The organism is Bacillus sp. NPDC077027 (genome assembly GCF_050269555.1).
Lineage (GTDB): Bacteria > Bacillota > Bacilli > Bacillales > Bacillaceae > Bacillus.
The window spans coordinates 1-55683 of record NZ_JBNNIO010000001.1; the positions used below are offsets into that span (position 1 = coordinate 1).

59 protein-coding genes, 21 tRNA genes, 1 rRNA gene, 1 riboswitch and 1 other annotated feature (1 of these 83 only partly in view) are annotated in these 55683 nt (G+C 39.8%); of the genes, 57 read left to right on the plus strand and 24 right to left on the minus strand.

The window, feature by feature from the left end; translation table 11 throughout:
- Window positions 1-111 precede the first annotated feature (111 nt).
- The 22 genes from rrf (at window position 112) to ACQKEZ_RS00110 (ending at window position 2619) form a co-directional block, all read left to right on the plus strand.
- Window positions 112-227, plus strand: a 5S ribosomal RNA gene (gene rrf / locus ACQKEZ_RS00005).
- Window positions 228-689: 462 nt separating this feature from the next.
- Window positions 690-765 (plus strand) — tRNA-Val (locus ACQKEZ_RS00010).
- Between the two features lie 33 nt (window positions 766-798).
- Window positions 799-874 (plus strand) — tRNA-Thr (locus tag ACQKEZ_RS00015).
- A 37-nt stretch (window positions 875-911) separates the two neighbouring features.
- Window positions 912-987, plus strand: a tRNA-Lys gene (locus tag ACQKEZ_RS00020).
- Window positions 988-994: 7 nt separating this feature from the next.
- Window positions 995-1077 (plus strand) — tRNA-Leu (locus tag ACQKEZ_RS00025).
- Between the two features lie 31 nt (window positions 1078-1108).
- Window positions 1109-1180 (plus strand) — tRNA-Gly (locus ACQKEZ_RS00030).
- Between the two features lie 12 nt (window positions 1181-1192).
- A tRNA-Leu gene (locus ACQKEZ_RS00035) sits at window positions 1193-1278 on the plus strand.
- A 12-nt stretch (window positions 1279-1290) separates the two neighbouring features.
- Window positions 1291-1367, plus strand: a tRNA-Arg gene (locus ACQKEZ_RS00040).
- A 5-nt stretch (window positions 1368-1372) separates the two neighbouring features.
- A tRNA-Pro gene (locus ACQKEZ_RS00045) sits at window positions 1373-1449 on the plus strand.
- Window positions 1450-1456: 7 nt separating this feature from the next.
- Window positions 1457-1529 (plus strand) — tRNA-Ala (locus ACQKEZ_RS00050).
- A 23-nt stretch (window positions 1530-1552) separates the two neighbouring features.
- Window positions 1553-1626 (plus strand) — tRNA-Met (locus ACQKEZ_RS00055).
- 5 nt (window positions 1627-1631) lie between these two features.
- Window positions 1632-1708 (plus strand) — tRNA-Ile (locus ACQKEZ_RS00060).
- Between the two features lie 7 nt (window positions 1709-1715).
- Window positions 1716-1808 (plus strand) — tRNA-Ser (locus ACQKEZ_RS00065).
- Between the two features lie 26 nt (window positions 1809-1834).
- Window positions 1835-1911: transfer RNA gene (locus ACQKEZ_RS00070), tRNA-Met, on the plus strand.
- Window positions 1912-1915: 4 nt separating this feature from the next.
- Window positions 1916-1992: transfer RNA gene (locus ACQKEZ_RS00075), tRNA-Asp, on the plus strand.
- Between the two features lie 17 nt (window positions 1993-2009).
- Window positions 2010-2082, plus strand: a tRNA-Phe gene (locus ACQKEZ_RS00080).
- 28 nt (window positions 2083-2110) lie between these two features.
- Window positions 2111-2186: transfer RNA gene (locus tag ACQKEZ_RS00085), tRNA-His, on the plus strand.
- Between the two features lie 9 nt (window positions 2187-2195).
- Window positions 2196-2269: transfer RNA gene (locus ACQKEZ_RS00090), tRNA-Gly, on the plus strand.
- 16 nt (window positions 2270-2285) lie between these two features.
- Window positions 2286-2362 (plus strand) — tRNA-Ile (locus ACQKEZ_RS00095).
- Window positions 2363-2368: 6 nt separating this feature from the next.
- Window positions 2369-2443: transfer RNA gene (locus ACQKEZ_RS00100), tRNA-Asn, on the plus strand.
- Between the two features lie 3 nt (window positions 2444-2446).
- A tRNA-Ser gene (locus tag ACQKEZ_RS00105) sits at window positions 2447-2537 on the plus strand.
- Between the two features lie 10 nt (window positions 2538-2547).
- Window positions 2548-2619: transfer RNA gene (locus ACQKEZ_RS00110), tRNA-Glu, on the plus strand.
- A 56-nt stretch (window positions 2620-2675) separates the two neighbouring features.
- Here ACQKEZ_RS00110 and ACQKEZ_RS00115 read toward each other — a convergent pair.
- The 3 genes from ACQKEZ_RS00115 to ACQKEZ_RS00125 form a co-directional block, all read right to left on the minus strand.
- The gene (locus ACQKEZ_RS00115; protein WP_427297683.1) at window positions 2676-3152 is read right to left on the minus strand and encodes a TspO/MBR family protein; all 477 of its coding nucleotides are present in this window, start codon (window positions 3150-3152) and stop codon (window positions 2676-2678) included.
- 87 nt (window positions 3153-3239) lie between these two features.
- A complete protein-coding gene (locus tag ACQKEZ_RS00120) occupies window positions 3240-3983 on the minus strand; it encodes a TraR/DksA C4-type zinc finger protein (RefSeq protein WP_427297685.1) in 744 nt (247 codons plus the stop codon).
- Window positions 3984-4103: 120 nt separating this feature from the next.
- Window positions 4104-5042, minus strand: coding sequence for a 1,4-dihydroxy-2-naphthoate polyprenyltransferase (locus tag ACQKEZ_RS00125; protein ID WP_427297686.1), 939 nt, complete (start codon window positions 5040-5042; stop codon window positions 4104-4106).
- Window positions 5043-5459: 417 nt separating this feature from the next.
- Between ACQKEZ_RS00125 and ACQKEZ_RS00130 the strand changes: the two genes are divergently transcribed.
- The 6 genes from ACQKEZ_RS00130 to menC all read left to right on the plus strand — a co-directional run bounded on the left by ACQKEZ_RS00130 (window position 5460) and on the right by menC (window position 12919).
- Window positions 5460-6878 (plus strand): isochorismate synthase, encoded by a 1419-nt coding sequence (locus ACQKEZ_RS00130; protein WP_427297687.1) that lies wholly within the window; start codon window positions 5460-5462, stop codon window positions 6876-6878.
- 7 nt (window positions 6879-6885) lie between these two features.
- Entirely contained in the window at window positions 6886-8613 is a 1728-nt protein-coding gene (gene menD, locus ACQKEZ_RS00135; RefSeq protein WP_427299269.1) for a 2-succinyl-5-enolpyruvyl-6-hydroxy-3-cyclohexene-1-carboxylic-acid synthase, read from the plus strand.
- Window positions 8598-9425, plus strand: coding sequence for a 2-succinyl-6-hydroxy-2,4-cyclohexadiene-1-carboxylate synthase (menH, locus tag ACQKEZ_RS00140; protein WP_427297689.1), 828 nt, complete (start codon window positions 8598-8600; stop codon window positions 9423-9425). Before menD ends, menH begins: the two co-directional genes overlap by 16 nt.
- A 14-nt stretch (window positions 9426-9439) precedes the next feature.
- Entirely contained in the window at window positions 9440-10258 is an 819-nt protein-coding gene (menB, locus tag ACQKEZ_RS00145) for a 1,4-dihydroxy-2-naphthoyl-CoA synthase (RefSeq protein WP_427297691.1), read from the plus strand.
- 88 nt (window positions 10259-10346) lie between these two features.
- Complete coding sequence (locus ACQKEZ_RS00150; RefSeq protein ID WP_427297693.1) at window positions 10347-11798, plus strand: o-succinylbenzoate--CoA ligase; 1452 nt, start codon at window positions 10347-10349, stop codon at window positions 11796-11798.
- Window positions 11795-12919, plus strand: coding sequence for an o-succinylbenzoate synthase (gene menC / locus ACQKEZ_RS00155; protein WP_427297694.1), 1125 nt, complete (start codon window positions 11795-11797; stop codon window positions 12917-12919). The genes ACQKEZ_RS00150 and menC overlap by 4 nt, the downstream gene beginning before the upstream one ends.
- A 257-nt stretch (window positions 12920-13176) precedes the next feature.
- On the opposite strand, the gene ACQKEZ_RS00160 is transcribed toward menC, so the two are convergent.
- The 4 genes from ACQKEZ_RS00160 to ACQKEZ_RS00175 all read right to left on the minus strand — a co-directional run bounded on the left by ACQKEZ_RS00160 (window position 13177) and on the right by ACQKEZ_RS00175 (window position 16027).
- Window positions 13177-13368 (minus strand): hypothetical protein, encoded by a 192-nt coding sequence (locus ACQKEZ_RS00160; RefSeq protein ID WP_427297696.1) that lies wholly within the window; start codon window positions 13366-13368, stop codon window positions 13177-13179.
- 24 nt (window positions 13369-13392) lie between these two features.
- Window positions 13393-13551, minus strand: coding sequence for a DUF1540 domain-containing protein (locus ACQKEZ_RS00165; protein WP_427297698.1), 159 nt, complete (start codon window positions 13549-13551; stop codon window positions 13393-13395).
- Window positions 13552-13625: 74 nt separating this feature from the next.
- A complete protein-coding gene (locus tag ACQKEZ_RS00170) occupies window positions 13626-14672 on the minus strand; it encodes a cytochrome d ubiquinol oxidase subunit II (RefSeq protein ID WP_427299270.1) in 1047 nt (348 codons plus the stop codon).
- A gap of 23 nt (window positions 14673-14695) precedes the next feature.
- The gene (locus tag ACQKEZ_RS00175; protein ID WP_427297700.1) at window positions 14696-16027 is read right to left on the minus strand and encodes a cytochrome ubiquinol oxidase subunit I; all 1332 of its coding nucleotides are present in this window, start codon (window positions 16025-16027) and stop codon (window positions 14696-14698) included.
- Between the two features lie 178 nt (window positions 16028-16205).
- Between ACQKEZ_RS00175 and ACQKEZ_RS00180 the strand changes: the two genes are divergently transcribed.
- Window positions 16206-16448, plus strand: a complete 243-nt coding sequence (locus ACQKEZ_RS00180; protein WP_427297702.1) for a type B 50S ribosomal protein L31 — start codon at window positions 16206-16208, stop codon at window positions 16446-16448.
- Between the two features lie 82 nt (window positions 16449-16530).
- Here ACQKEZ_RS00180 and ACQKEZ_RS00185 read toward each other — a convergent pair whose 3' ends face one another.
- Complete coding sequence (locus tag ACQKEZ_RS00185; protein ID WP_427299271.1) at window positions 16531-17487, minus strand: metal ABC transporter solute-binding protein, Zn/Mn family; 957 nt, start codon at window positions 17485-17487, stop codon at window positions 16531-16533.
- Between the two features lie 214 nt (window positions 17488-17701).
- On the opposite strand from ACQKEZ_RS00185, the gene ACQKEZ_RS00190 reads away from it, so the two are divergent.
- Entirely contained in the window at window positions 17702-18271 is a 570-nt protein-coding gene (locus ACQKEZ_RS00190; protein ID WP_427297704.1) for a beta-class carbonic anhydrase, read from the plus strand.
- A gap of 1 nt (window position 18272) precedes the next feature.
- On the opposite strand, the gene yidD is transcribed toward ACQKEZ_RS00190, so the two are convergent.
- On the minus strand, window positions 18273-18497 hold the full coding sequence (gene yidD / locus ACQKEZ_RS00195) for a membrane protein insertion efficiency factor YidD (protein ID WP_427297706.1): 225 nt from the start codon (window positions 18495-18497) through the stop codon (window positions 18273-18275).
- A gap of 129 nt (window positions 18498-18626) precedes the next feature.
- Here yidD and ACQKEZ_RS00200 point away from each other — a divergent pair, with 129 nt between their 5' ends.
- Both ACQKEZ_RS00200 and ACQKEZ_RS00205 read left to right on the plus strand, forming a co-directional pair.
- The gene (locus tag ACQKEZ_RS00200; protein ID WP_427297708.1) at window positions 18627-19100 is read left to right on the plus strand and encodes an S-ribosylhomocysteine lyase; all 474 of its coding nucleotides are present in this window, start codon (window positions 18627-18629) and stop codon (window positions 19098-19100) included.
- A 113-nt stretch (window positions 19101-19213) separates the two neighbouring features.
- A complete protein-coding gene (locus ACQKEZ_RS00205; protein ID WP_427297710.1) occupies window positions 19214-19651 on the plus strand; it encodes a FixH family protein in 438 nt (145 codons plus the stop codon).
- 7 nt (window positions 19652-19658) lie between these two features.
- On the opposite strand, the gene ytzI is transcribed toward ACQKEZ_RS00205, so the two are convergent.
- Entirely contained in the window at window positions 19659-19805 is a 147-nt protein-coding gene (ytzI, locus tag ACQKEZ_RS00210) for a YtzI protein (RefSeq protein ID WP_427297712.1), read from the minus strand.
- A gap of 133 nt (window positions 19806-19938) precedes the next feature.
- Between ytzI and ACQKEZ_RS00215 the strand changes: the two genes are divergently transcribed.
- The 4 genes from ACQKEZ_RS00215 (at window position 19939) to ACQKEZ_RS00230 (ending at window position 21628) form a co-directional block, all read left to right on the plus strand.
- On the plus strand, window positions 19939-20376 hold the full coding sequence (locus ACQKEZ_RS00215) for a Dps family protein (RefSeq protein WP_427297714.1): 438 nt from the start codon (window positions 19939-19941) through the stop codon (window positions 20374-20376).
- 168 nt (window positions 20377-20544) lie between these two features.
- Window positions 20545-20742, plus strand: coding sequence for a hypothetical protein (locus ACQKEZ_RS00220; RefSeq protein WP_427297716.1), 198 nt, complete (start codon window positions 20545-20547; stop codon window positions 20740-20742).
- 128 nt (window positions 20743-20870) lie between these two features.
- Window positions 20871-21275 (plus strand): phage holin family protein, encoded by a 405-nt coding sequence (locus tag ACQKEZ_RS00225; RefSeq protein WP_427297718.1) that lies wholly within the window; start codon window positions 20871-20873, stop codon window positions 21273-21275.
- 44 nt (window positions 21276-21319) lie between these two features.
- Window positions 21320-21628 (plus strand): hydrolase, encoded by a 309-nt coding sequence (locus ACQKEZ_RS00230; protein ID WP_427297720.1) that lies wholly within the window; start codon window positions 21320-21322, stop codon window positions 21626-21628.
- Between the two features lie 33 nt (window positions 21629-21661).
- Here ACQKEZ_RS00230 and ACQKEZ_RS00235 read toward each other — a convergent pair whose 3' ends face one another.
- Window positions 21662-22489 carry an AIM24 family protein gene (locus tag ACQKEZ_RS00235; protein ID WP_427297722.1) on the minus strand — a complete coding sequence of 276 codons (828 nt, stop codon included), beginning with the start codon at window positions 22487-22489 and terminating at the stop codon, window positions 21662-21664.
- A 21-nt stretch (window positions 22490-22510) separates the two neighbouring features.
- The gene (locus tag ACQKEZ_RS00240) at window positions 22511-23203 is read right to left on the minus strand and encodes a TerD family protein (protein WP_427297724.1); all 693 of its coding nucleotides are present in this window, start codon (window positions 23201-23203) and stop codon (window positions 22511-22513) included.
- Between the two features lie 251 nt (window positions 23204-23454).
- Here ACQKEZ_RS00240 and ytkD point away from each other — a divergent pair, with 251 nt between their 5' ends.
- The gene (gene ytkD / locus ACQKEZ_RS00245) at window positions 23455-23931 is read left to right on the plus strand and encodes an RNA deprotection pyrophosphohydrolase (RefSeq protein ID WP_427297726.1); all 477 of its coding nucleotides are present in this window, start codon (window positions 23455-23457) and stop codon (window positions 23929-23931) included.
- 31 nt (window positions 23932-23962) lie between these two features.
- Here ytkD and ACQKEZ_RS00250 read toward each other — a convergent pair whose 3' ends face one another.
- The 3 genes from ACQKEZ_RS00250 to ACQKEZ_RS00260 are packed head-to-tail and all read right to left on the minus strand — an operon-like array spanning window position 23963 to window position 26537.
- Window positions 23963-24763, minus strand: a complete 801-nt coding sequence (locus ACQKEZ_RS00250; protein ID WP_427297728.1) for an ABC transporter permease — start codon at window positions 24761-24763, stop codon at window positions 23963-23965.
- Window positions 24750-25520 carry an ABC transporter ATP-binding protein gene (locus ACQKEZ_RS00255; protein WP_427297730.1) on the minus strand — a complete coding sequence of 257 codons (771 nt, stop codon included), beginning with the start codon at window positions 25518-25520 and terminating at the stop codon, window positions 24750-24752. Before ACQKEZ_RS00255 ends, ACQKEZ_RS00250 begins: the two co-directional genes overlap by 14 nt.
- Window positions 25521-25535: 15 nt before the next feature.
- A complete protein-coding gene (locus ACQKEZ_RS00260) occupies window positions 25536-26537 on the minus strand; it encodes an ABC transporter substrate-binding protein (protein WP_427297732.1) in 1002 nt (333 codons plus the stop codon).
- Window positions 26538-26755: 218 nt separating this feature from the next.
- Here ACQKEZ_RS00260 and ACQKEZ_RS00265 point away from each other — a divergent pair, with 218 nt between their 5' ends.
- The 3 genes from ACQKEZ_RS00265 (at window position 26756) to ACQKEZ_RS00275 (ending at window position 28352) form a co-directional block, all read left to right on the plus strand.
- Window positions 26756-27016: a hypothetical protein gene (locus ACQKEZ_RS00265; RefSeq protein ID WP_427297734.1), complete on the plus strand. Its 261-nt coding sequence runs from the start codon at window positions 26756-26758 to the stop codon at window positions 27014-27016.
- A gap of 259 nt (window positions 27017-27275) precedes the next feature.
- Window positions 27276-28070, plus strand: coding sequence for an alpha/beta hydrolase family protein (locus ACQKEZ_RS00270; protein WP_427297736.1), 795 nt, complete (start codon window positions 27276-27278; stop codon window positions 28068-28070).
- A gap of 39 nt (window positions 28071-28109) precedes the next feature.
- Window positions 28110-28352 (plus strand): DUF2584 domain-containing protein, encoded by a 243-nt coding sequence (locus ACQKEZ_RS00275; protein WP_427297738.1) that lies wholly within the window; start codon window positions 28110-28112, stop codon window positions 28350-28352.
- A gap of 33 nt (window positions 28353-28385) precedes the next feature.
- On the opposite strand, the gene pckA is transcribed toward ACQKEZ_RS00275, so the two are convergent.
- A complete protein-coding gene (gene pckA / locus ACQKEZ_RS00280) occupies window positions 28386-29972 on the minus strand; it encodes a phosphoenolpyruvate carboxykinase (ATP) (RefSeq protein WP_427297740.1) in 1587 nt (528 codons plus the stop codon).
- 226 nt (window positions 29973-30198) lie between these two features.
- Window positions 30199-30333, plus strand: a riboswitch (SAM riboswitch).
- Between the two features lie 194 nt (window positions 30334-30527).
- Between pckA and metK the strand changes: the two genes are divergently transcribed.
- Complete coding sequence (gene metK / locus ACQKEZ_RS00285; RefSeq protein WP_427297742.1) at window positions 30528-31730, plus strand: methionine adenosyltransferase; 1203 nt, start codon at window positions 30528-30530, stop codon at window positions 31728-31730.
- 154 nt (window positions 31731-31884) lie between these two features.
- Window positions 31885-33783 carry an asparagine synthase (glutamine-hydrolyzing) gene (gene asnB, locus ACQKEZ_RS00290; RefSeq protein WP_427297744.1) on the plus strand — a complete coding sequence of 633 codons (1899 nt, stop codon included), beginning with the start codon at window positions 31885-31887 and terminating at the stop codon, window positions 33781-33783.
- Between the two features lie 148 nt (window positions 33784-33931).
- On the opposite strand, the gene ACQKEZ_RS00295 is transcribed toward asnB, so the two are convergent.
- The gene (locus ACQKEZ_RS00295; RefSeq protein WP_427297746.1) at window positions 33932-34438 is read right to left on the minus strand and encodes a gamma carbonic anhydrase family protein; all 507 of its coding nucleotides are present in this window, start codon (window positions 34436-34438) and stop codon (window positions 33932-33934) included.
- 46 nt (window positions 34439-34484) lie between these two features.
- On the opposite strand from ACQKEZ_RS00295, the gene ACQKEZ_RS00300 reads away from it, so the two are divergent.
- A complete protein-coding gene (locus ACQKEZ_RS00300) occupies window positions 34485-35264 on the plus strand; it encodes a lysophospholipase (protein WP_427297748.1) in 780 nt (259 codons plus the stop codon).
- Between the two features lie 22 nt (window positions 35265-35286).
- A complete protein-coding gene (locus ACQKEZ_RS00305; RefSeq protein WP_427297750.1) occupies window positions 35287-36366 on the plus strand; it encodes a tetraprenyl-beta-curcumene synthase family protein in 1080 nt (359 codons plus the stop codon).
- Window positions 36367-36373: 7 nt separating this feature from the next.
- Here the strand turns inward: ACQKEZ_RS00305 and ACQKEZ_RS00310 are convergent, their stop codons facing one another.
- Complete coding sequence (locus ACQKEZ_RS00310) at window positions 36374-36958, minus strand: class I SAM-dependent methyltransferase (RefSeq protein ID WP_427297752.1); 585 nt, start codon at window positions 36956-36958, stop codon at window positions 36374-36376.
- Window positions 36955-37920 (minus strand): TIGR01212 family radical SAM protein, encoded by a 966-nt coding sequence (locus tag ACQKEZ_RS00315; protein ID WP_427297754.1) that lies wholly within the window; start codon window positions 37918-37920, stop codon window positions 36955-36957. Before ACQKEZ_RS00315 ends, ACQKEZ_RS00310 begins: the two co-directional genes overlap by 4 nt.
- A 154-nt stretch (window positions 37921-38074) precedes the next feature.
- Between ACQKEZ_RS00315 and ACQKEZ_RS00320 the strand changes: the two genes are divergently transcribed.
- From ACQKEZ_RS00320 to ACQKEZ_RS00345, 6 genes are all read left to right on the plus strand, one after another.
- Window positions 38075-38350 carry a YtzC family protein gene (locus ACQKEZ_RS00320; RefSeq protein ID WP_427297756.1) on the plus strand — a complete coding sequence of 92 codons (276 nt, stop codon included), beginning with the start codon at window positions 38075-38077 and terminating at the stop codon, window positions 38348-38350.
- Window positions 38351-38687: 337 nt separating this feature from the next.
- A complete protein-coding gene (locus ACQKEZ_RS00325) occupies window positions 38688-39080 on the plus strand; it encodes a GntR family transcriptional regulator (protein WP_427297758.1) in 393 nt (130 codons plus the stop codon).
- Window positions 39073-39951, plus strand: coding sequence for an ATP-binding cassette domain-containing protein (locus ACQKEZ_RS00330; RefSeq protein WP_427297760.1), 879 nt, complete (start codon window positions 39073-39075; stop codon window positions 39949-39951). The genes ACQKEZ_RS00325 and ACQKEZ_RS00330 overlap by 8 nt, the downstream gene beginning before the upstream one ends.
- Complete coding sequence (locus tag ACQKEZ_RS00335; RefSeq protein ID WP_427297762.1) at window positions 39945-40931, plus strand: ABC transporter permease subunit; 987 nt, start codon at window positions 39945-39947, stop codon at window positions 40929-40931. Before ACQKEZ_RS00330 ends, ACQKEZ_RS00335 begins: the two co-directional genes overlap by 7 nt.
- Window positions 40932-40954: 23 nt before the next feature.
- Entirely contained in the window at window positions 40955-41653 is a 699-nt protein-coding gene (locus ACQKEZ_RS00340; RefSeq protein ID WP_427297763.1) for an ABC transporter ATP-binding protein, read from the plus strand.
- Window positions 41643-42953 carry an ABC transporter permease gene (locus ACQKEZ_RS00345; protein ID WP_427297765.1) on the plus strand — a complete coding sequence of 437 codons (1311 nt, stop codon included), beginning with the start codon at window positions 41643-41645 and terminating at the stop codon, window positions 42951-42953. The genes ACQKEZ_RS00340 and ACQKEZ_RS00345 overlap by 11 nt, the downstream gene beginning before the upstream one ends.
- Before the next feature lie 95 nt (window positions 42954-43048).
- Here the strand turns inward: ACQKEZ_RS00345 and ACQKEZ_RS00350 are convergent, their stop codons facing one another.
- Window positions 43049-43774, minus strand: coding sequence for a coiled-coil domain-containing protein (locus ACQKEZ_RS00350; protein WP_427297767.1), 726 nt, complete (start codon window positions 43772-43774; stop codon window positions 43049-43051).
- Between the two features lie 87 nt (window positions 43775-43861).
- Window positions 43862-44665 (minus strand): PAS domain-containing protein, encoded by an 804-nt coding sequence (locus ACQKEZ_RS00355; protein WP_427297769.1) that lies wholly within the window; start codon window positions 44663-44665, stop codon window positions 43862-43864.
- A gap of 412 nt (window positions 44666-45077) precedes the next feature.
- Here ACQKEZ_RS00355 and ACQKEZ_RS00360 point away from each other — a divergent pair, with 412 nt between their 5' ends.
- From ACQKEZ_RS00360 to ACQKEZ_RS00385, 6 genes are all read left to right on the plus strand, one after another.
- The gene (locus ACQKEZ_RS00360) at window positions 45078-45407 is read left to right on the plus strand and encodes a DUF4257 domain-containing protein (RefSeq protein WP_427297771.1); all 330 of its coding nucleotides are present in this window, start codon (window positions 45078-45080) and stop codon (window positions 45405-45407) included.
- Between the two features lie 103 nt (window positions 45408-45510).
- Window positions 45511-45731 (plus strand) — a binding site (T-box leader).
- A 102-nt stretch (window positions 45732-45833) separates the two neighbouring features.
- The gene (leuS, locus tag ACQKEZ_RS00365) at window positions 45834-48248 is read left to right on the plus strand and encodes a leucine--tRNA ligase (RefSeq protein WP_427297773.1); all 2415 of its coding nucleotides are present in this window, start codon (window positions 45834-45836) and stop codon (window positions 48246-48248) included.
- 126 nt (window positions 48249-48374) lie between these two features.
- Entirely contained in the window at window positions 48375-49277 is a 903-nt protein-coding gene (locus tag ACQKEZ_RS00370; RefSeq protein ID WP_427297775.1) for a dienelactone hydrolase family protein, read from the plus strand.
- A gap of 43 nt (window positions 49278-49320) precedes the next feature.
- A complete protein-coding gene (locus tag ACQKEZ_RS00375) occupies window positions 49321-50079 on the plus strand; it encodes an NAD-dependent epimerase/dehydratase family protein (RefSeq protein WP_427297777.1) in 759 nt (252 codons plus the stop codon).
- Between the two features lie 218 nt (window positions 50080-50297).
- Window positions 50298-51158 carry a carbohydrate ABC transporter permease gene (locus ACQKEZ_RS00380; protein WP_427299272.1) on the plus strand — a complete coding sequence of 287 codons (861 nt, stop codon included), beginning with the start codon at window positions 50298-50300 and terminating at the stop codon, window positions 51156-51158.
- Window positions 51159-51183: 25 nt separating this feature from the next.
- Window positions 51184-52683 (plus strand): extracellular solute-binding protein, encoded by a 1500-nt coding sequence (locus ACQKEZ_RS00385; protein WP_427297779.1) that lies wholly within the window; start codon window positions 51184-51186, stop codon window positions 52681-52683.
- A gap of 41 nt (window positions 52684-52724) precedes the next feature.
- Here the strand turns inward: ACQKEZ_RS00385 and ACQKEZ_RS00390 are convergent, their stop codons facing one another.
- Together ACQKEZ_RS00390 and ACQKEZ_RS00395 are read right to left on the minus strand one after the other, a co-directional pair.
- Entirely contained in the window at window positions 52725-53564 is an 840-nt protein-coding gene (locus tag ACQKEZ_RS00390; RefSeq protein WP_427297781.1) for an aldo/keto reductase, read from the minus strand.
- Window positions 53561-54778 carry an MFS transporter gene (locus tag ACQKEZ_RS00395; protein WP_427297783.1) on the minus strand — a complete coding sequence of 406 codons (1218 nt, stop codon included), beginning with the start codon at window positions 54776-54778 and terminating at the stop codon, window positions 53561-53563. The genes ACQKEZ_RS00390 and ACQKEZ_RS00395 overlap by 4 nt, the downstream gene beginning before the upstream one ends.
- Window positions 54779-54929: 151 nt before the next feature.
- Here ACQKEZ_RS00395 and ACQKEZ_RS00400 point away from each other — a divergent pair, with 151 nt between their 5' ends.
- On the plus strand, window positions 54930-55301 hold the full coding sequence (locus ACQKEZ_RS00400) for a winged helix-turn-helix transcriptional regulator (RefSeq protein ID WP_427297785.1): 372 nt from the start codon (window positions 54930-54932) through the stop codon (window positions 55299-55301).
- Between the two features lie 44 nt (window positions 55302-55345).
- On the opposite strand, the gene ACQKEZ_RS00405 is transcribed toward ACQKEZ_RS00400, so the two are convergent.
- Window positions 55346-55683, minus strand: the end of a protein-coding gene (locus ACQKEZ_RS00405) for a helix-turn-helix domain-containing protein (protein WP_427297787.1). It continues 1957 nt past the right edge of the window; only the last 338 of its 2295 coding nucleotides appear in the window; the start codon falls outside the window, past its right edge; its stop codon occupies window positions 55346-55348.

Genomic DNA, 55683 nt, shown 5'->3' on the forward strand with positions numbered 1-55683 from the left:
GCGTGGTGACACGTGGAGCTGACAGATACTAATAGATCGAGGACTTAACCTTTTCTTTTGTGAATATTGAACATTGTTATCTAGTTTTGAGAGAACATTCTCTCCATCAGGTTTGGTGGCGATAGCGAAGAGGTCACACCCGTTCCCATACCGAACACGGAAGTTAAGCTCTTCAGCGCCGATGGTAGTTGGGGGTCTCCCCCTGTGAGAGTAGGACGCCGCCATGCTTGTTTAGATCAGTTCCAGTCGGAACTGATCTTTTTTGTGTACCAAAAAATATCCTAGTTATAATCTTAGCTAATATATAGAAGAAAAAGGCGAATCAACAGCTTGGGATGTTTAAATGATTTATCAGAAAAATAAAAACAAAATGCTGCGACTTGATTTGTAATGTTTCTAATGATCGTAAAAATCATGAGTTGAGATGAAATATTTGAATGGACTGGTTTGAGTAATGAGATTTTATATGATTTACAGTGATTTTTCATCAAAATAGAAGAAAAAACAAAGAAAAACCTATAAAAAGCTTCCCAAATGGTGAGACAAATGGTACACTTCTCTAGGTGATTTAACGAAAGAAATCGATTTTAAATTAATTTAAAAATTATTTTAAAAAAGTCTTTACAAACAATATCTTATCGTTATATAATACTATTTGTCGGATCGAGAGTGCTTCGAGATGATGATATGGAGGATTAGCTCAGCTGGGAGAGCATCTGCCTTACAAGCAGAGGGTCGGCGGTTCGAGCCCGTCATCCTCCACCATATTTATTCTTACATAATGTTAGGATAGATAGAGCCGGTGTAGCTCAACTGGTAGAGCAACTGACTTGTAATCAGTAGGTTGGGGGTTCAAGTCCTCTTGCCGGCACCACTTTTTTATGATACGATAGACAAGTCGCTTTTAAAGCGAGCCATTAGCTCAGTTGGTAGAGCATCTGACTTTTAATCAGAGGGTCGAAGGTTCGAGTCCTTCATGGCTCACCATCTCCATGCGGGTGTGGCGGAATTGGCAGACGCGCTAGACTTAGGATCTAGTGTCTTTACGACGTGGGGGTTCAAGTCCCTTCACCCGCATTGCCATAACATCAATGATAATCCTGTAGATGCGGAAGTAGTTCAGTGGTAGAACACCACCTTGCCAAGGTGGGGGTCGCGGGTTCGAATCCCGTCTTCCGCTTATACCATCCACGCCGGGGTGGTGGAATTGGCAGACACACAGGACTTAAAATCCTGCGGTAGGTGACTACCGTGCCGGTTCAAGTCCGGCCCTCGGCATTATCATAATAAGCGCCCGTAGCTCAATTGGATAGAGCGTTTGACTACGGATCAAAAGGTTAGGGGTTCGACTCCTCTCGGGCGCGCCATATTTCGGGAAGTAGCTCAGCTTGGTAGAGCACTTGGTTTGGGACCAAGGGGTCGCAGGTTCGAATCCTGTCTTCCCGACCATCTTTATGGGGCCTTAGCTCAGCTGGGAGAGCGCCTGCCTTGCACGCAGGAGGTCAGCGGTTCGATCCCGCTAGGCTCCACTTTATTATTATTTTTATATCATGGCGGTGTAGCTCAGCTGGCTAGAGCGTACGGTTCATACCCGTGAGGTCGGGGGTTCGATCCCCTCCGCCGCTATTAAAGGACCTTTAGCTCAGTTGGTTAGAGCAGACGGCTCATAACCGTCCGGTCGTAGGTTCGAGTCCTACAAGGTCCACCATCTATACGGAGGAATACCCAAGTCTGGCTGAAGGGATCGGTCTTGAAAACCGACAGGGGTGTCAAAGCCCGCGGGGGTTCGAATCCCTCTTCCTCCTCCATTTATTTCTTTCTTATATATTATCATCGCGGGGTGGAGCAGTTCGGTAGCTCGTCGGGCTCATAACCCGAAGGTCGCAGGTTCAAATCCTGCCCCCGCAACCAAAATGGTCCGGTAGTTCAGTTGGTTAGAATGCCTGCCTGTCACGCAGGAGGTCGCGGGTTCGAGTCCCGTCCGGACCGCCATTTTTAAATAAAGATATGGCTCGGTAGCTCAGTTGGTAGAGCAACGGACTGAAAATCCGTGTGTCGGCGGTTCGATTCCGTCCCGAGCCACTTTTTAAAAAACTTAATATGAAGTATGGCGGTTGTGGCGAAGTGGTTAACGCACCAGATTGTGGCTCTGGCACTCGTGGGTTCGATTCCCATCAATCGCCCCATACATAAATGCGGGTGTAGTTTAGTGGTAAAACCTCAGCCTTCCAAGCTGATGTCGTGGGTTCGATTCCCATCACCCGCTCCATTTGCATATAGTTCATGGGCCTGTAGCTCAGCTGGTTAGAGCGCACGCCTGATAAGCGTGAGGTCGGTGGTTCGAGTCCACTCAGGCCCACCATGATATTCCGCAGTAGCTCAGTGGTAGAGCTATCGGCTGTTAACCGATCGGTCGTAGGTTCGAGTCCTACCTGCGGAGCCAAATGGGGAAGTACTCAAGTGGCTGAAGAGGCGCCCCTGCTAAGGGTGTAGGTCGCGCAAGCGGCGCGAGGGTTCAAATCCCTCCTTCTCCGCCATTTATATGATGGCCCGTTGGTCAAGCGGTTAAGACACCGCCCTTTCACGGCGGTAACACGGGTTCGAATCCCGTACGGGTCATAAAAAAGAGATCATCATGATGATCTCTTTTTTTTGTGCAGTAAAAGACCGCTTTTTTACATATTCATTGAATAGATCGTATAGGACAAGTAGGTGGCAAAAAACCCCCATAAGACGTAGGGGATGAGCAAAAAGGGGACGATCTTGCTTAGCTTGCTTGATAAGAAGACAAGGGCAAGTGCAGTTAGCGCAACGAGCAAACAATCAATGGTGGCAGTAAATAGATCTTTCTGTGTAAATTGAAAAAAACTAAAAGCTTGATTAAATACATAGTTCAACAAAAATAGTATCCAAAATGGGAGGGTGATTCTTTGAAAGCCATATTTGGCATAGATAATGGCTGCTGATAAAGAGATTAACCCGAATAAGATTGCCCATACTGCTCCAATAACTCCGCCTCCTGGTGTCCATTCTGGCTTGTTTAATGCGTCGTACCATTCTCGATCTATGGGGAATAGGAAGCCGGCAATTGAAAAAAACGCATATGTAATAAAAAAAACGACAATTGCCCAAACAATACTTTTTTTAGTCATCAAAATTCATCTCCTCGACGATTTTCATTTCTTTAATGATTTCCCTTTTTTACATTATATAAACATGTAGCTCCCAATATGAGGGAGCTACTCTTTTTCTTCAATATAAGGATCTTTTTCATATGGTTTCAGGTCACCAAATACAGTCATGATTCCTTCTTCATCAAGAGCATCTTCATAGGCTTCATGAGCTTTTGTTGGAAACACTTGCATCTCTTTTCCGTATAGATCTGATGCAGCAAAGCCTTCATAATCTTCAACATAGTCTTCATCTTCTGACTGTGTATAGACGTCATCGTACGTAAGAGGAGGAAATTCCATATCTGATGGGGTTTCTGAGTTTCCATATCGCTCAAGGTCTTGATAGGCATCCTCGCCGTCATAGGCTGCACTTTCTTCACTTTCAAATTGTCCTGAAGGTGGACTTAACCATTTTTCCTCAATTGGTCTTGTTTGAGATACACTTTGTTCTTTTGAATGTTCAGTACAAGTGATGGCAGTAGGTAGTGCCTTTAAACGTTCTTCATCAATTGGTAGACCACATACTTTACAAATACCATATATCCCTTGGTCGATGGCCGTTAAAGCTTCATCTATGTCTGATTTATGTTCACGTTCTAGATCTTCAAGGGCAATGTCTTTGCCTCTCTCAAATAATTCGGTTCCTTGATCCCCTGGATGGTTGTCATAGGCTGAGAGCTCCCCAAAAGAATCATAAGGGAAAGACTTTTTGTGTTCATCATGCTCTCCATGCTGGTTTTTAGTTTCAATTTCTTGTTTCTCTTTAAGAAGGCGCTGTTTTAAATGATCAATTTCTTCCTTAGATATCATGACGATCTGTCCTTTCTTCTCACATGATAAGTTTAGTATTGGCAGATTTCTAATATTAGACTTGTGCCAAATTGAAGAAATTTGTACGAAAAAAAACGCCTGGAGAAACAGGCGTTTTCATTAAGCGATATAATATTGCAGAATGAGTGCAATGGTTAAAAGGAATCCAAAAAATGTGTTGGTTTGTGCAGTTGATTTCATTGCGTTCATTAGCTCAATTGGTTTTTCCTTTTCCTTGAACTCTTTAATGGCTGTGTAGGCTTTCGGTACACTTAACAAAACCAGAAGACTCCATAGCCCCGTCGTATTCGTTAAGATATAAACAAAGATCAGTAAATAAGACATCAAGAACATCGCTAATAAAATATTGACCGCTGTTTTTCTGCCAACGAGTATGGCAAGTGTCTTCCGACCATTTTCTTTATCTCCATCTAAATCCCGAATATTATTCGAAAGTAAAATGGCACCAACTAAAATTGAAATAGGTAATGAAATGAGAACGGCTTGAGTGGAGAGCGTTCCTGTCTGAATGAAAAAGCTAATTAAGATAATACCAAGGCCCATGAATGCTCCAGATACGAGTTCTCCAAATGGTGTATATGCGATCGGTACGGGACCGCCTGTATAAAAATAGCCAGCTGCCATACAAATAAGTCCGATAAGTGCAATCCACCAGCTAGACATCATACAAATATATACTCCTAACAATAAAGATAAGCCAAATAGAGCGTAAGCTAGTGCTAAAACTGTTTTTGGTTTGACACCATTTCGAACAATGGCACCACCAATTCCAACTGACTTTTCATTATCCAAACCGCGTACATAGTCAAAGTATTCATTGAACATATTTGTCGCAATTTGAATAAACATTGAGGCCAATAGCATCGCTAAAAACAGCCAAATATTTACATGTCCATGTGGCAAAGCGAGCACCGTTCCTAAAGTGACTGGTATAAAAGCCGCAGTCAATGTATGCGGCCGCAATAAATTCCACCATATCCGCCAATTTTTATCAGGCTTAATTGGTGAAATTTGATCTGATATCGATTGATGCTGCATAATTTTACTCCTTTAAATAAAAAAATACGTACACGTCCAAACTCCAGTTTAGCAAAGTTCAAAACCGTGTCAATATATTGATGCGATGATTCATAAAAAAAGATGAATGCTAATGCTTCCCATTTTTATATATGCACCTAGTTAGCTAATCGGCCATCTCTCGACTTCCAATTACTCTTAGCCTGTTCGTACCTATTATTAACGGTGTTCATTCAATCATTTTATCCAGTATGTTACGAGCGAAAAAATCAGTGAAGCGTGATATAATAAGCATTCGAAGGTTTTATTTACTAAGTTCATCTGATAAGGTTTATAATAGAAATGCAGGTAAATGGACATAATCGGATGTTCGTATATTTTCTCGGCAACATTCGACAAGTTTTGAACGTTATTTAATGGATTTTGGAGGAATGTATCATGGTGACAACGGTGCAAAGTACTTTCCGTCAGGAAGCGCTTGCGACATTAAAAGAAGGAAATAAAGTCAACCATGCTGTTTTGATAAGCTACTCCAGAAGAGTTGACGATATGGATCCTCTTGCCTTTTTCCAGAGCGGTGAAGCTGATTTTTTAGGCGAGCGGTTTTTTTGGTCTGATCCAGAAAGCCAAATGATTTTTTCTGGACTTGGCAGGGCTGCTGTCATTAAAACAGAACAGAAAGGTAAAGAACGATTTGATACTGTTCATCGAGAGTGGGAACAGCTAAAACAGAATATGTTTCATTTTCATGATGAAAAGGAGTTAAAGCAAGCTGCTGTCGGTCCGCTTCTTTTTGGGGGATTTTCATTTGACCCATACGAAGAAAAGGCGCGTCATTGGGAGGCATTTGGCGAGGCTCATTTTTTTGTGCCTTCAATGATGTTAACTGTTTCTAAAGAAGGGACGTTTCTAACTGTAAATGAGTGGAAGCAAATAAACGGTAATGTTCATCAGTTGATGCAGGAGCTGGAGGGAAAAGCTTCAAATTTCCGAGCAGTTCCAAAAGCATATAAGTCGCCATCTACCCTTGTGAAAATGGAGGAACTGGATGTACAGGCTTGGATGAAAGCCATTGAAAATGCAACAGAGCATATTCAGGCAAATGAGTATGATAAAGTAGTCCTAGCAAGAGAAGTCTTGCTTTATTATAAAAATAATATCAAGCTTGAACCGTTATTGGCTGAATTGATGACACATCAAACGACAAGCTATGTATTTGCGATTGAACAAGGAAGACAAGCATTTGTTGGAGCAACACCGGAACGTTTAGTGAAAAAAGATGGTGAAGAGGTATCTTCGTCTTGCTTAGCCGGTTCAATTGTAAGAGGAAGCAATGAAGTAGAAGATAAAAAGTTCGGTGACGAATTACTTCGTGATGAAAAAAACTTGATTGAGCATCAAATTGTCGTCAATATGATATATCAGGCATTTCAGGCAAATTGTCATCAGGTGGATAAACCTGATCATCCTAGTCTATATAAAACGAAAAATATTCAACATCTCTTTACACCAGTAGTTGGTGAAATAAAGAGAAACTGCTCTCTGTTTTCGTTAATTGAACAGCTTCATCCGACACCTGCTTTAGGTGGTTATCCTAAAGAAAAAGCTGTCGAGGTCATTCGAGCAATAGAGCCGCTAAAGCGAGGCTGGTATGCGGCACCTGTGGGCTGGATTGATTCTCAAGATAACGGAGAATTTGCGGTAGCGATTCGTTCTGGTTTGATTGAGGATGATCATGTTCGCTTATTTGCTGGCTGTGGGATTGTTGAAGACTCTGTTCCTCATAAGGAATACGAAGAGACCCAAGTAAAGCTAAGACCAATGCTGTCCGCACTCGGAGGTCATCCAATTGAGTAATCAAATTATGACAAAATATATTGGCAGAATGATGGATGAGTTTGTGCAAAGTGGTGTAGAGGAAGTGATTGTCTGCCCCGGTTCTAGATCAACACCTCTTGCGATGCTTGCTTTAGCACATCCAGACATGAATGTACAAGTATTGGTTGATGAAAGATCAGCCGCTTTTTATGCGCTTGGCATTGCAAAAGCAAGTCAAAAACCAGTACTGCTCATTTGTACATCAGGCACAGCGGCGGCTAATTTTTATCCCGCCGTTGTCGAGGCCCATTATTCTCGCATACCTCTAATTGTATTAACTGCTGATCGACCACATGAATTAAGGGAGGTAGGGGCACCTCAAGCGATTGATCAGCAATTCTTATTCGGTAAGTTTGTTAAATGGTTCACAGACTTAGCTCTCCCAGAAGAAAGCTCTGCGATGCAACGCTACATACAAACAGTCGCTGCTAGAGCAGGAAACATAGCGAAGCAAGACCCAAAGGGACCTGTACAAGTGAATGTTCCATTAAGAGAACCATTATTGCCGGACATGTCCATAGATCCTTTTAAAAGAGAAGAGAACGAGAAGAAGAAAGTGCTGACAACTGGAAAAGCAATGCCAGATGAGAACGTCATGACAGAAATTAAGGAGCTACTCCATAGTTCGAAAAAAGGCATTATTGTTTGTGGAGAGCTTCATGAACAGTCAGAAAAAGAAGCGATTCTAAAACTTGCTAAGTTTTTGAAATTCCCTATTTTAGCTGATCCGCTGTCTAATTTGCGAAATGGTTCATTTGATAGACAATTTATCATTGATGCCTATGATTCATTTTTGAAGGACGATGATATGAAACGTCAACTAACTCCTGAGGTTGTGCTTCGTTTTGGCCCAATGCCTGTCTCTAAGCCACTGTTTAAATGGCTGGAAAAAGGCAATGAGATGCAGCAAATTATAGTGGATCATGCAGGTGGTTTTAGAGATCCTAGTCTTACGGCAACCTATTTGGTTGAAAGTGACACGTCATTTTTTGTAGAAAATGTTTTGAGTGAAGCATGTAGTGAGAAAGATGATGATTTTCTAAATGATTGGTTCTTTGTGAATAATTCTTTCAGGCATCATTTGAACGACTATCAAGATGATGATTTGACGTTTGAAGGCAATGTGTATCGTCAGCTTCAACATCTTGTACCAGAAGAAAGTGTACTGTTTATCGGTAATAGCATGCCAATTCGTGATGTAGATACATTTTTCCAAGCACAACACAAAGCATTTATCATGCTGGCAAACCGTGGTGCAAACGGAATTGATGGTGTCGTTTCTTCTGCCCTTGGCACCTATACAGCTACTCACAAGCCAATTACGCTAGTGATAGGTGATCTATCGTTCTATCATGATTTGAACGGTCTGTTAGCATCTAAACTAATGGACATCCCACTGACAGTTATTTTACTGAACAATGACGGTGGAGGAATTTTCTCCTTTTTGCCACAGGCATCAGATGAGCCTTATTATGAAAAATTGTTTGGTACGCCAACTGGTTTAACCTTTGAGTATGCGGCTAAATTATATGGGGGAACCTATTCGCAGCCAAAGTCGAAGGAAGAATTTAAGGAAACGTATCTTGCACATATTCATGAGCCAGGCCTGCATCTCATTGAGATTGAAACAAATCGTCATTCTCGAGTGACTGTACATCGTCAAATCATGGAGGATGTATTGAGTGAAGTGAGAAAAGAATGGCTCAACGAATGATAGAATTGCGTGATGGTGTCAAGTATGAGGTGTGGGACCAACATTCATCTTCTGAAGAAGCGATTTTATTTTTACATGGCTTTACAGGAAATGCCGATTCATGGCATTTTATAGATGAGGATTTGAAAGATAAGCGTCTTGTGAAAGTCAGCCTGCTTGGTCATGGCAAAACAGATGTGCCTCAAAGTATCAGGAGATATGCCATGTCACAGCAATTGACTGATCTTGCTGAGATTTTGGATCACTTAAAGCTTCACAAAGTCAATGTTGTCGGCTATTCTATGGGAGGACGTATCGCATTAGCCTTAGCTTCCACTTATCCAGAACGTGTGGCAAAGCTTGTGCTTGAGAGTACGTCACCGGGTCTTGCAACTTTGAAAGAGCGGAAGGCAAGGTTGAAGCATGATTCGGCACTTGCAAGAAAATTAAGGGTCGAAGGATTATCAGCTTTTGTGGATTTTTGGGAAAATATCCCTCTTTTTGCTTCGCAGAAATTGTTGCCTGTTGAACAGTTAGAAAAGATGAGAGCGGGCAGACTAAGATCAAATCCCCTCGGTCTTGCACGAAGTCTTCAAGGGATTGGAACTGGTTCACAGCCTTCAATGTGGTCCACATTAAAGCTCTTAAAAATGCCCACTTTATTGGTTTGCGGTGCGCTTGATCATAAGTTTTGTGACCTTGCGACAAGAATGGAGAAAGAGCTTATCACAAGTCGAGTGGTCTGTGTCGATCACACTGGACACACAGTTCATGTGGAACAATCACAATTATTTGGTAAAATAGTGAGGGAATTCATTTTAAACCATGATTAGAGGAGGAGATATTTATGTCAATTGAATGGCAAACAGAACGTCAATATGACGAAATCTTATATGAAACGTATAACGGGATCGCAAAGATTACCATTAATCGTCCACATGTACATAACGCTTTTACTCCAAAAACGGTGATGGAATTAATCGATGCATTTTCGCGTGCTAGAGAAAATTCAGAGGTTGGTGTCATCGTCTTAGCTGGTGCAGGTGGCAAAGCTTTCTGTTCGGGTGGAGATCAAAAGGTACGTGGCCATGGAGGTTATGTAGGAGACGACCAAGTTCCACGTTTGAACGTACTTGATTTACAACGTCTGATCCGTGTAATTCCAAAACCAGTTGTAGCAATGGTTGCAGGTTATGCAATTGGTGGAGGGCATGTTCTTCATATCGTATGTGATTTAACCATTGCTGCGGACAATGCAATTTTTGGACAAACAGGTCCGAAGGTTGGAAGTTTTGATGCAGGATACGGTTCAGGTTATCTTGCACGTATTGTTGGTCACAAGAAAGCAAGAGAGATTTGGTATTTATGCCGCCAATACAATGCACAGGAAGCGCTGGATATGGGGCTTGTAAATACAGTCGTTCCGCTTGATCAGCTTGAGGAAGAAACCGTCAAATGGTGTGAAGAAATGCTTGACAAGAGCCCAACAGCTCTTCGTTTCTTAAAAGCCGCATTTAATGCAGATACAGATGGTTTAGCTGGGATTCAGCAATTTGCAGGAGATGCAACGCTGTTGTATTACACAACAGACGAAGCAAAAGAAGGTCGCGATTCCTTTAAAGAAAAACGCAAACCAGACTTTGGTCAGTTCCCACGTTTTCCTTGATTCGTGCATATGGATGAAAACAGCTTAGTGAATCGTACTGAGCTGTTTTCTTTTATGATTTGTCCATTATCACAAAGGAGGTGTTCTTATGGTAAAGCAACCAAATTGGTTGTTGCAGCGTGCATTTATAACGCCAGATCGAGTGGCACTGTTATGGAAGAATGAGGCTTGGACGTTCAAAGAATTGGAAATGGAAGCACGACAACTAGCGGGAAAACTTTCTCACGTTTCTTTGAAAAAAGGGGATACGGTCGCTCTATTGATGACAAATCGTCCTGAGATGGTGTTCATGATTCATGCGTGTTTTTTACTTGGGCTAAAAATCGTTTTACTTAACTGTAAGCTAACAAAGGCTGAAAGGCAGTATCAAATACAGGATGCAAAAGTAATGGCGCTCTTGACGGAAAAAAAGTTTGAAGACGATCATATATTAGATTTACCCGTCTATACCATCAAGTCATTACCTTCTGGATCTCCAGGTGAGGCAGTTTCAGTAACTCAAACTTTTGACGTTGACCAGACAGCAACGATTATGTATACATCAGGTACGACGGGACGTCCTAAAGGTGTTGAGCAAACCTTTGGCAATCATTTTCATAGTGCAATTTCTTCGGCATTAAATTTAGGTCTTCACGAGGAAGATCGCTGGCTGATTGCATTGCCACTTTTCCACATAAGTGGACTGTCTGCATTATTTAAATCTGTTATCTATGGTATGACAGTAGTTCTTCATGAAAAATCTAGTGTTGATGAGCTGAAAACATCAATTGATACAAAACGGGTGACCATCATCTCGGTTGTTCAGACGATGCTTACTCGTTTATTAAGCACCTTTCGTGAATGTCCGGCATCTTTGCGTTGCATTCTGTTAGGGGGAGGACCTGCACCTTTACCGATGTTAGAAGAGTGTAAACAGAAGGGGTTTCCAGTTTTTCAATCGTATGGAATGACAGAAACGTGTTCTCAAATTGTCACGCTTGCACCAGAGTTTAGTGTGAAAAAACTTGGATCAGCAGGCAAGCCCCTTTTTGGCTGTGAGCTCAAAATTCAAAATGGACAAACAGCATGTCGTCCTTTTGAGCATGGTGAGATTTTGGTGAAAGGACCTAATGTGATGAAAGGGTATCTGTATAAGGATGCTGAAACAGCTGATGCATTTGAGGAGGGGTGGCTTAAGACAGGAGATATCGGATACATAGATGACGAAGGGTTTTTATTTGTGCTAGATCGTAGATCAGATTTAATTATTTCTGGTGGGGAAAATATTTATCCAGCGGAAATTGAAGAAGCCCTTTTGACGCATCCACATGTTTTAGAAGCGGGAGTCACCGGTATACCTGATGACAAATGGGGAGAGGTACCTGTTGCTTTTCTTGTCACAGATGAGGTTGTGAAGGCAGAAGAATTGTATGCACTCTGTCAAGTTCGTTTAGCTAAATATAAAATCCCAACAGCATTTCACTTTGTCGAAGGACTGCCAAGAAATGCGTCAAACAAGTTGCAAAGGCACAGACTTTCATCAAAGGAGTTCTTGAAATGATTCAAATTGAACGAGTAAATTTATATCATGTCACAATGAAGCTTAAGAAGCCGTTTACGACAAGTCTTGGTACGATAAAAGATCGAGAATTCATTATTGTTGAGGTAAAAGATCAAACAGGGTTAACTGGGTGGGGAGAGGTGTCTGCTTTTTCTTCTCCATGGTATACGGAAGAAACAATTGAAACATGTTATCACATGCTCAGATCCTTTTTTATTCCGAACGTCCTCACTCGCTCATTTACACATCCCTCTGATATTCCAAACAGCCTTTATCATTTTAAAGGGAATAAAATGGCGAAGGCGGGGATAGAGGCGGCGGTTTGGGATATTTATGCGAAGCGCCTGAAAAAGTCTTTGAGTGAAGTGTTAGGTGGAACTGAGAAGAAAATTCCATCAGGTGTGGTTGTGAGCTTAGGACCAATAGATGAAATGCTAACGCAAATTGAACATTATGTCCATGAAGGCTATCAGCGGGTTAAGGTGAAAATAAAGCCCGGACAAGACTTGAAACTTCTTCAACGCATTAGGGACCGTTTTCCTGACCTTCCATTGATGGCAGATGCAAACTCAGCTTATGAACTAAAGGATATTAGTAAATTAAAGCAACTTGATGATTTGAAATTAATGATGATTGAACAGCCTTTAGCTGCTGATGATATTGTTGATCATCGTCACTTGCAAAAGCATATAAAAACGCCAGTGTGCCTAGATGAGAGTATTTGTTCAGTTGATGATGCTAGAAAGGCAATTGAACTTGGAAGCTGTGAAATAATCAACATTAAGCCTTCTAGAGTGGGAGGATTGACTGAGGCATTAAAGATTCATCAATTGTGCAAAGAACAGCAGGTGCCTGTGTGGTGTGGCGGAATGATTGAAACAGGCATTTCGCGAGCACAAAATGTCGCACTTGCCTCGCTTCCACAGTTTACGATTCCTGGAGACATTTCTGCCTCATCAAAATATTGGGAGCAGGATATTATTTATCCTGAAATTAAGGTTAAAAATGGCTTTATTCAAGTTCCAAGTGAACCAGGTATGGGAGTAGAAGTCAATTACCATGCTCTTCGGAAATATTCGGATAAACTAGATGTTTTTACAAAACAGGATTTTACAAAGTGAAAAAGAGATGTTGCAGTTTTGCTTATTTTTACGAAAGTCTTTATATTATTGCTAATCTTTTCCTTCCCGTACCATCAAAAAAGAAAGAGTGTCATACGCGCTCTCAGTGTGTAGACAAATCCTCGCATTCGTTGTCAGGTCTGCGCGCTCGTACTCATCCTTCCTAGAAGATCACGCTGAAATGAAGACAAAGGGCTAAAATAAACATCATTTTAGCCCTTTGTCAAAAATCTGTGAGCGTCATATGCGCTCTTTCTTTACTCTTCTGTAAGCTCACTATCATAAGCAAACTGTCCAATATACTGATTCACTTCACCGGGCATTTCATTCAAATGTCCGTATTCATAATCCCACAAGTTTAAAAAGGAGTGAGCCGCCTGAGTAAATGCTGATTCGTCAGCGTCATTAATTTCGTCAAAAAAAGTATGAAGTAACCGTTCTCTGTTCAAGTAAAGCGCCTCCTTTAAACAAGTTTAAAGATATTGAGGTTTGAACGTTTTACAGTCTGTTTCCTCACTTTTTTCAGCGGTGTCTCCTGTGTGACTAACAACATAAATAGCATCTGCTGTACAACGATTTCCAGAATCCCAGTAGGAACAGTTATTTACTTCACAAAGTATCTTTTGATTCATGATCATAACCTCCTCCCTTACGTATATGATTCATTTATAATGTAACCTAAATAGGTGGACTGCATTCATGCTAGTCAGTCTTCCTGACGGATATAGCGTTTGTCCTTCATGAACAATTTCCAAAAATAATAAAAACCCGGAAATAAAATGATGAAGCCCACGATATACGTAATAAATAACGCTCTAAATGTCGCGGGGTCTGTAAAACCTGACATGATTGTAATATCGGGATATGCCATGTATGGCAAATGTGCGTGACCATACACATAACTTGCTAACAAATATTGTGTTGTAATCGCAATGACAGCAAGCCGAGGTTTACCTTTACGATGTTTAAATCGACTGCTTGGCAATAGCAATGCAACACCGGCAAGTAAAAACATCAGCAGTGAAATCAGTAAAATAGGTATATTTTGAATCATTTTACTGTAGAGCCAATTTGCTTCACTACGTAACGTAAGCATAATAAAAAATGCCATCAAGAGAGAAAGAGGTCCTGTTAACAGTGCACCCTTTCTATAAATGCTGTAAGCCTCATCTTCACCTGCGACATTGGAAAAGTCGGCTAGAAGTAATGAAGAAAGGAATAGGGTACTAAAAATAGCAAAGCCGATAAACGAGTACACGTTGGCACTTGTAAACACTAGGCCAAGATCTAGTGTATAAACACCATTTTCTTTGAAAATAAATCCACCATGAGTAATCGGAAGAACCATGATTAAAATAGATGGAATGATAAATCCACTAATTCCAGAAATATAAGTAACAATCTTTCGATACTTTTTCGCAAGTGAATGTGAAAAAACGAGAAAACCACTTCGGACTGCCAAAAGCAATAAGATTATGCTTCCGGGAATTAAAAGAACTGTTCCTAATACAAAAGTAGCTCCTGGAAAAAGACTGAACAAAGCGACGACAATTGCCACAATAAATACGTTTGTTACTTCCCATGTTGGGGAGAGATATTTATTTGCGATGTTTGCTGCCTTCGTTTGCTCTTTATTCATATATAACATTGACCAAAAACCTGCGCCAAAATCCATTGATGCCATCACTGCGTATATAAAAACGAATCCCCATAAAATGGTGATCGCAATGAGCGCATCAGTTGTGATACCCATTTGCATCATGATCGCTCCTTTTTTTATGATTCTGCTAGCCGTAAGTCTTCTTCAATCGAATGCTTTCTAAAGTAGTGCGTTAAGACAAACACAGTTGCAATGCCTAAAATGAGATAGACAATCGCAAACAATACAAATAATGTCCCGATTGATCCGGAAGATGTAACGACTTCCGAGGTCTTTAGCATGTGGTAGATGACCCAAGGCTGTCTTCCTGTACATGCAAAAATCCAGCCGAATTCAATGGCAAGTAGACTGAGCGGTCCCCCAAACAGAAAGAGGAACAACAGCCATTTCGGATAGTGCTCACGCTTTAAAATTTTTCGGTAAAAGAATGCTAAGACGCCAAATAAAATCAAAATTGAGCCGATGATGACCATGCCATTGAACAACGTGTGTATAAATAGAGGTGGCCATTCATCTTTAGGAAATTCATTGAGACCTTTCACAACGGTGTCAAAGCTATTACCCGCAAGGAAGCTCAGTGCCCAAGGGATTTCAATGGCACCTTTAATTTCTTGGGTTTTGGCATCAGTAAAGCCGCCGATGGCAAGCGGTGCATGTGACTGTGTTTCAAATAATCCTTCAGCACCTGCTAATTTTTCAGGCTGGTATTTATAAAGAAGCTGAGCAGATTCATGCCCATTTAAAGCCGTGATGAAAGAGAAAATTCCACCAACAATAAGACCTAAAAAGAGTGCCTTGCGATGAAATGTATATAGTTTTTCGTTGTTTCTTGTTTTCAGCATCTTAAACGCAGCAACAGAAGCGATGACAAAGGCACCCGTTGTAAAAGCGGACACGACAACATGTGTAGCTGTCACGACGAAGCTAGGATTAAAAAATGCTTTCCACGGATGAATATCGGTTATTTCTCCATTCACCATTTTAAATCCCGCTGGAGTTCCTTCAAAGGCGTGTACATTTGTAATCAAGACTGCGGAAGCTGCTGCGCCAATGACGACAAAAATGACGGTGATAATGCGCATAACAGGAGATAATCGGTCAGCCGCATAAACATAAATGGACATAAACAAAGCTTCAATAAAAAAAGCATAAATCTCGATTTGGAATGGGAGTGACATGACTTTCCCAATAACCTCCATAAAGCCTGGCCATAAAAGAGCAAGCTGGGTGCCAGCAATGGTGCCAGTTGGAATTGCCACACCTAGTAAGACTGCCTGTGCCTTTGTCCAGCGCTTTGCCATAATGGCATAATGGGGATCCTTTGTTTTTTGAAAGATGAGTTCAGCTAACAGGATCATCAGTGGAATGCCGACACCTAATGAGGCATAGATGATGTGAAAACCCATGGTTGTACCAAAAAGGCTTCTTGCTAAAACCAAATCAGTCATTTTCCTTCTCCGCCTTTCTATTCGCATCTGTCGTAATGGGCTTATTATTCTCCACCAGTATTAGATTATTCTTCCTGAATAAGAAAGCTTGTTTTTTGACAAGTGGATGAGAAGAGGATAAGATAAAAATACAAAGCGTAATTATTACGTTTTGTCTAAAGCGAAAGGAGAATACATCATGAAAAGAAATATTCACCCAACAACACACGAAGTTGTATTTATGGACGTTAATAGCGGGTACAGCTTTTTAAGTAACTCGACAAAAACCTCAAATGAAGCGATTGATTGGGAGGATGGAAAAACGTATTCGGTGATTAAAGTAGAGACAAGCTCTGATACGCATCCTTTTTATACAGGTCGCCAAAAATTCGGAGAAAAAGGCGGACGAGCTGAACAGTTTAAGAAAAAATATCAAATGTAAAAATGAAAAAGCGCTCAACATATGAGGCGCTTTTTTTTGTGTAATCAAAAACCCCTGCAATGTACATAGCAGGGGAGTGAAATTAATCGTTTAATGCAGTTTTTAATGTGGCAAGGTTTTCTTTCATTAAGCTAACATAACTTTCACCACTTTTAGTATCTTCTTCGGTGATAGATTCAAGGTTTTTCAATGTTAAGCTTTTCGCACCAATCTCACTTCGAATGGTGTCAGATACTTTACTGCTTACATTGTTTTCAAAAATAACATACTTGATATGATGTTTTTCAGCTTGTTTCACAATATTCTCCAGTTGTTTTTGAGATGGCTCTTCAGATGCGGAAAGTCCCAGTACACTAATTTGTTCGATACCATACCGCTTTTCCCAATATCCGTATGCAGCATGTGATACAAGGATTTCTTTATGTTTTGCTTGATCGAGTGTTGTTTTGAAATTTTTATCTAGTGATTGTAATTCTTTTTTTAGTTTTTCATAGTTTTTTGTATATTCTTTTTTATGATCAGGATCAAGAGAAACGAGAGTATCTTTGATGTTTTTTGCCATTTGCTCAGCAAGTACAGGGTCTAACCAAGCATGTGGATCTTTGTCTCCGTGATCATGACCTTCATGATCATCCTCTTCTTCATGTGCATGTTCATCATGTGTGGATAGTAGCGTAATTCCTTTTGCGGCGTTCACCGTTTTGACCCCTTGTTCCTTTAAAGTAGAAGCTGTTTTTTCGGCAAATGCTTCTGCACCAGTTCCGCTATAAATAAAAGCATCACCTTCTGCCATGTCAACCATTGTTTTTGAGCTAGGTTCAAAACTGTGTGCATCTGCATTAGCAGGATATACACTTGTTGCATTCACAAATGATCCGCCGATTTTTTTTGTGAAATCTTGAATTGGGAAGATCGTTGTGTAAATTTTTAATTTACCGTCATTTTTCCCTTTTGATGCATTTGTACCAGTACTGCTTGAACAAGCGCCAAGACCGATTGCTAGTAGTACAGTGGTTAAAATGAAAAGTGTTTTTTTAATCATATAGAAATTCTCCTCTCAATCTATTAGATAGAAATGATTACGATTTAATGCCCTGAGTTATTGTATCGTAATTGTTACGATTTGAAAAGAGTAAAATAAAATAATTTCGTGTATTAGTTGTTTCCATTTAAAAATTGAAATTAAAACGTGACGAAATTTTGACCAATATGCTATATTTATTTTTAAAAACAGCAAAAGGAATGGAGCACATATGAAACTTTTAGATGAGATCATTGAATACAATCAACAATTTATAGATGAAAAAAAATATGAAGAATTCACAACAACAAAGTACCCTCAGAAAAAAGCTGTTGTTCTTTCATGTATGGATACACGCCTTGTAGAGCTTTTGCCTCGAGCAATGAACATGAGAAATGGTGATATTAAAATTGTAAAAAGCGCTGGTGCCCTCGTATCACATCCGTTTGGAAGTATCATGCGCAGTATTTTAGTTGCTGTATATGAATTAAATGCGGATGAAATTTATGTCATTGGTCATCATGATTGTGGGATGAGCAAAATCGACAGCAACACAATCTTGAACAAGGCGATTGAGCGTGGGATTCCTGAAAAACGAATTGAAGTTCTTGAGTATTCAGGAATTGACTTTGAGCAATGGTTAAAGAGCTTTCATTCAGTTGAAGAAAGCGTGAGGGACAGTGTGTCTGTAGTAACACATCATCCACTACTGCCATCAGATGTTCCGGTTCATGGTCTTGTGATCGACCCTGGGACTGGAAAGCTGGATGTGATTGTGAATGGATATGATCATTTAAAATAATTTATTCTCCCTTTTTAGGTGGGACAAGATCGACTCCGCCAGGATGAAATGGATGGCATTTACCAATTCGTTTTATCGTCAGCCAGCCGCCTTTTAATGCACCATGTGTTTTAATGGCTTCTAGTCCATAGTTTGAGCATGTTGGATAAAACCTGCATGAAGGTGGGGTGATGGGTGAAATGAATTTTTGATAAAAGCGAATGATGCTGATAAAAATACGTTTCAATACAATTGCCTCCTTTTGTTGTCCTTCACAGTATAAGAAAAAAGGACAAGGAAGGGAAGTTTTATACACTAAACTGGTCGGAGAAGTATGTTACAATATAGAAAATCATAATTTTAGGAGTGGTTGTAAATGCCTTCAGTAGAAAGCTTTGAACTTGACCATAATGCAGTGAAAGCACCATATGTTCGTCATTGCGGTGTTCATAAAGTGGGTTCAGATGGTGAAGTAAATAAATTTGATATTCGTTTTTGTCAGCCGAATAAACAGGCAATGAAGCCAGATACGATTCATACTTTAGAGCATTTGCTTGCTTTTAATATTAGAACACATTCAGAGAAATATGATCATTTTGATATTATCGACGTGTCGCCGATGGGCTGTCAAACAGGATATTACCTAGTTGTCAGTGGAGCTCCAACACCTGAAGAGATTGTTGAGTTATTAGATGCGACATTTAAAGATGCAGTCGAAATTACAGAGATTCCAGCTGCAAATGAAAAGCAATGTGGTCAGGCAAAGTTGCATGATCTTGAAGGAGCAAAGCGTTACATGCGTTTCTGGCTGGCTCAGGATCAAGCGGATCTATTAAAAGTATTTGGATAATATGAAGTGACCGGGCATCAGATATGCCCGGCTTTTTTTATGATCTATGACGAGATGTCAAATAAGGGGATATTTGTTAAAATAGACATGTAAGTAAAAAAGGAGGAACATTGATGCGAAAAACAGTAGGAATGCTTCTCATGCTTTTGATGCTTTGTGCATGTGGGAATCAAACAACTGGCAACCAACAAGAAGAAACACCTCAACTATTAGAAGTGGATCTTACAGGGCCAGAACACGCTGAGCAAAATGAAAGCGTTATATTTAAAGCAGCCGTCACATATGGCGATTCGCCTGTTGAAGACGCAGATAGTGTTGAATTTGAAGTGTGGAAGGACGGCGATAAGGATAACAGCAACATGATCAAGCCGTCACAAACGAATAAAGGTGTATATGAGCTACATACAACTTTTAAGAAAGATGGGATTTATATTGTACAGGTACATGTGACAGCAAAGCAACAGCACAATATGCCAAAAACTAAAATCAATGTTGGGCAGGTTGATGACAGTAGTTCTTCCTCCAAAAAAGAGACAAAATCACATCATTGAAGCGCTTTTATTTTGGGTTAGGTCGATGATTTTTTTTGGAGTCTGGCGGTGTGTCAATTTTATGCTGATATTCATATGCCTTTGACGTTGTCCAAAGAGACAAAATCAATACAATTGCGATAATGATAAAGCTAATGATCCCTAGTAATAGCATATTTCTCCCTCCTTATCACCATATTAACATATATTTCATGCAGTCAAAATAAAAGAAATCTACAGTAGGTTTCAGTATAATAAAAAAGGGTAATCCTATACTAAGCGTGGTATTACATAAGGAGGAATGACAAATGTCAGAGAAGTTGTTAAGTGCAGTAAATAAGCAGGTTGCAGATTGGACAGTCATGTATGTGAAATTACATAATTATCATTGGTATGTAAAAGGAAAAGATTTCTTTACCCTTCATGAAAAGTTTGAGGAGCTTTATACAGAAACAGCCACATACATTGACGATCTTGCAGAGCGTATGCTCGCTTTAAATGGACAGCCTGTTGGGACAATGAAAGAGTGTTTAGAAATCTCTAGCATTAAAGAAGCACAGGGAAATGAAACCGCAGAGCAAATGGTACAAAACCTATATGATGATTTTACAAATATTGCAGAAGAATTAAAACAAGGTATGGATTTAGCTGATGAAGTAGGCGATGAAACAACTGGTGATATGCTTCTTGCGATCCATCAATCAATTGAAAAACATAATTGGATGCTTAAAGCATTTTTAGGGTAATATTGTGATGAAATACCGATGGAATCTTTATCGGTATTTTTTTTAACCCTGCCTACTTTATTGAGTATAACTGTCCCTGATTTGGGGCAGTTTTTCTTTTTGTGCCAGACTGCCCATTGAAATAATAGGGCTTTGAGCCGAAAAGAATAACGAAGGGGGTGAAAAAATATGTCCTCTATTGCAGGAATGATGAGTCAGCATGTTGCGAGTATTCAGAAGACGCTTAATATCAGTTTACTTAATTCACAACTTGCGACTAATGCCGCTCAGGCAATGGTGATGCTCGATCAAGCTCAGCAGCAGCCACAAGCCCAGACAGTTCAGCCGAAAGATTCTGACGCAAAGTTTATTGATGTTCGTGTATAAGAAAGAAGAAAAGCCATCTCATGCAGATGGCTTTTTTGCCTTATTTTTCTGTCGTCCAAGCCATTCACATCAACATTCATATACTATTTTATGCAGGGAGTTCCACTGTGAAAGGATGTTGATGCTTAGTGAGCAAGGATTTGGGCATCTTTTCGTTGTTTACAGTTTGTCTGTCAGCTATCGGTTTTCTGTTTGGTGGAGCAGGGTATTTATTCACGATGCTGGTTACATTAATGGGAATTGAAGTGATGTGCTCTAGCTTAAGGGAGTCTGTGATACGAAGGTTTACGATTCGGCTTTTTTGTACAAGACTTGTTCGTAAGATCGTGACACTTTCGCTCATATCTGTTGCTCACTTCTTTGATGTCATTCTGAAAACAAGTGGAATGATCAAGGACGTTGCGATCATGTTTTATATTATCTACGAATCGTATCAAATTGTATCGACTGCAAGTTCCCTTGGGATTCCGATTCCTCAATTATTTATAGATGTACTAGAGGTATTAAAAAATAAACTGCGTAAAAAGCCGTAATTTACCCAAAGCTGGTCATACTAAAAGAAAAAAGGATGAACAACATGGGTATTCACACATACTTTGTGTCTGTACAAGACGGATCAATTTCTCAGCATCGAGATGCGGCTTCTTGGCAATTTCAGATAGAAGCAGACGATGATCAAATTTTGCAGCTTAGAGATTATTTTGACCAGCTATATATGTCAGATTGGAAGGGTTTTTTCAGGGCACATGTGCCATTTGTTGAATATCATTATGATAGTCCAAATGATGAAACGGATCGTACGAGAAAGAACATATACAATCTGATTTATCAACTTGGAAATGATGAAACGAAGGATTTTATTGAAACAAATGGATTGATGTCATGAAAAGAGCATGTAGAGATTTTTCTACATGCTTTTTTACTTGCGGTTATTTAAGAAACCACCAATCAGGTCACTAATGCCGTTGCCACTATTGACTTGTTGTCCTTGCGTGTGATGTTGCTGGGTAGTTTGGTTTGTGATGCCTTGAGTTGTATTATGGAAGGCACTTCCTTGTGACTGTGCTTGATAGCGATTGTCATCAAGACCAACACGCAATCCTGCTTGACGCTCAAACGGCTGGACGATCACAATCTGACCTGGTTCTTGAAATTCAAACATATATGATTCGCCTGAGGTTTGTCCGATGAATGTTTTCCAGTTCACATCAAGTTTCACCTTCGGCGCTTTTCCTGTCCAAGCGACAATGGCATCTGGATCGACACGGCATGGTGCTTCTAAAATAAGCGGATTGCCAGTCGTTTTAACGGCTACTTGTGCTCCATGACCTTGATAGGAAAGCTTTGAGGTGAAGAGACCTTTTTGTGATAACACTCCAACTCCAACTGGCGTCACACCATAATGACATTGGTCAGTAAATGCGAGTAAATCTTCACTTTCTACATTCACATACTGCCAATGCCCATTTGGCTCAAGATTGATGACAGTCACATGCTGACTCGCATCCGCTAAATAACATATGCCTTGTCCACTTACTTCCATCATTTCAAGGTTTTCACCTGTAAACTTGCGGCTAATGTGATTGAATACTTGACTGACCATACTTCCTTTATTTGTCCCAAGCAGTCGTTTGTTATATTTAAAGCTTCCTTGATCGGCAATCATGGCGCCTTTTTTTGCAAAAAATATGCCATTTCCTTCTGCCTTTAATGTAAGCTCCTGAATTGTATCAAAATAAAAACTCATATGATCGGCTCCTTTGTTTCCTTAAAATGTTAGTCCGTATAGGCGGCATAAATCTTTTAAATCCATCGTGGTGCCTGTTCCATTTGCACTGACTTTCCATTCCCCTTGATAACGGTACAATTCCGTGCACACGATAGAAGCACATTGGGAGTAATCTTCAGTTAAATTAAATGTGCAAATTTCTTGTTGGTTGAGTTGATTAGAGAGGCGAACATAAGCATTTGATACTTGTCCGAAATGATGACCTTGCTGATGAGCGTCATGTACTGTCACGGCAACAATCATTTTGTGAATATCAGGTGAGACTTTACTCAATTGAATGATCATGGTCTCATTATCGCCAAGGCCTCCGCCATGTTTGTTATCTCCAAGGTGACGTACAGAGCCATCACTGCTTTGATTGTTATTGTAGAAAATGAGATGTTCTGTTGTCATCAGCTTGTCCTGTTCATTTAATAAAAAAATCTCAGTATCTAAATCAATGGGTTGTCCAGATAAATCCCATCCAAGTCCGATGTGTATTTGGTCTAAATTCGGATTTCCTTTGGTTAGATCCATTTTTTGTCCTTTGATTAATGTTGTGCCTGTTTTTTGTTTCGGTTTGCTTTGGTGTTGTATGGGCTGTTGGCTCGTCTTTTGCTCAGACTTTGCAAGCGGATGAGGTCCACCTAGCTGTCTGCTTTTTTTCGGTTTAGGCCAATTTTGTATCCCCATGCTGTATCCTCCTTTGAATGTATGGAAGGCAAAGATCATATTTTAGGATTACGTGTGAACAAACGTAAAGGTTCCACGGATAAGTGTTGTTATTTTGGGTATGATAAAAACGTTTTAGCATTTATGCCCATTGTGATTAAGACGAAAATGAATAGCAGATTTGTTTCACTTTTCATAAAAAATCTTCAGAAAAATGTGATCTGTGGTATGATGTTTTACAAGAAGCAAGGACAGGATATGAGGGATTTTACATGCATGAATTTAAAGACTACTATCATAATAAGGTCAAGCTCTCTTTTGATGAGAATCCATTTTCGAATGATCCTAAGCATGTTTGGGCGATTTGCAGGTATCAGGGAAAGTGGTTGTTAACTGAGCACGAGGATCGAGGTTTTGAGTTTCCGGGCGGTAAAGTTGAGCTGGATGAAAAAGCAGATCAAGCCGTTATTAGAGAGATTCAGGAAGAAACAGGTGCGGTTGTTCGTACGTTAGCATATATTGGTCAATATAAAGTGCTTGGTAGAGAAAAAGTGATCGTCAAGAATATATATTTTGCTGATATTGAGAAATTGGAGAAGCAAGACACCTATTATGAAACGAAGGGACCCGTTCTTTTCACTGACTTACCAAAGTCTATCGCAAGAAATAAGAGCTTTAGTTTTATTATGAAAGATGATGTACTCAGGTTGAGTCTGGCCTATTTAGAAAAAAAGGGATTTCTTCATTAAGAAAAGCGCAGTGTATGAGCTGCGCTTTTTATTATTCTTTTCTTTGGATTAATCGGTGCTCTAGCCATTCAATAAGCTGGTACATGATCGTCGCAAAGACGGCGATAATAAAAAGACTTAAAAACACAAGGGTGAAATTAAATACTTGAAAGCCGTAAATAATCATATATCCCAGTCCTTTAGAGGACACAAGAAATTCTCCAACAATGACACCTACCCATGAAAGACCAACGTTTACCTTAACAGCAGAAATAATCGTTGGAATACTTGCAGGAAGGATCACCTCTTGAAAAACCACCCCTTTTTTCGCACCGAATGTTTTCATCACTTTTAAATAATTTTCATCGACTTCCTGAAAAGCAGTGTAAATGACAATGGTTGTGATAATGACACTAATAATGGCGCCCATAGCGACGATACTGATCATACCGGGGCCAAGTGCCACAATTAATATGGGTGCAAGTGCCACCTTTGGCATTGCATTTAAAATGACTAGATAAGGGTCAAGGACTTTTGCTAGTCTAGTTGACCACCATAAAACTGCGGCTAAAAGTGTCCCACAAAAGGTCCCTAGAAGAAAACCGAAAATCGTCTCAAACAAAGTGATGCTGATGTGATTGATCAGTGAGCCGTCAGAGAGTTTTTCAATAAACAACTGACAGACAGCAGATGGTGAACTGAAAATGAGTGGATCAATCAACCGAAAATGACTGGCGATTTCCCAACTAGAAAAGAAGGCAATAAAAATAATCAATTGATAGAACCGAGTGAGTCGTTTTTCCGTTTGATGCTTTTGGCGATAGGCTTCATGCAAAAGATCATTGTGCTTCAACAGACTTCAGCTCCTTCCAAATCGTTTGAAAGAGCTCCTGAAAGGTGGAGGACTGTCTTGCTTCAAACGGACTGAGCTTTTTGAGGTCTTGTGGGACAGAAAAAATGCGACGAATGGTACCAGGATGCTTTGAAAATAGAAAAATACGGTCACTCATTGCAATGGCTTCACCAATATCATGTGTTACAAGAACCGCTGTTTTTTGATAGCTTTTTAAAGTGTGAAATACGAGGTCTTCCAGAGATAGCTTCGTTTGATAGTCTAAAGCAGAAAATGGTTCATCGAGTAGCAGTAAGCCTGGATTTACTGCCAGGGTGCGAGCGAGTGCAGCTCGTTGTCTCATCCCACCAGATAATTCTTTTGGATATTTCGATTCAACATCATGCAGTCCAAGCTTTGGCAATAAGCATAATGCATGTTCTATCGCCTCTTTTGTATCTTGTTTGGCAATTTTTAAACCAAGAATGACATTTTCTTTCACCGTTTTCCAAGGAAATAAGTAATCTTGTTGAAGCATATAGCCAATGTGATGCTCCTTTTGATTCGGTTCCTTCCCCTCAATGAGGATACGCCCTTCAGATGGTGAAGTAATTCCAGCAATAATTGAGAGCAAGGTTGTTTTCCCGCATCCACTTGGGCCGATAAACGAAATAAACTCTCCTTGGTTGATATCAATATCAATTTGCTCGATTGCGGTTGTTTTTTCTTTTAACGAGAAATACGTATGGGTCACATGGTCAATTTGAAGGAAAGACATGCGGTACCTCCTATTCTAATGGTTGTCTGTGACCTTCTTGGCAATGGTTTGATTCACGAGTCGTTCATATGGAATGAATTTAGGTAACTCATCGCTTGCTTTCATGATCTTTTGCAGTTTATCCCATTCTTCTTGATTGAGAAGAGGATCGGTTGCATAGGAATGCTGATTTTTATAGCGTTCAATCGACGTTTTTAAAATCGCAAGCTCTGTATCAGGAAAGTGAGATTGAATGGCCTTTGCTATATCGGCAGCACTGTTTAATGCTACCCATTGCTGTGCTTTATAAATGGCGGTTGTAAAAGCCTCAGCCGTTTCTTCGTTTTGAGCTAAGTAGCTTTTCTTTGCCATAAAGGTCGTATAGGGTACTTTTCCTGAAGTTTCGCCAAAGGAGGCAGTGATGTATCCTTTACCTTCTTTTTCGATTAAGGATGCTGTCGGCTCAAATAATTGCACAAAATCACCTGTGCCGGAGGAGAACGCGCCAGATATATTTGCAAAATCAATATTTTGGATCAATTGAATATCGTTTTTCAAGTCAATGCCTTCCTGTTTCAAAACGTACTCACCAACCATTTGTGGCATTCCGCCTTTACGTTGTCCTAAAAAGGCTTTACCTTTCAGCATATCCCAAGTGAAATGATCGATCTTGTCTCTGGAGACGAGGAAAGTACCATCTGTTTGTGTAAGCTGAGCAAAGTTGATAACAGAGTCTTTCGTGCCTTGAGCTTCTACGTAAATGGAGGATTCCGAGCCAGTAAGCGCAATATCCGCTCCACCTGATAAAAGCGCCGTCATGGTTTTGTCACCGCCCCATGTTGTTTTAACTTCAACATCAAGCCCTTCCTCTTTGAAAAAATCTTTAGATAGCGCAACGTAAAGAGGCGCATAAAAAACAGAGTGGGTGACCTCGGCAACGCGTACTGTTTGTTCTTGCTCTTTGTTACAGGCGACAAATGGGATGAAGAGCATGACAATGAATATGAGTGCCAGTCTGACTTTGATGGAATAATTCATGTGCATAAGCCTCCTTTTCTTCTATGATTTTCGTATTGATCACTTATAAGGTATGTCAAAAGCGAATTTTGGTGAGTGCCTAGATGAGCGAAAGAACATTTATTATTTATAGAGAAAGCCATTTTTTCTATACTAGAGGAAGAGCATATGTTACCTTGAAATTGGTAGTAGTGAGAAGGATCGGTTCTGTTGTATAGTCTCAGCTGGATGTTTGTAGGATGGTATTCGATTGGACTGTTTCTCATGTTGCTGAACCGTTCACGTCTGTTCAGCATGATCAGATATCTAAAATTGAACCATCTCGAACTGGCTTTGTCCTATTTGTTTGCGATTCCGAAGGTGCTGAGCAATCCTCTCATCACAATGTTTTTTTTTCAGCAAATGATGAGCAGGAGTTTGATGATATTTTTAGGGGAAAACAGCTTCCGAATGACCCGCCATTGTATATTTGCTATTCTGGTTTTTCTAAGCCATTCTGAAGTGGTGGTGAAGGAAGAAGTCATTTATTTGTGTTTGCCAATGCGCCTTATGTGACAAATGAGCAAAAATGGGACATTCTATAAGAGACATACAGTCTTCACATCAAATTAATGCTCGCTGAAAAAGGGTTATTCGGTATAGAAGAGTCTGTTGAATATGAAGCGGTTCAAACACCAATAGATTTTCAAATGAAGTCAGGTGCATATTAGGGAGCGATCATAAAGTGTTATCAGTAGTTTGGAAAAGGAGAGAAATTGTGTGATTGTCGAGAAAAGAAGGTTTCCCTCACCCCATCCGCATATCCATTTATATACGGTGACCTATTGGGCAGATGGCCTGCGTATTAAAGGTTTGTTAGCAGAACCAGCTGCATCTGGCACATATGATGGGTTTTTGTATTTGCGAGGGGGCATTAAAAGTGTCGGAATGGTGAGACCAGGTAGGATCATCCAGTTTGCAGCACAAGGCTTTGTTGTGTTTGCTCCTTTTTATCGCGGGAATCAAGGAGGAGAAGGAAACGAAGACTTTGCTGGAGAAGACAGACAAGATGCTTTTTCGGCATACCAACTGCTGAAACAGCATCCAAAGGTGAAACGAGATCACATTCATATTTTTGGTTTTTCCCGTGGAGGAATCATGGGTATTTGGACAGCGATTGAGATGAAAGAAGGGCCTGCCTCGCTTGTATCATGGGGAGGCGTGAGTGATATGAGGCTCACTTATGAAGAGCGTGTGGATATGCGAAGGATGATGAAACGCGTCATTGGTGGTGCGCCTCAAAAAGTGCCGAATGAATACGATCTAAGAACACCATTAGATGAAGTACGGCATATTCAAGCACCTGTGCTCTTAATTCATGGAAAACGAGATGAGAATGTTTCAATCGAGCACGCCCTGCTATTTGAAGAAGCGCTAAAAAAGTACGGAAAATCTGTGGAGACGTGGTACTTTGACCAATATGATCACTATATCCCGCCTAAACAGAATAGAGAAATTGTCAAAAGGCTAACTGAATGGATGAAAAGCCGAAAAAGAGGAAATGTGATAAAATAAAGCTTTATAGAGAAAAAAGAAGTTAGGGGGATTTTCGTGATGGGAATGCCTGTAGAATTTAATACAATGATTGTAACAAAAGGAAAAGAAACAAGACTTGAGGAAAACGTATTCGAACTTATAAAAGAGGGATATCGTCTTTATCCAATTAATATCCCGATAGAAGTACGTAAAACAAAAGATGGCGAAAAAACAGGGACGGCTCAAGTGGAAAAACTAGAGCTTGCAGATGACGCGACAAAGGTGATTTATAGGCTCATTTCCTTACATTCAACGAACTAAAAAAGCTGAGGATGTTTTCCTCAGCTTTCTTCATTATACGAGTGGTCCGCCTTTTTGTTCGATGTCATTTGATGCATTGCTGAATTTTGTGAAGTTCTTTTTGAATTCATTGGCTAAAAAGAGCGCTTTTTCTTTATAAGCTTCTGGATCTGCCCATGTTTTGGCTGGTTGAAGCACTTCGTCCGGCACACCTGGAATGTGAAGCGGGATGTGAAGACCGAAGATGTCATCTGTGACCATTTCTGCATGATCCAGATCACCTTCAATTGCAGCTTGAACCATTGCTCTTGTGTGAGCGAGATTCATTCGTTTGCCAGTGCCGTAGCCGCCACCAGTCCAGCCTGTGTTTACAAGGAATACCTTTGCACCATGCTCATCAATCTTTTTGCCAAGCATTTCAGCATAAACATGTGCTGGAAGTGGTAAAAATGGTGAGCCGAAGCAAGTAGAGAAGGTCGTTTCTGGTGAAGTGACCCCGCGCTCCGTACCTGCTAGTTTACTTGTGTAACCACTAAGGAAATGGTACATAGCTTGTTCTTTTGTTAAACGGCTGATAGGAGGTAATACACCGAATGCGTCAGCTGTTAGGAATACGATAGCAGATGGATGACCTGCAATGCTAGGTTTTACAATATTGTCGATCATTTCAATTGGGTAAGCTGCACGCGTATTTTCTGTAAAGAATGTATCATCGTAATCTGCTTCACATGTATCGTCATCAAGGACAACATTTTCAAGAACAGAACCAAAACGAATGGCTTTGAAAATTTGTGGCTCCTTTTCTTCACTCAGGTTCACACATTTTGCATAGCAGCCACCTTCAATGTTGAAAACACCTGATCCTGACCAACCATGCTCATCATCACCGATTAATTTACGGTTTGCATTCGCAGAAAGTGTTGTTTTACCTGTACCAGATAATCCGAAGAATAAAGCAACGTCTCCTCCTTGACCCACGTTTGCAGAGCAGTGCATAGAGAGGATATCTTGCTCAGGAAGCAGGTAGTTCATCACAGAGAAAATAGACTTTTTCATTTCTCCAGCATATTCTGTACCTCCGATGAGAATCGTACGTTTTTCAAAGGATACGATGATGAATGTTTCAGAGTTTGTTCCATCTGTTTCAGGATCTGCTTTAAAATGTGGTGCAGATAAAATTGTAAATGGTTTTTCAGCGGATTTTGGTGTTGATGCGTCAGGTCTGATAAAAAGCTGCTTGGCAAATAGATTGTGCCATGCAAATTCGTTGACGACAGTGATTGGCATACGGTATCTTTCATCGGCACCTGCGAAGCCGTCAAATACAAACAGCTCATCTCTTTCCTTTAAGTATGACACAACCTTAGCATGAAGACGGTCAAAGGCTTCTGGTGAGATCGGCTGGTTCACATTACCCCAATCGATTTTATGTTCAGAATTTGCTTCTTTGACGATAAATTTATCTTTAGGCGAGCGCCCAGTGTATGCACCTGTAGTGGCGCGTACAGCACCCGTAGAGGTTAAAGTTCCTTCATTACGTGCGAGAATTTTTTCAACAAGCTTCGGAACAGATAAATTTTGGTGCGTATTTTCTGCTGAAAGTAGTGTTTGTAAATCTTCTTTTAAATCCACTGAGTTCATAAAAAACCCTTCCTTTACCGTTGAATTTGTTTGTTTCGATTAGTATAACACATTGATAATAATAGTCTATACTATTTGAATTATTTTGTGTGTTTTTTTTCATTTTTGCCATAAAAACATGCTTCTTGGTGATACAATTTAAGTAGGTAAAAAAGGGGATAGATAATTCCTTAGAAGCATTGACATCACATGAGGGTATAAGATAAGATATTTTATTGAACGGATACTCTTATCCCGAGCTGGTGGAGGGACAGGCCCAATGAAACCCAGCAACCGGTTTCTGATGAAAAAGTCAGTACAGCAAGCGAGAAACCAAGGTGCTAACCTGATGCAAGGTCATTTAAACCTTGAGCGATAAGAGTGAAAGGCATGTATATCTCAGACCCTTTCCTCACAATGATGGAAATGGTTTTTTTGTTTTTGGGATATCATATGAACAAATTGCCAATAACATCTCTATATAAACGTTTTCATATAATAGGGAACGAGTTCCGTATCATTTTGAAAGGCCTCATCTTGGGATGGTGTGGTCTTGTACAGGAGGAATTAACCATTATGAGTCAAAATCGTCGATTGTTTACTTCAGAGTCAGTTACGGAAGGACATCCAGATAAAATCTGTGATCAAATTTCAGACAGTATTTTAGATGAAATTTTAAAGAAAGACCCTAATGCACGTGTTGCTTGTGAAACTTCTGTTACGACCGGTCTTGTTTTAGTAAGCGGTGAGATTACGACATCTACTTACGTCGATATTCCAAAAACGGTGCGTGACACCATTAAGGAAATTGGCTACACACGTGCGAAATATGGTTTTGATGCGGAAACATGTGCGGTTCTTACATCGATTGATGAGCAGTCTGCTGATATTGCCCAAGGTGTTGACAAAGCACTTGAAGCGCGTGAAGGGACAATGACAGAAGAAGAAATTGATGCAATCGGAGCTGGTGACCAAGGTCTTATGTTCGGTTATGCGAACAATGAAACAGAAGAACTGATGCCTCTTCCAATCTCTCTTGCGCATAAGCTGTCTCTTCGTTTGACTGAAGTACGCAAGGATCAAACACTTGCTTATTTGCGTCCTGATGGAAAAACACAGGTAACTGTTGAATATGATGAAAATAACAAACCTGTGCGTATTGATACCGTCGTCATTTCAACACAGCATGCACCTGAGATGACACTTGAACAAATTCAAAGTGATTTGAAAGAGCATGTCATCAAACATGTGGTTCCAAGTGAATTGATTGATGAGAACACAAAATATTTTATTAACCCAACAGGTCGATTCGTTATCGGTGGGCCACAAGGGGATGCTGGTTTAACTGGTCGTAAAATCATCGTTGATACTTATGGCGGTTATGCTCGTCATGGCGGCGGAGCTTTCTCAGGTAAGGATGCAACGAAAGTAGACCGCTCTGCGGCATACGCAGCTCGTTATGTAGCGAAAAACATTGTGGCTAGCGGTCTTGCAGATTCTTGTGAAGTACAGCTTGCTTATGCAATTGGTGTAGCACAGCCTGTTTCCATTTCCATCGACACATTTGGAACTGGTAAAGCATCTGAAGAAAAATTGATTGAAGTTGTTCGTGCAAACTTTGATCTTAGACCAGCTGGTATTATCAAAATGCTTGATTTACGTCGTCCAATTTATAAACAAACGGCTGCATACGGACACTTTGGTCGTCACGATTTAGATTTACCTTGGGAAAAAACAGATAAAGCAGCTACACTTCGTAAGGAAGCATTAGGAGAATAACATCATAAAAACCGCTTATTTTAAGCGGTTTTCCTTTTGGGGAAATCTGAACGGATTATTTTGTGAAAAAATGACCTCAATGTGAAACGAAAATGAGACAATAACTGTCTAATTATAGGCTTAATATGAAATAACATAACGTGGAGGCAATCATATGTGTGGATTTGTTGGTGTATTTAATCACCTGCCATTGTCCGAAACTGCTGAACAGGAAGAAACAATTAAACAAATGAATCGTCTAATTGTTCACCGTGGTCCGGACGATGAGGGCTATTTTCATGATGAACATGTAGGTTTTGGATTTAGACGTTTAAGTATTATAGATGTTGAAAACGGGAAACAGCCGCTTTCATATGAAGACGAGAACTACTGGATTATTTTTAACGGGGAAATTTATAATTATGTTGAACTAAAAGAAGAGCTTGTGAAAAAAGGTTATACTTTTAAAACAGATTCCGATACAGAAGTGCTCCTTGCCACATACCGTCATTATAAGGAAGAAGCAGCATCTAAGCTTCGTGGAATGTTTGCATTTTTAATTTGGGATAAACAAGCGCAGTTGCTCTATGGGGCAAGAGATCCATTCGGGATCAAACCACTTTACTTTACACAAATAGATGATCAAGTTTACTTTGCATCTGAGCGCAAAAGCTTGATGGCAGTGAACGAAAATATTGCATTTGATCAAACTTCTCTTCAACAATATATGTCCTTTCAATTCGTTCCAGAGCCAAACACATTAGATGAAAAAGTGCACAAAGTAGAGCCGGGACATCAGTTTACACTACGCCCCGGTCAAGATATTCAATTTAAAACTTACTGGAAAGTACAGTTTAAACCAGCTCAAACAGTTGAAAGTCAATTAATTGAAGATGTGCGAGAAGCGATCTATGATTCTGTCAAGGTACATATGAGAAGTGATGTGCCTGTTGGTTCTTTCCTTTCAGGTGGAATTGATTCTTCTTTCATTGTATCTATTGCAAAAGAATTTCACCCAGAGCTTAAAACATTCTCTGTTGGATTCCAGCAGGATGGCTTCAGTGAAGTAGATGTAGCAAAGGAAACGGCTGATAAGTTAGGCCTGCAAAACTTTAGTGCAGTGATCTCACCAGAGGAATATATGAATGAACTGCCGAAAATTGTTTGGCACTTAGATGATCCGCTTGCAGATCCAGCGGCGATTCCACTTTATTTCGTAGCAAAAGAAGCGAAAAAACAAGTAACGGTTGTTTTATCTGGTGAAGGAGCGGACGAGCTGTTTGGGGGGTATAATATTTATCGTGAACCCCTTTCATTAAAACCGTTTGAATCTGTTCCCGCCATGCTGAAAAAACTTCTTCTTCGTATTGCGCGTATCATGCCTGAAGGGATGAAAGGAAAAAGCTTCATCATCCGTGGCTGTACACCTTTAGAAGAGCGTTATATCGGAAATGCAAAAATCTTCGAAGAGCCGGTCAAGAAAAGCTTGTTAAAGCACTATGATCCGAATGTGACATACCGAGACGTGACGAAGAAATATTTCGAAGAAAGTCAAAGCTATAGCGATATCAACAAAATGCAATATGTGGATATTCACACATGGATGCGTGGGGATATCCTGCTAAAAGCAGATAAAATGACGATGGCGAACTCTCTTGAGCTTCGTGTTCCTTTCTTAGATAAGGTTGTGTTTGAAGCTGCTTCGAAAATTCCAGAAGAGCTCAAAACGAAAGACGGCACAACAAAATATTTACTACGCAAAGCGGCTGAAGGCATTGTGCCAGACCATGTATTGCATCGTAAAAAACTTGGTTTCCCAGTTCCGATTCGTCACTGGTTAAAAAATGAAATGAATGAGTGGGCAAAAGACATTATCAAAAATAGCCAAACGGACGAGTATATTAACAAGGAATACGTTTTTGAATTGTTAAATGACCATTGTGCAGGCAAGGCGGATCATAGCCGTAAAATCTGGACAGTGCTTATCTTTATGATTTGGCATAGCATTTATGTGGAACGTAGTATTGATCCAGAGCAGCTAAACCATCAACCTAAAGAAGTCATTTTTAGCTAATAAAAAAGGTTTTCAGCCTAAGCTGAAAACCTTTTTTGGCATGATAGAAAGCAGAAAACAGGGCAAAATAAGAAGCGGAATATAGTTATTGCTTAATATCCTGAAAAAAACATGATAAAGTGAAGATAAGAGCAATGTCACAGTGTGATCAAAGGGATTTATAAAATTGGCCCTTTTCTACATACTCCCTACGGATGCGGTCCATATCTTGGATGTCCTCTTCTGTCAGGGTACGAACGACTTTGGCTGGCCGACCGAAAGCAAGTGTGCCTTTTGGGATGATCTTTCCTTGTGGGACAAGGCTGCCTGCGCCAATAAAGGCACCTTCACCAATTTCCGCCCCATCAAGAATGATCGATCCCATCCCAATGAGCGCATTTTTTCGAATGATCGAGCTATGTAACGTTACTTGGTGTCCAATTGTAGCACCATCTTCGATGAGAAGTGTCTTTCCAGGGCTTTGATGAAGACAAGATAAATCTTGAATGTTCACGTTTTTTCCGATCCTGACGGGAGCTACATCCCCTCTAATGACGGTTTGAAACCAAACACTTGAGTATTCGCCGATCACTACATCACCTGTAATGGTGGCGTTATTTGCAACAAAGACGGTTTCATGAATTTCAGGTTTAAAATGATGATAAGGGTATAGCATTTTTCCTCTTCCTTTCTTAAATACAACATTTTGTGGGGTGTATACTTTGTGGACTTGGCACGCTGAAAGACCAATTGGCACTATCGTCATTGTACATGGTGCAAGTGAATATCATGGCCGCTATAAATGGCTAATTGAAATGTGGCGTAATGCAGGCTACCATGTCGTGATGGGAGATTTGCCTGGACAAGGCACCTCTACACGGGCACGAGGTCATATTCGCTCTTTTCAGGAATACATTGATGTCTTGGATGAGTGGATTGAACATGCCAAATCATTTAAGCTACCGACTTTTTTACTCGGTCATAGTATGGGTGGTTTAGTTTCAATCGAATGGGTTAAGCAGTATACCCATACAAGAATTGATGGACTTATTTTATCATCACCTTGTTTAGGACTGCAATTTAAACCGAAGAAAATGATGGATATTGCATCAAAAGGGCTAAATGTACTTGCCCCTTCTTTTAAAGTGGAGTCCGGGCTTTCGATTGAATTGGCGACGCGGAATCAAGAAGTGATTGAAGCGGATTCAAATGATTCGTTATATGTGACGAAGGTATCTGTCAGATGGTATAGAGAGCTTGTGAAGAATGTAGAGGCAGCGATGCAGCCGACAAATGCTTTTACATCTATTCCGCTTTTGTTGATGCAAGCAGGCGACGACAAAATTGTCGATAAATCGAGAGTGCTGAAATGGTTTAATGGCATTGAATCTTTGAATAAATCATATCGTGAATGGGAAGGTCTGTATCATGAGATTTTCAATGAACCTGAACGAGAAGATGTGTTTAAGGCAGCAAGAGCTTTTACGGATCAATATATTTAATTGTTAGTTAGGGGTGGAGGATTTGTCAGTACCGGAGCGGCCTTTTGCACTGATGACAAAGATATATAAGGATATTTTTCCGCTTGTTCATCAGGAACTGAAGAAATGGCGAGAGCATGCAGAGCAAATTGAAAATCCAGAATTAAAAGCTCAGGCACTCGCAAGTATAACGAGTAAAACATTTCATTGTGAAGGAGGAGGGATCCTTTCACTTTTAGCCGGAGAAGCAAAAGAGACATGTATTGAATTCATTGTAGCGTATCAAACGATTAGTGATTACCTAGACAATTTATGTGACCGTAGTACGTCACTTGATCCGGCCGATTTTGATATGCTACATCAGGCGATGAAGGATGCACTGGATATAGAGGCAGAACTGAAGCCTTATTATCAATTCCGTGAGGATCAGAATGATAGCGGCTACCTTCATGCACTTGTCAGCACGTGTCAAAAGGTTCTCTTGCGCATTGAAAACTATCCCATCATTCGTCCATATTTACAGAGGTTGTGCGAATATTATAGTGATCTGCAAGTACATAAGCACGTGGTGCCACATGAGCGTGTCCCACGTCTTGAAACGTGGTTCCGCCAGTATGAGGAAAGCTTGCCTAAAATGGAGTGGTATGAATTTTCAGCATGTGCTGGCTCTACGCTCGGTATCTTCTGTCTTGTAGCCTACTCTCTTCAGCCAAGTTTTACAAAGGAACAAGCTAGGCAAATTTACGATAGTTACTTTCCTTACATTCAAGGCCTTCATATTTTACTCGATTATTTAATTGATCAAGAAGAGGATGCCCTTGGCGGAGATTTGAATTTTTGTTCTTACTACACATCACATCAGGAAATGATGGAACGCCTACAGCATTTTATTGAAAAAGCAGATGAACAGTTAAAAGGTATTCCACATGAAAATTTCCATAAGCTTATTAATAGAGGCCTGCTTGCTGTTTATTTATCGGACGATAAAGTTACAACACAAAAAGAAATGAACAAACTGGCAAAACGTCTCATCAAAACAAGTGGCAAAACATCGTTTTTTTTCTATATCAATGGCAGGGCCTATCGGACATATCAGAAGATGCCGTGGATCAAAACCTCATAAAAAAAGCTCAAATCCACTTAGGATTTGAGCTTTTTTCGATTGCTACAACAAACGGCGGATCATTTTTGATATTCACATATTGATATGAGAGCACTTGCACGAGCTCATGATCAAGGGACTCACAATAGGCGAGTAGTGCATCTTTTTCAATTTTGCCCTCAGGGTGTCCGTGATAAATAACGAGTATAATGATCCCTTCAGGTTTTAACAAGTGAAGCAGTTGTTTAATTGCTTTAATGGTAGTTTGTGCAGTTGTGGTCACAGATTTGTCTCCACCTGGTAGGTAGCCAAGGTTAAACACCGCGGCTGCAATTTGTCCTTGAAATGATTCAGGGATATAGGTTGACAGCTCTTCGTGACCATCGTGGATTAAGTGGACTTGGGGATAGTGTATTCCAAGTCTATTTTGCGTATGAGCAATGGCTTCTTGCTGGATGTCAAAGGCGTAGACGTGACCATTTTGGCCGACAAGATCTGCAAGAAATATGGTATCGTGTCCGTTTCCCATGGTTGCATCAATAACGACATCGCCTTTTATGCAAGCACGCTCAAGGAGTTCCTTGCTAAAAGGTAACATTCGTTTCAAAATCATCGTGCGACTTCTTCCGCTCTTTTGAACAATTTCCCTTGATAGCTACCACGTCTTTCAAGCTCGCTATTAATTGCATTAAGAACTTCCCATTTATTCACACTCCACATTGGACCCACCATCAATTCAATCGGTCCGTCACCTGTGATGCGGTGAATAATCATTTCAGGCGGTAAAATCTCAAGCTGGTCACAGACAAGTTGTACATACTCTTCTTGGCTTAAAAATTGAAGCTTTCCTTTTTCATATTGTTTCACCATAGGAGTTCCTTTAAGAAGGTGAAGTAAATGAATTTTAATTCCTTGAACATCTAAATCCGCGACAGCCTTCGCTGTTTCCATCATCATGTCGCGATTTTCAAGCGGTAAGCCATTAATAATGTGTGAACACACCCGAATGCCATGTTTTCTTAATTTTTCTACACCTTCAACATAGCACTCATAATCGTGGGCACGGTTAATGAGCATAGCTGTTCGTTCATGCACGGTTTGTAGACCAAGTTCTACCCATAGATATGTCCGTTCATTTAGTTCGGCTAGATATTCGACAACATCATCAGGTAAACAGTCAGGTCTTGTTGCAATGGATAAACCAACAACACCATCAAGGTTCATAACCGTCTCATATTTTTCTCTTAAGACTGAAACGGGAGCATGTGTGTTTGTGTAAGCTTGGAAATACGCCATATACTTTCCATCTTTCCACTTTGTGTGCATGCGGTCTTTAATATCATTAAATTGTGTGACCAGATCATCTGCCCTGTCTCCAGCAAAGTCACCAGAGCCTGCAGCACTACAAAAGGTGCAGCCGCCATGGGCAACAGTGCCATCTCGATTCGGGCAATCAAAGCCACCATCAAGTGCGACTTTAAATACTTTGTGTCCGAAGTGATTCCTCAGATGATAATTCCAAGTGTGATATCGTTTTTCACTATTTGAATATAAAAAAGGGTTATGCTGATCCAAGTCAGTAACCTCCTTACGTAAGAATGGCATCCTAAAATTGTAACAAAAAACGTGACATAGGACAAATGAATCTGTCCAACATTTTCTTTATTGAAATCCATTCAACTTGGTTACAATAGGCGAGAACATAAAAGTTGTAATGGAGGGATCCTAAATGGCAACGAGAAAGTCTATTGATGAATTTATCGAAAAAAGCACAGAGACGCTTGAATTTGCCAGTGAACAGTTTGAATTAAGCTCTCGGCAGGAGCATTATTATGAAGAAGATTTTACAAAGGCTCAGCTCATGCTTGAAGAGACTGTCATTGAATTGGAGAAGCTAAAAGACGTAGCGAACGATCAGCAACGAGAACGTTTAGATAGAGCAAGAGTTCAATTACAAAGTCTTCAAAACCAAATGATTTTAGGCATGTCATATGATTTGGAGTAGAAAGTAGATCCTTACAGAAGGATCTTTTTTTATGTGAAAAAAGGAATTGACTTTTATGGAACTTATGTTTATTGTATTAAGTGTACTATATCAACTAATACACTACATACACTTACGTAAAGAAAGGTGCTTAACCATGATAAAAGGAAAAAAAACGCCCGATATGAAATACATGGTTCTTGCCATTATGATAGCTTGTACATTTTTTTTCGTTCTTGTTTTCATTGGTTTTGAGTTTCAAAAAGATTTTTTACCAAATTAAGGTTCCTTTTATGCTAAAGGATAACGAAATGGTATGACGATAAAAAAGCATAAATGAGGAAAGAAGGGGGCCGAGATGATACAAATCGATCCGAGAAGTGCTGTTCCCATATACGAGCAAATCATTGAGCAATTAAAGATATTGTGCTTAAAAGGCATAGTGAAGCCAGGAGATAAACTGCCATCTGTTCGAGAGCTGGCAACCATTATCATTGCCAACCCTAATACAGTGAGCAAAGCCTATAAAGAATTGGAACGGGAAGGGATTATTGAAACGTTGCGAGGGAGAGGAACGTATGTAACAGAAGGCGCTCAAGCGAAGCTGAATGAAGGGAAGGTCATAGAGATGAAGGAGCAATTAAGGCAACTCATTGTTGAAGCACATTACGCTGGAATTGATATTCATCAATTAAAAGAATGGCTAGAGGAGATTAGCTCAAGTCTGAAGGGAGGAGAAAAAGTTGATTGAAGTCAGAAATGTATCGAAAAAAATAAACGGTCATGAAGTGTTAAAAAATATATCCTTCACAATCGACGAAGGAGAAATCTTTGGTCTGCTCGGCAGAAATGGTTCTGGAAAAACAACATTACTCAGACTCATTCAGCAAATACTCCTTCCAGATCATGGTGAGGTCTATTTTAACAATGTGCTGATTAAAGACCATCCGATGGTGAAGCAAAATATCGTCTTTATGCCAGTAGTGAATCCGTATTTTGATCGGTACAATTATCGACAGCTTGTCCAGCTCTTAAAAAATATTTATCCGAAATTTGATGCAACCTATGCCAATGAATTGGTGAATCGATATGAGATACCAGAGAGAGCAAAATATCGAGAGTTATCGACAGGGTTAAAAAAGCAATTGTCACTCATTCTCAGTTTTGCTATAAAACCAGCCGTCATATTATTGGATGAACCTACAGACGGAATTGATGCGGTTACGAGAAATGATGTCCTTCAGCTTATGGTTGATGAAGTAGCGAAACGAAACACATCCATTTTTATTACATCTCACAGGTTGGAAGATATCGAACGAATGTGTAACAAAATCGGCTTCCTTGAAGGGAATGAGCTGACCAGTGTGATGGATTTGGATGAATTAAAAGGAGAATATATCAAAATTCAGATGGCGTTTGAGGAAGACATGAATATGAGGATAAGAGAAAAAGGCATTGCAGTGTTAGATCATGCAGGCATCTTCTACACAGTACTCATTTCAAAAGCTGAGGAAGAGAAGAAAACGTATTTACAATCGCTTCAGCCTAAAGTGTGGAATGAATTACCTGTAAACTTAGAGGAAGTGTTCATTGCAAAGTTTGGAGGGAAGCGCAGATGGTAAGCCGTCAATTGCTCTTTAAAGAATGGAAGCAAATGGATCTAACGTTCATCTTGGTGATGATAGTCGGTATTTTTGCCACTCCTTTGTCCGTGTTAATGGACTATTCATCCTTTCAAACGTGTTTAAAGGATGTGACGTGTGAGACAGCTTCTTCTCAATTTTCGCTTGATTTTCATACAGATACTTTTATTTCAGTTTCTTGGTCGATCGGGCTGTTATTTGCAATGATGCAGCTCGGAATGGAAAGAAATAAGGGACAATTAGATTTTACGCTATCATTGCCTTTTAGTAGAGCCACGATTTATAATACAAAGTTTTTCTTAGGCGCAGGTATTATTGCGGTGATACATATCGCTTCATTTACTGTCACATATTTTGTGTTGTTAGGGATAAGACCGTCTCATACGTTAGGTTTTAAGAATGAATACATGGCAGCGCTCATTGCATGTTTAATGGTTTATAGTTTGTTCCTTGCTGCAGGGGCATTAACAGGAGGTAGTGTTGCACAGGCTATCGTTGCAATGACGACAGCGATTTTACCTTTTTTAATGATTGGCTTGCCGCTTGCTAACCTTGATATTGTGTTTAAATTCAGAGACTATATTGAAACATATGCTTTAGAAAATATGCTAAGCGTACTATCTCCGTTAATGTACTTAACAAATGAGAACCCATTACTTCATGATTCTGTTTTATTGACTCATGAGCAATTTATTATCCCTTGCATCATGTTCATTTTATTTTATTTGATCGGATTATTGGGCTTTTTGAATCATCCTGTTGAACGCAATGGACGTTTCTTCTTGTATTCAAAGCTTGATCGTCCTATTCAAATCATTGTCATTATTCTAGGGGTGCTAGGATTTGGTTGGATTGGATATTCTTCGAATTCTTCGATGTTTGGGTATTTAATCGGCATGATCATCGGAGGAATCATCGGCATTTTGATCAGTTATTTCTTAATATATCGAAAAAGATAAATAGACAAGAGAGGAGCATACACATGATTGAAATTAAACAGTTAGATCATATTTTTAAAATTGGAAAAAAGGGCAGGGAAAATGAGATTCCTGTGTTAAAAGAGATTAGCCTTACGGTCAAACGAGGTGAGATCGCCTGTATTGTTGGTCGAAGTGGATCAGGGAAGTCAACACTTTTGAACTTAATATCAGGCTATATTACACCGACAAAAGGTCAGATCATCATTGATGGGACTGATGTCACAGCGTTCAATGAAAAGCAGTGGGCAGATTTTCGCTTGGATCATTTCGGCTTTATTTTTCAAAGCTTTCAATTAATCGGTAGTTTAACAACGTTTGAAAATATTGAGCTACCACTGACGTTAAAGGGTGTCAAACCATCTGAACGAAAAGCGAAAGTAAGTGAAATGCTTAAACGTGTTGGTTTAGAGCAACATGCTGGTCATTATCCAAATGAACTGTCTGGTGGACAGCAGCAGCGTGTCAGTATTGCCCGAGCGCTTATTTTAAATCCTTCTATTATATTGGCTGATGAACCGACAGGCAGTCTAGACTCAGAAACAGAAGGAGAAATTCTTCAATTCATTCAACAACTCAATCGTGAAAAAGGAATTACATTTGTCATCATTACACATGACGACGAAGTCGCCTCAATTGCGGAAACAACGTTCCAGCTCCATGATGGCGTTTTAAAGGAAGGAGTGCGTTCCAGTGAAGTTTAGAGATCAAGTGAAGTTTATTCGTCGAAATATGAAAAAAAATAAATTGCGTGTCTTTATGACCATCCTCGCTACAACGATGGCATGCTCATTCTTAATTGTGCTTGCATCTGTTGGTTTTGGGTTGCAGAAATCCGCTCAAGATGAAATCATGAGTCAGCAAATCATTACTGAAATCCAAGTGTTTGGAAAAGAAAAAGGGGACGTGAACGTTTCCGATCTTAAAAAATATGCTCATGTGAAATCAGTCGTTTCAAGGGCAGAATTGTATTCTCTTGTTAAGGCTGAGCTTGGCAAGCGATCAAATGAACAAGGAGTTACGTTTACAGATATGAAAGCAGAGCAGAAGGCTGGCCTTGAACTGGATCGTGGGAAAATCCCGACCTCTGCAAATGAAATTGTCGTTGGCTATCATTTTGCAGATGGCTTATGGACTGAAAAAGAACGAAAAGTCTATGATAAGGCAATAGAGAATGAGACAAACGATGAAGAGGTTGAAGAACCAAAAGGATATACAAAAGATATTTTGAACAAAGTTGTTCAAATCACTGTACCGGAATATAATGATGAAAACGAAATCGTCAAAGAAAAAACGTTTGATTTTAGAGTAGTCGGTGTCTTGAAAAAGCCGAATACCGAATGGAGAGAAGATGCCAGCGTCTTGATTAGCAATGCGTATCAAAAAGAATTTGCCAAAGTCATTGATATGTCTAAAGATAGCGGGAATTTAGAGCGCTCCGTTGCTGTCTATGCTGATAAATTTGACAATGTTGGTGCACTTACAGATAAGCTAACCGATGACGGATATCAAGTAATTTCTGTAACAAATCAATTAGAAGGCATGGACATGTTCTTTACAGCCTTTAAAATTGGTCTTATCTTTGTCGGCTGTATTGCTGTCATCATTTCTGCAATTGGTATTTTTAATACAATGACCATGGCTGTAACAGAAAGAACGCAAGAAATCGGGATTATGAAAGCCATTGGCGCCAATCCATCCATCATCAAGCGAATGTTCTTAATGGAAAGTGCCTACATTGGTATCATCGGTTCTGTGATTGGGGTTATCATTTCATATATTGTGAGTTTCGGAGTCAATCTCATCATTCCAGCTATTCTGTCTTCAATGTCAGAAGGAAGAGCATCCTCTGAGGAACTGTCAATCACGTTCTCTTACATTCCATTAAGTCTTGTCATTACTGCAACAGTGATCAGCGCAGGTGTTGCCATATTATCTGGCTTAAACCCTGCACGTAAAGCAACAAAAACCAATGTCCTGACTGCATTAAGAAGGGAAATATAAAACGTGAACGCACAAGGTGTAGGCTTTGTGCGTTTTCTTCATTTCTCGAAAAATAATGGGGAAAGAAAAACATCCAGCATTCAGCTGGATGTTTATTACTTTGGTGCACGATAGCCTGCCCTTTCGGCATCTTTGACGGAACAAAAATATTGCGTGACATTTTTGGTTCGTGAATAATATCTGCTGCTTGGCGTGTGATAGATTCCATTGACACTGCCTTTGATGTTACAGGCGGTGGATTCTTTTTTTGTCTCTTTTTGAGATTCGTGACCGCCCGTATTTGTTCCATTATCTTTAGGTGCTGAGCCGTTTGCTGCACTTGCTGTATCTTGATGTTTATTGCTTTGTGCAGACTGTTGTTTTATTTTTTGATTCTCTTTTTTTAATGCTTCATTGTTAGTGGTTAGCTTGTCTATTTTCTTCTGAAGCTTTTCAATCGTTTGTTGCTGTTCTTTGGCAGTTATCTGTTCTTTCGTCATTTTTTCTAATTTGTTTGTTAACTCTTTCTTTTCTTTAGCTGTTTTCTCTAATTCAGAAGAGAGGTCTTTCTTTTCTTCTTCTAAACTAATGATCTGAGATTTTAGCTGTTTCTGTTCTTTTAAGAGCTCCTGAGTCGATGGATCAGCTTGAGCTTTAGGTGTGTCTGTTTCAATAAAAGGAACAGAGATGCCAAAGAATAGGATGCCAATGATCAGCAGCGGAAAGAAGATATTTTTTGAGAATGCTGTATGTTTGTTATTGATTTTTTGTATGGAAAAATAAAGAATATATCCGATTGCGCAAATGAAACATAAAATACCGATTAAAAGAATGGATTCCATATGATAATTCCTCCAAAATCGCTTTTTATGTTCATCATACCCTATTTTTCCAGTTGGTGGGAAGGTAGTTGCATAAAAAAACCCTGTTTACACAGGGTTTTCCGTTAAAGGCAATCTTTTAATCGCTTCTTTCATGGTTAAAAAAGTTATTGTATTGTTAAAATCAGCATCTAAGTCTTTCATTTTCATCGCGAGCTGTGGCTTCACACCTGTAATAATTAGCTCGGTACCTGTTAGGTTTAAGAGATGATGTAGTTTGAAGATACGATCAGCGACTGATTCGTCGACATCAATTAAACCAGAAAAATCAATGATTAAATAATCATCCTTTGAATGAGCTAAAATCGTTGTTAGCTTTGCAACGATAGAGTCAAACCTTTCTTCTGTGAGTTTTCCGATGAGTGGAAGAGCGGATACACCATTTTTAATTGGAACAATTGGCGTTGAAAGTGAGGTGACTTCTTTTAAGGAATCTTCAAGAAGCTGTTCGTATTCCTTTTGTTGTGTAATATCCTTTTGAAAGCCAACAAAAAACGTTTTGTCTTCTTGTTCGATGTATAATGGATCAATATTGAGTTCATTCCAGAAAAAGGTGCCATCTTTTTTATAATTTTGTAGCTGTGCGGTAATAGGTGTCTTGTTTTGAATACCTTGGCGGATGTGGTCAAGCTGCGTTTGATCAGTGTCTTTCCCTTGAAGGAAACGGCAATTTCGTCCGAGGATTTCCTCTGATGTGTAACCAGTCATATTCGTAAATCCATGATTGACATAAACGATAGGGTTGTCCTCTAAAGAAGGGTCTGTAATGACAACACCGATACGTGCATGATCCAGGGCCTTTTTGATAAGATCGAGCTGCTTTTGCAGTCCGAAGATGTTAGAGCCGACCATATTACCCTCCTTTGACAATTCATCAAGTGTCACTGACCGTTATCAGTTCATTTATAACGTAACATAACATATGTTCTGTTTCAATCATATCCATTTGTTTATTAAATTTGTCATCATAGTTTGTCCTCCATTAGAATAGAATAAGTAAGAATGTTTTTTTATTTCAAAAAGAAGGAATGATTTGATCTAAATTCATCATATGACAAAAATAGTTAATATGGATTACGTGAAAATGATTCCAATGCATCAAGATTACTGCTAGGTCATTCACATATAATGGAAGAAACAAGCTTTTTTTCTTCGTTAGAGAGAATAGACCTTTTGCACGTATGATCACGAAACAGCAGAATGACATTACAGGGGGCTGGACAGCCTGAAGTCGCTTTACTACTCTAAGGGCTTTAGGAAGGTGATGAAAATGCTGCAACAAGTCATTATTGCTTGTGCTATTGGAGGGGTCATGGGCATTCTCGGACACGTAAAGAAAAAAGGCAGGCTTGAGAAGCCCAGAATGACGAAAAAGTTTATCTACCTAGGTTTTATTGAAGACTGGCTAGTCGGTATGATTGCCGCTACACTGCTTGTGTTATCTTCAAATCCAGATTCAAGTCTACACCTTGTTATATTATCAATCATTTCAGGTTACGGAGGAGAAGCAGTTCTGCGAAGTTTTGACTTTGTTAGAGACCAGCGTTCACAGAATGCAGACTCCAACCGTCACAACGGATCTCCACATGAATAACATCCTCTACTTAGCCCTAGTCTAGGGCACATTCCCATTGTATACAAACCCGCTTGCACTTATGATCATAATTCTATAAAATACTACTTAGATGACGGTTACGATAAGAACAGTGAAGAGGAGTAGTAAGAAAGCAGTATTTGTGTTTAGAGAATTGACGGCTGGTGAAAGTCAATCACATCTGCTTCTGAACTCGCCTCAGAGTTGCAGTTGCGTTAAAGCTTCTGTCGCATGTCTGCGTTAAAGATATTAAGTGAGCGTATGATCTTGAGAATACGCTAACAAGGGTGGTACCGCGGGAAACAAAAATCTCTCGTCCCTTTTTAGGGATGAGGGTTTTTTGTTGATTTTAGAATAATCTGAAATCTTATTTTCGGGCACTCAAGCAGCAGATAAAGCCGTACATATTAAAGGAGGTTTTTCACATTGAGTTTTCAGCATCGGGAAATTGAAAAGAAATGGCAACAATACTGGCTTGAGCAAAAAACGTTTGCCACTTCTGATTCAGAGGAGAAGCCAAAATTTTATGCGCTTGACATGTTCCCATATCCATCAGGAGCTGGCCTTCACGTAGGCCACCCAGAGGGCTATACAGCAACTGATATCTTATCACGCATGAAGCGTATGCAAGGGTACGATGTTCTTCATCCAATGGGATGGGATGCTTTTGGACTTCCAGCAGAGCAGTATGCCTTAGATACAGGAAACGACCCTGCGGTATTTACTGAAGAGAATATCAACAATTTCCGTCGCCAAATTCAATCTCTTGGCTTCTCATATGATTGGGATAGAGAAATTAATACGACGGATCCAACCTATTACAAATGGACACAGTGGATATTCTTGAAGTTATATGAAAAAGGGCTTGCTTATATTGATGAGGTGCCAGTTAACTGGTGTCCTGCACTTGGAACAGTTCTTGCAAATGAGGAAGTCATTGATGGAAAAAGTGAGCGCGGAGGTCACCCTGTTGAAAGACGTCCAATGAAGCAATGGATGCTTAAAATTACGGCATATGCGGATCGACTTTTGGAAGACTTAGAAGAAATTGATTGGCCAGAGAGCATTAAAGATATGCAGCGTAACTGGATTGGACGTTCTGAAGGGGCACATGTACATTTCAAAGTGGATGGACATGATAAAGAATTTACCGTTTTTACAACGAGACCAGATACTTTGTTTGGTGCAACATATGCTGTTCTTGCTCCAGAGCATGCACTTGTTGAACAAATTACAACAGCCGAGCAAAAGAATGCTGTTGATGCATATATACAAGACATTCAATCAAAAAGTGATTTAGAACGAACAGATCTTGCCAAAACGAAAACGGGTATTTTCACAGGCGCATATGCAATAAATCCAATGAATGGTGAAAAAATGCCAATCTGGATTGCTGACTATGTACTTGCCACTTACGGCACAGGCGCCATTATGGCAGTTCCAGCTCATGATGTGCGTGACTATGAATTTGCCAAAGCATTTGATCTGCCTATTAAAGAAGTGGTTGAAGGTGGAGATGTTGCAAAAGAAGCCTACACTGGTGATGGCAAACACATCAACTCTGATTTCTTAAATGGATTAGGCAAAGAAGAAGCAATCGAAAAGACGATTAAATGGCTAGAAGACAACGAAAAAGGTGAAAAGAAAGTCACATATCGTCTAAGAGATTGGTTGTTCAGCCGTCAGCGTTACTGGGGTGAGCCGATTCCGATTATTCATTGGGAGGACGGTACTTCTACTGCTGTGCCAGAAGAAGAGCTTCCACTTATCCTGCCAAAGACAACAGAAATCAAACCAAGTGGAACAGGTGAATCACCACTTGCTAATATACAAGATTGGGTAGAAGTGAATGATCCGATCACAGGGAAGAAAGGACGCCGAGAAACCAATACAATGCCACAATGGGCAGGTAGCTGCTGGTATTTCTTGCGTTATATTGATCCACATAATACAGAAGCACTCGCGTCACCAGAAAAGTTGGAAAAATGGCTTCCTGTTGATGTGTATATTGGTGGAGCAGAGCATGCAGTTCTTCACCTTCTCTATGCACGCTTCTGGCATAAATTCCTGTATGACATCGGAGTTGTTCCAACGAAAGAGCCGTTTTTGAAATTGTTTAACCAAGGTATGATTCTTGGTGAAAATAATGAAAAAATGAGTAAATCAAAAGGGAATGTTGTCAACCCTGATGACATCGTTGAATCGCATGGCGCAGATACATTGAGACTGTATGAAATGTTCATGGGGCCGCTAGATGCATCGATTGCATGGTCAGAAACAGGACTTGATGGTGCACGACGTTTCCTTGATCGTGTATGGCGCTTATTTACGAATGAAGAGGGAATGCTAAGTGGCAAAATCACTGAACAAACAGGCGGTTCACTTGAGCGCAGTTATCATGAAACGGTGATGAAGGTAACAGATCATTATGAAGGCTTACGCTTCAATACGGGCATTTCACAGCTGATGGTTTTCATTAACGATGCGTATAAGGCCGATCATTTGCCGAAGGAATATGCGGAAGGTTTTGTGAAACTACTGTCACCAATTGCACCACACCTTGCTGAGGAGTTATGGTACAAGCTTGGACATGAAGGAACAGTTTCATATGAAGCTTGGCCACAATACGATGAGTCAAAGCTTATCGACGATGAAGTGGAAATTGTGGTTCAACTAAATGGAAAAGTGAAAGCAAAATTAATGGTTCCTGCTGATTCTACAAAAGAACAATTAGAAGATATCGCAAAAAATGATGAAAGAGTCAAAGAACAGCTAGAAGGAAAAACAATTCGAAAGGTCATTGCAGTTCCTGGAAAGCTTGTGAATATTGTGGCTAATTAACCAACATCCATCGGTTTTTATACCGATGGATGTTTTTATTTCCCGGGACATATTTTTGTCGAAAACAAGGGGATTGATTGTGCGATCTCGTATTTTTAAGGAATAAGAAAATGAGGAGTGACTGCAATGGAACAAGAAAACAAAAGGGAAACACTATTCAGCTTGTTAGGAGAAACCCCTGAACGTAATCCAGTTGAGGCATATACTTTAAAAATTGAAGAACGTGAGTCTTATATGTTAGAAACACTCATTTTATATGTAAATGGGGAAGAAGAGGTTCCTGCTTATTTTGTCAAACCAAAGGATACAGTGAAGAAAAGACCAGTTGTGTTATTCCAACATTCACACGGAGGAAACTATGAACGTGGAAAGAAAGAATTAATTGAAGGAGCACCTTATTTGCAAACGCCTTCATATGCGAAAGAACTTACAATGAAAGGCTATAGTGTGCTTGCAATAGACCACTGGGGGTTTGGTGAAAGAAGAGGGAGGACAGAGAGTGAAATTTTTAAGGAAATGCTTTTAACGGGTAGAGTCATGTGGGGAATGATGTTATACGACAGCATTCGTGCGATTGACTATTTGTATACGAGACAGGATGTTCTTACTGAACGATTAGCAGTTCTAGGTATGTCCATGGGGGGATTGCTTTCTTGGTGGACTGCGGCACTTGATGAGCGGGTCAGTGTGTGTATAGATCTTTGCGCCCAAGTAGATCATCATACATTAATTGAAACGAAAAACCTTGATCGCCATAGTTTTTATTACTATGTCCCATGCCTTGCGAAGCATTTTACAGCGGCAGATATTCAATCACTCATTTTTCCAAGGGCACATTTAAGTTTGGTTGGTACTCTTGATCGATTAACTCCAGAGATAGGAGTCAATCGCATTCATCAAGCTCTAAACGCAGTCTATCAGACAGCTTCTTCCAAAGAAAGGTATCAGTTAATAGGGCTGAATGCAGGGCATTTTGAAACAGCTTCGATGCGTCACGAAGTTACACGTTTTTTGAAAAAATGGCTGTAATGAAAAAGGTGCCTGGACATACTACGCCAAAAGGAGGATATGTATGAAAAAAATAACGATCATTGGCGGTTGTGGTGTGATTGGGCGTCTTTTAACAGAGGGATTGTCGAAGGAGTATGACATCACAATTATTGATATGTCCACCTGTCATCTAGACGTAAAGTATCAGCAAGCAGACGCAACAGATGAAAAAGCTCTTCTTCATGCCATTCCGAACGATACAGATGTACTCATTCATTTATTAAATATGAAATTGAAACATGATGTGATGGATGGGGAGGAATTTATGAAAATGAATGATGTGTTTTTAAAAAGCACTTATTATATGTATCGTGCAGCAAGTGAATTAGGCATTCAAAAGGTCATTTTTGCTAGCAGTAACCATGTAACGGATCGTTATGAGAAGGATGGCCATTCGTTATTAAGAAGAGAGATTACAACAGAGGATGTCCCATCATCCAAAAGTGTATATGGCATTTTAAAATTTGCATCAGAGCAGCTAGGGTATTTATTTCATGAGCGTGAACATATATCTGTCATTAATTTAAGAATTGGTACGGTTGTGACAGATGAACTAGATGAATTGCATGAAAAGGACAGAACGAAAAGGACCTTGCTTTCCCATGAGGATTTGCTTGCAATAACAAAGGCTGCGATTGAATCAGAAGTTCTTTTTGGTACTTATTACGCAGTGTCAGATAATTTAAATAAACCTTGGTCAACAGAAAAGGCTAAACGAGAGCTAGGCTATGCTCCATATAAAAGCACAGATGAATTACTTGAAGAACATGATGAGACATAAGATATAATCATCACATTAGCAGATGATCTTTTTCTATTTTTTATACATGACAAAGACAATAGTGGCGGGTTTTTTACTTGACTCTGTAAAGATGATTATAGACGCTTTCTTTTCCTTTTTGATACATTTTAGTCACGATATCGTCAAAGGCTGCAGCTCATTTTAAGACAAAATGATAACGCTTTCAATGAAAGGGCGTGATGAACATAGATCGTTCAATTAAAGGCCGATTGTTCAGTATTTTCAATTACACATTTTTATTATTGTTCGCATTAATATGCGTACTCCCGTTCATCCATGTCATAGCAGCTTCCTTTGCAACGGTGGAAGAGGTGATCTCAAAGAAATTTATTTTGTTTCCCACCACGTTTTCGTTAGAGGCTTATGAATATATTTTCTCTACAGATATTATCTACCGCAGTTTGCTTGTCTCTATTTTTGTCACACTTGTCGGGACGTCAGTTAGTATGTTTTTATCCTCTTTAATGGCATACGGGTTGTCACGTCAAGAATTAAAAGGACGGAGAACACTCATGTTTCTCGTCGTGTTTACGATGCTATTTAGCGGTGGGATGATACCGACTTTTATCGTCGTCAAAACATTAGGGTTGCTTGATTCGTATTGGTCATTAATTTTGCCAGTAGCAATCAATGCGTTTAATTTGATCATTTTGAAGAACTTCTTTCAAAATATCCCTCCAAGCTTGGAGGAATCTGCAAAGATGGACGGATGTAACGACCTTGGCATTTTCTTTAAAATTGTCCTGCCGCTGTCCTTGCCAGCTATTGCGACTATTTCTTTGTTTTATGCTGTGACGTATTGGAATACGTATATGACAGCTATTCTGTATTTAAACGATTCGGTCAAGTGGCCAATTCAAGTGTTGCTTAGGCAAATTGTTATTGTTTCAAGCGGGATGCAGGGAGATATGTCAGACATGGGGTCATCAACACCGCCGCCAGATCAAACGATTAAAATGGCTGTAATTGTCGTCGCAACCATTCCAGTACTGCTCGTCTATCCATTTATTCAAAAACACTTCAACAAAGGGGCACTTCTCGGCTCTGTAAAGGGATAAAAAATTGGAACAACGGAGGGATCTTATGGGGAGAAAGAAGGTATGGCTGATTGCCATTGTACTGTTATTTGCAGCAAGTGGTATTTTGTCAGCATGTTCAAGTAAAGGGGCAAGCTCATCAAATGAAAAGGTTGATTTGGATAAGAAAGTGAAGCTCACGTGGATGGCCATCTTGTATCATCAACAGCCACCAAAGGACAACGTTATAAGTGAGATTGAGAAATTGACAAATACAGAACTTGATATTACATGGGTGCCAGATGCAGTGAAGGAAGATCGTCTGAACTCAGCATTAGCAGCTGGAAACCTACCGCAAATTGTGACGATTCAGGATATTAAAAACTCATCTGCAATCAATGCGTTCAGATCAGGTATGTTCTGGGAAATTGGATCGTACTTAAAGGATTATCCAAATTTAAGTAAGATGAACGAACTGATCAACAAAAACGCCTCTATAGATGGCAAACTGTATGGAATTTATAGAGAGAGACCTCTTTCAAGACAAGGGATTGTCATTCGGAAGGATTGGCTTGAAAATTTAAATTTGGATACGCCCGAAACGTTGGATGATTTATACGAAGTAGCGAAAGCATTTACTGAGAAAGATCCTGATCAAAATGGGAAAAGTGATACGATTGGTTTTACAGATCGCAATGACTTAATCTACGGTGCATTTAAAACCCTTGGATCCTATGAAGGGATGCCAACAGATTGGAAAGAAGAAGGTGGCAAGTTCACGCCAGACTTTATGACAGATGAATATATGAACACAATGAAATATATGAAAAAGCTTCGTGATCATGGCTATATCAACAAGGATTTCCCAGTCACAAGTAAAACACAACAACAAGAGCTATTTTCTCAAGGAAAAGCTGGAATTTATGTTGGAAACATGGTGGATGCTATTAATTTAAGAGATGATGCAACTGACAAAAAAATGGACGTTGATATTATTAACCGAATCAAAGGTTCAGATGGGAAGGAACGTGTGTGGGCATCAGGTGGTCATAATGGGATTTTTGCCTTCCCGAAAACAAGTGTCAAATCAGAAGCGGAGTTGAAGAGAATTCTTGCTTTCTTTGACCGCATTGCAGAAGAAGATGTTTATGGGCTCATGACGTATGGGGTTGATGGCAAGCATTATACCAAAGGGGATGACAAGACATTTGTTCGAGAAGAAAGCCAATTGAAGGCATGGCAAACAGATGTACAGCCACTCGTTAGTCTTGTTGGTATTGAAAAGCGCTATCTAAAAAATAAAGGTGACCCAGTTCGAACAAAATATGAAGAGCTAGAAGAGGATAACAAGAACATCATTGTAGCGAATCCTGCTGAAAGTCTGTACTCAGAAACAGCATCAGAGCGAGGGGATGAGCTCAAGAAAATTGTCGATGACGCCACCTATAAATTCATTCTTGGCGACATCAATGAAGCCCAGTTTAAGAAAGATGTAGAGAAGTGGAAATCAAATGGCGGAAACAAAATCATTGAAGAGTATGAGGCTTCGTTTAAGAAATCAAATTAAAGAAACACCCCGCTCCTAAATAGAGAGTGGGGTCTTCTATGTTAAAAATCAAAATGATCTGGGTCCGGTCCAATGCGTTTATTTTCATTTAAAGCTGATAGACGCTTCATATCCTCAATGGAAAGTTCAAAATCAAAAATATCAGCATTTTCCTTTAGGCGATGAGGTTTTGTTGATTTTGGAATGGTGATAACATCATGTTGAACATCCCAACGTAAGATGATTTGAGCAGGTGTTTTTCCATATGTTTCAGCAAGCTCCATCAAAAGCGGATGCTTCAAAAGCTCCCCCTGCATAAGCGGTGACCAGGCTTCCATTTGAATTCCATGATCTTTTAGAAAGGTGCGGACTTTTTCCTGTGTAAGTTTTGGATGGTACTCGACTTGATTGACGGCTGGCACGACTTTTGCCACTTTGAACAATTCATCCAAATGATGTGTTTGGAAGTTGCTCACACCAATGGCCCTTACTTTTCCTTGTTCATAAAGAAATTCAAGTGCACGCCAAGCATCTTTGTACTTTTCTTCTACTGGCCAGTGGATTAAATAAAGATCAAGATAATCAAGCTGAAGTTTTTTTAAGCTTTCTTCATAAGCAGAAATGGTTGTTTCATAGCCTAAGTCTGCATTCCATACTTTCGATGTAACAAAGAGATCTTCGCGGCGCATGCCAGCCTCTTTAAGACCAAGCTGTATCCCTTTTCCAACGCTTTCTTCATTTCCATAAATCGATGCAGTATCAATACTGCGGTAGCCTAGTGTGATGGCGGTTTTTACCACTTCAATTAATTCTTCTCCGTTCTCAATTTGGAAGACACCAAGACCGAAGCCTGGCATTTTGACGCCATTATTTAATGTTTTTGTACTTTGTAAGTTTTTCATATACAACGCTCCTTTATGGTGTTTACTGTGTGTTGTTTTGATTGGTCTTGTTTCTCAAGGTTTAGGCTGATCAAGGTGAGTATGGCAGCAAACAGTACCATGATTCCGCCAACCCATGCTGTATGAACGAGTCCTAATGTGTCTGTGACGATGCCGCCAAGGAATGAACCAACGGCAATGCCTGCATTAAAGGCAGCGATATTGAGTGCTGAAGCTACATCAACAGCCCCTGGCGTATAGCGCTCTGCTAAATCAACGACTGCTACTTGCAGTCCTGGAACATTCATGAAAGCGAATAATCCCATTAGCATCATTGTGACGATACCAGCCCACTGTATGTGAGCAGTAAAGGTGAGTAAAAACAATACGATGCTCTGAATGATAAACATATATAAAAGTGCACGAATTGGTTGTTGATTGGATAACTTCCCGCCTATCATATTTCCTACAGCGATGGTGATTCCGTATAAAAGCAGCATGATAGAAACTGTTTCAGTTTTTAAGCCAGTTACCTCCTGTAGCAATGGTGATAAATATGTGAACACAACAAAGGTTCCTCCATAACCAGTAGCAGTGATAACAAAGAGTAAAAGAATTCGCTTCGTTTTTAGCAGTGCGGCCTGATCACGGATGGTTGTTTTTGCTCCTTTTTTTAAATGTGATGGAACAAGGAAGCGATTGGAAATGAACGCAATGAGTCCGATGACCACAATGACACCAAAAGATGTACGCCAACCGAATTGATTTCCAAGGAATGTGCCAAACGGTACACCTGTTACCGTAGCTACTGTTAAACCAGTGAACATAAATGCAATGGCACTTGCACGTTTTTCTTTTCGTACAAGGCTTGCGGCAATTGTTGAGCCAATGGACATAAATACCCCATGTGCCAAAGCAGAGATGATTCGACCAGCCAATAGAACTTCGAATGATGGAGCGACAGCAGCTAGTGTATTACCTAACATAAACACGAGCATAATGAGCAAAAGCAGTGTCTTCCTTTTCAAAGAAGAGGCAAGGGAAGTCAGGATCGGCGCACCAAATGTGACGCCAAGTGCATACAAGGAGACAGTCCATCCAGCTTGACTAATACTCACACCGAAATCCTCTGCAATCATTGGTAGAAGACCGACGCTAATAAATTCAGTGGTTCCTATGGCGAATGCACTAATTGCAAGCGCTAGAAGTGCAAATGTATTTTTGTGCTGATTCAAATAAATCACTTCCTTCTTTAGATCAATCTTGTAGACGAATCCGATCGGCAAGAGTTATTATCTAACATAGCGCTCAGAAAAAAAAGTACGTACTTTTTTGTAATCTAGGTACTAAAAAGTACCTGTCGAATCAAAAGGAGTGAGAGGATAAATGGAAAAGAAAAAGTATAATATCTCAGTTGAAGCGACACTTGAGGTCATAGGAGGCAAGTGGAAGTGTGTGATTTTATGCCATTTGACTCATGGAAAAAAGCGGACGAGTGAATTGAAGCGTCTGATGCCAAATATTACACAGAAAATGCTGACACAGCAGTTAAGAGAACTTGAAAGCGATGGTGTCATTCACCGTATTGTATATGAACAAGTACCGCCAAAAGTGGAATATGAGCTAAGTGAATATGGAAAGTCATTGGAAGTTATTTTACAAGCACTTTGTGATTGGGGAGCAGTTCATATTGAAAAAGTATATGGAGAGCCCCTATCTGTTTTAGAGGACAGTATTTTAAACGAACAGTTTAAATAAAAAACACTCGCTTCTATATGCAGAAGCGGGTGTTTTGGTTATGTTCATTTTTTCTGTTCACGGTATTTTCCAGGTGTTGTCCCTTCAAGTTTTTTAAAGGATCGGATGAAATTTTGCGGATTTTTGTATTTCAGTTTCTCAGAAATTTCTTTTACGGACATCTCGGTTTCCACTAGCCAGTTTTTTGCGACATGATGTCTGTAGGATGAGAGATATTCACTAAAGGAAATATCCATTTCTTTTCTAAAAATACTGCTCAAATAATTTGGATTGTAATGAAGTCTTGATGCAATTTCATCTAGTGTTAAATCTGAATCAAATTCTTGATGAATGATGTGGATAATTTTTTCAGAGATATTTTTGTATTGTGAATCCTCTCTTG

Excerpts from the sequence above, each read along its gene's own strand:
- ACQKEZ_RS00320 (WP_427297756.1), top strand. The coding sequence starts at position 38,075 with ATGGCAACGAGAAAGTCTATTGATGAATTTATCGAAAAAAGCACAGAG.
- asnB (WP_427297744.1), top strand. The coding sequence starts at position 31,885 with ATGTGTGGATTTGTTGGTGTATTTAATCACCTGCCATTGTCCGAAACT.
- ACQKEZ_RS00265 (WP_427297734.1), top strand. The coding sequence starts at position 26,756 with ATGGTATTCGATTGGACTGTTTCTCATGTTGCTGAACCGTTCACGTCT.
- ACQKEZ_RS00125 (WP_427297686.1), bottom strand. The coding sequence starts at position 5,042 with ATGCAGCATCAATCGATATCAGATCAAATTTCACCAATTAAGCCTGAT.
- menD (WP_427299269.1), top strand. The coding sequence starts at position 6,886 with ATGACAAAATATATTGGCAGAATGATGGATGAGTTTGTGCAAAGTGGT.
- ACQKEZ_RS00165 (WP_427297698.1), bottom strand. The coding sequence starts at position 13,551 with ATGAATCAAAAGATACTTTGTGAAGTAAATAACTGTTCCTACTGGGAT.
- ACQKEZ_RS00215 (WP_427297714.1), top strand. The coding sequence starts at position 19,939 with ATGTCAGAGAAGTTGTTAAGTGCAGTAAATAAGCAGGTTGCAGATTGG.
- ACQKEZ_RS00295 (WP_427297746.1), bottom strand. The coding sequence starts at position 34,438 with ATGCTATACCCTTATCATCATTTTAAACCTGAAATTCATGAAACCGTC.
- ACQKEZ_RS00325 (WP_427297758.1), top strand. The coding sequence starts at position 38,688 with ATGATACAAATCGATCCGAGAAGTGCTGTTCCCATATACGAGCAAATC.
- ACQKEZ_RS00355 (WP_427297769.1), bottom strand. The coding sequence starts at position 44,665 with ATGGTCGGCTCTAACATCTTCGGACTGCAAAAGCAGCTCGATCTTATC.
- ACQKEZ_RS00260 (WP_427297732.1), bottom strand. The coding sequence starts at position 26,537 with ATGAATTATTCCATCAAAGTCAGACTGGCACTCATATTCATTGTCATG.
- ACQKEZ_RS00150 (WP_427297693.1), top strand. The coding sequence starts at position 10,347 with ATGGTAAAGCAACCAAATTGGTTGTTGCAGCGTGCATTTATAACGCCA.
- pckA (WP_427297740.1), bottom strand. The coding sequence starts at position 29,972 with ATGAACTCAGTGGATTTAAAAGAAGATTTACAAACACTACTTTCAGCA.
- ACQKEZ_RS00170 (WP_427299270.1), bottom strand. The coding sequence starts at position 14,672 with ATGGGTATCACAACTGATGCGCTCATTGCGATCACCATTTTATGGGGA.
- ACQKEZ_RS00130 (WP_427297687.1), top strand. The coding sequence starts at position 5,460 with ATGGTGACAACGGTGCAAAGTACTTTCCGTCAGGAAGCGCTTGCGACA.
- ACQKEZ_RS00200 (WP_427297708.1), top strand. The coding sequence starts at position 18,627 with ATGCCTTCAGTAGAAAGCTTTGAACTTGACCATAATGCAGTGAAAGCA.
- ACQKEZ_RS00220 (WP_427297716.1), top strand. The coding sequence starts at position 20,545 with ATGTCCTCTATTGCAGGAATGATGAGTCAGCATGTTGCGAGTATTCAG.
- menH (WP_427297689.1), top strand. The coding sequence starts at position 8,598 with ATGGCTCAACGAATGATAGAATTGCGTGATGGTGTCAAGTATGAGGTG.
- ACQKEZ_RS00375 (WP_427297777.1), top strand. The coding sequence starts at position 49,321 with ATGAAAAAAATAACGATCATTGGCGGTTGTGGTGTGATTGGGCGTCTT.
- ACQKEZ_RS00230 (WP_427297720.1), top strand. The coding sequence starts at position 21,320 with ATGGGTATTCACACATACTTTGTGTCTGTACAAGACGGATCAATTTCT.
- ACQKEZ_RS00255 (WP_427297730.1), bottom strand. The coding sequence starts at position 25,520 with ATGTCTTTCCTTCAAATTGACCATGTGACCCATACGTATTTCTCGTTA.
- ACQKEZ_RS00180 (WP_427297702.1), top strand. The coding sequence starts at position 16,206 with ATGAAAAGAAATATTCACCCAACAACACACGAAGTTGTATTTATGGAC.
- ACQKEZ_RS00370 (WP_427297775.1), top strand. The coding sequence starts at position 48,375 with ATGGAACAAGAAAACAAAAGGGAAACACTATTCAGCTTGTTAGGAGAA.
- ACQKEZ_RS00120 (WP_427297685.1), bottom strand. The coding sequence starts at position 3,983 with ATGATATCTAAGGAAGAAATTGATCATTTAAAACAGCGCCTTCTTAAA.
- metK (WP_427297742.1), top strand. The coding sequence starts at position 30,528 with ATGAGTCAAAATCGTCGATTGTTTACTTCAGAGTCAGTTACGGAAGGA.
- ACQKEZ_RS00390 (WP_427297781.1), bottom strand. The coding sequence starts at position 53,564 with ATGAAAAACTTACAAAGTACAAAAACATTAAATAATGGCGTCAAAATG.
- ytzI (WP_427297712.1), bottom strand. The coding sequence starts at position 19,805 with ATGCTATTACTAGGGATCATTAGCTTTATCATTATCGCAATTGTATTG.
- ACQKEZ_RS00360 (WP_427297771.1), top strand. The coding sequence starts at position 45,078 with ATGAAAATGCTGCAACAAGTCATTATTGCTTGTGCTATTGGAGGGGTC.
- ACQKEZ_RS00350 (WP_427297767.1), bottom strand. The coding sequence starts at position 43,774 with ATGGAATCCATTCTTTTAATCGGTATTTTATGTTTCATTTGCGCAATC.
- ACQKEZ_RS00175 (WP_427297700.1), bottom strand. The coding sequence starts at position 16,027 with ATGACTGATTTGGTTTTAGCAAGAAGCCTTTTTGGTACAACCATGGGT.
- ACQKEZ_RS00240 (WP_427297724.1), bottom strand. The coding sequence starts at position 23,203 with ATGGGGATACAAAATTGGCCTAAACCGAAAAAAAGCAGACAGCTAGGT.
- ytkD (WP_427297726.1), top strand. The coding sequence starts at position 23,455 with ATGCATGAATTTAAAGACTACTATCATAATAAGGTCAAGCTCTCTTTT.
- ACQKEZ_RS00205 (WP_427297710.1), top strand. The coding sequence starts at position 19,214 with ATGCGAAAAACAGTAGGAATGCTTCTCATGCTTTTGATGCTTTGTGCA.
- ACQKEZ_RS00115 (WP_427297683.1), bottom strand. The coding sequence starts at position 3,152 with ATGACTAAAAAAAGTATTGTTTGGGCAATTGTCGTTTTTTTTATTACA.
- ACQKEZ_RS00310 (WP_427297752.1), bottom strand. The coding sequence starts at position 36,958 with ATGATTTTGAAACGAATGTTACCTTTTAGCAAGGAACTCCTTGAGCGT.
- ACQKEZ_RS00235 (WP_427297722.1), bottom strand. The coding sequence starts at position 22,489 with ATGAGTTTTTATTTTGATACAATTCAGGAGCTTACATTAAAGGCAGAA.
- menB (WP_427297691.1), top strand. The coding sequence starts at position 9,440 with ATGTCAATTGAATGGCAAACAGAACGTCAATATGACGAAATCTTATAT.
- ACQKEZ_RS00340 (WP_427297763.1), top strand. The coding sequence starts at position 40,955 with ATGATTGAAATTAAACAGTTAGATCATATTTTTAAAATTGGAAAAAAG.
- ACQKEZ_RS00335 (WP_427297762.1), top strand. The coding sequence starts at position 39,945 with ATGGTAAGCCGTCAATTGCTCTTTAAAGAATGGAAGCAAATGGATCTA.
- ACQKEZ_RS00190 (WP_427297704.1), top strand. The coding sequence starts at position 17,702 with ATGAAACTTTTAGATGAGATCATTGAATACAATCAACAATTTATAGAT.
- menC (WP_427297694.1), top strand. The coding sequence starts at position 11,795 with ATGATTCAAATTGAACGAGTAAATTTATATCATGTCACAATGAAGCTT.
- ACQKEZ_RS00400 (WP_427297785.1), top strand. The coding sequence starts at position 54,930 with ATGGAAAAGAAAAAGTATAATATCTCAGTTGAAGCGACACTTGAGGTC.
- ACQKEZ_RS00385 (WP_427297779.1), top strand. The coding sequence starts at position 51,184 with ATGGGGAGAAAGAAGGTATGGCTGATTGCCATTGTACTGTTATTTGCA.
- ACQKEZ_RS00275 (WP_427297738.1), top strand. The coding sequence starts at position 28,110 with ATGGGAATGCCTGTAGAATTTAATACAATGATTGTAACAAAAGGAAAA.